General features: G+C 69.9%; 57 protein-coding genes (2 of these 57 cut by a window edge). 29 read left to right on the top strand and 28 right to left on the bottom strand.

Annotation, left to right across the window (positions count from 1 at the left end; all coding sequences use genetic code 11):
* The 3 genes from VF106_RS45395 to VF106_RS45385 form a co-directional block, all read left to right on the top strand.
* Positions 1-1,433, top strand: partial view of a deoxyguanosinetriphosphate triphosphohydrolase family protein gene (locus VF106_RS45395; RefSeq protein WP_330846277.1) — the 3' portion only. 133 nt of this gene lie to the left of the window's left edge; 1,433 of the gene's 1,566 nt are visible here — the last part of the coding sequence; the start codon falls outside the window, past its left edge; its stop codon occupies positions 1,431-1,433.
* 203 nt (positions 1,434-1,636) lie between these two features.
* Positions 1,637-4,417, top strand: coding sequence for a S8 family serine peptidase (locus VF106_RS45390; protein ID WP_330846276.1), 2,781 nt, complete (start codon positions 1,637-1,639; stop codon positions 4,415-4,417).
* 128 nt (positions 4,418-4,545) lie between these two features.
* Positions 4,546-4,995 (top strand): hypothetical protein, encoded by a 450-nt coding sequence (locus VF106_RS45385; protein WP_330846275.1) that lies wholly within the window; start codon positions 4,546-4,548, stop codon positions 4,993-4,995.
* Between the two features lie 153 nt (positions 4,996-5,148).
* Here VF106_RS45385 and VF106_RS45380 read toward each other — a convergent pair whose 3' ends face one another.
* Positions 5,149-6,156 carry a Glu/Leu/Phe/Val dehydrogenase dimerization domain-containing protein gene (locus tag VF106_RS45380; protein ID WP_330846274.1) on the bottom strand — a complete coding sequence of 336 codons (1,008 nt, stop codon included), beginning with the start codon at positions 6,154-6,156 and terminating at the stop codon, positions 5,149-5,151.
* Positions 6,157-6,268: 112 nt separating this feature from the next.
* Here VF106_RS45380 and VF106_RS45375 point away from each other — a divergent pair, with 112 nt between their 5' ends.
* On the top strand, positions 6,269-6,724 hold the full coding sequence (locus tag VF106_RS45375; protein ID WP_330846273.1) for an Lrp/AsnC family transcriptional regulator: 456 nt from the start codon (positions 6,269-6,271) through the stop codon (positions 6,722-6,724).
* Here the strand turns inward: VF106_RS45375 and VF106_RS45370 are convergent.
* Positions 6,716-7,480, bottom strand: coding sequence for an SDR family oxidoreductase (locus VF106_RS45370; protein WP_330846272.1), 765 nt, complete (start codon positions 7,478-7,480; stop codon positions 6,716-6,718). The two genes, VF106_RS45375 and VF106_RS45370, sit on opposite strands and share 9 nt — an antisense overlap.
* A 146-nt stretch (positions 7,481-7,626) precedes the next feature.
* Between VF106_RS45370 and VF106_RS45365 the strand changes: the two genes are divergently transcribed.
* Both VF106_RS45365 and VF106_RS45360 read left to right on the top strand, forming a co-directional pair.
* Positions 7,627-9,255 (top strand): ABC-F family ATP-binding cassette domain-containing protein, encoded by a 1,629-nt coding sequence (locus VF106_RS45365; protein WP_330846271.1) that lies wholly within the window; start codon positions 7,627-7,629, stop codon positions 9,253-9,255.
* A gap of 163 nt (positions 9,256-9,418) precedes the next feature.
* Positions 9,419-9,628 carry a helix-turn-helix domain-containing protein gene (locus tag VF106_RS45360; protein ID WP_133909271.1) on the top strand — a complete coding sequence of 70 codons (210 nt, stop codon included), beginning with the start codon at positions 9,419-9,421 and terminating at the stop codon, positions 9,626-9,628.
* Positions 9,629-9,634: 6 nt separating this feature from the next.
* Here the strand turns inward: VF106_RS45360 and VF106_RS45355 are convergent, their stop codons facing one another.
* Positions 9,635-10,960, bottom strand: coding sequence for a glycosyltransferase family 87 protein (locus VF106_RS45355; protein WP_330846270.1), 1,326 nt, complete (start codon positions 10,958-10,960; stop codon positions 9,635-9,637).
* 235 nt (positions 10,961-11,195) lie between these two features.
* Between VF106_RS45355 and VF106_RS45350 the strand changes: the two genes are divergently transcribed.
* Positions 11,196-13,061: an ABC transporter ATP-binding protein gene (locus tag VF106_RS45350; RefSeq protein WP_330846269.1), complete on the top strand. Its 1,866-nt coding sequence runs from the start codon at positions 11,196-11,198 to the stop codon at positions 13,059-13,061.
* Positions 13,062-13,602: 541 nt separating this feature from the next.
* On the top strand, positions 13,603-14,169 hold the full coding sequence (locus tag VF106_RS45345) for a nucleotidyltransferase family protein (RefSeq protein WP_330846268.1): 567 nt from the start codon (positions 13,603-13,605) through the stop codon (positions 14,167-14,169).
* Here VF106_RS45345 and VF106_RS45340 read toward each other — a convergent pair.
* A complete protein-coding gene (locus VF106_RS45340) occupies positions 14,166-15,017 on the bottom strand; it encodes an SDR family oxidoreductase (protein ID WP_330846267.1) in 852 nt (283 codons plus the stop codon). The genes VF106_RS45345 and VF106_RS45340 overlap by 4 nt on opposite strands.
* A gap of 227 nt (positions 15,018-15,244) precedes the next feature.
* Between VF106_RS45340 and VF106_RS45335 the strand changes: the two genes are divergently transcribed.
* The 3 genes from VF106_RS45335 to VF106_RS45325 all read left to right on the top strand — a co-directional run bounded on the left by VF106_RS45335 (position 15,245) and on the right by VF106_RS45325 (position 17,975).
* A complete protein-coding gene (locus VF106_RS45335; protein WP_330846266.1) occupies positions 15,245-16,006 on the top strand; it encodes a TetR/AcrR family transcriptional regulator in 762 nt (253 codons plus the stop codon).
* Complete coding sequence (locus VF106_RS45330) at positions 16,003-16,674, top strand: alpha/beta fold hydrolase (protein ID WP_330846265.1); 672 nt, start codon at positions 16,003-16,005, stop codon at positions 16,672-16,674. The genes VF106_RS45335 and VF106_RS45330 overlap by 4 nt, the downstream gene beginning before the upstream one ends.
* Positions 16,675-16,757: 83 nt before the next feature.
* The gene (locus VF106_RS45325; RefSeq protein WP_330846264.1) at positions 16,758-17,975 is read left to right on the top strand and encodes an LCP family protein; all 1,218 of its coding nucleotides are present in this window, start codon (positions 16,758-16,760) and stop codon (positions 17,973-17,975) included.
* Here the strand turns inward: VF106_RS45325 and VF106_RS45320 are convergent.
* The gene (locus VF106_RS45320) at positions 17,972-18,436 is read right to left on the bottom strand and encodes a peroxiredoxin (RefSeq protein ID WP_330846263.1); all 465 of its coding nucleotides are present in this window, start codon (positions 18,434-18,436) and stop codon (positions 17,972-17,974) included. The genes VF106_RS45325 and VF106_RS45320 overlap by 4 nt on opposite strands.
* Before the next feature lie 33 nt (positions 18,437-18,469).
* Between VF106_RS45320 and VF106_RS45315 the strand changes: the two genes are divergently transcribed.
* Complete coding sequence (locus tag VF106_RS45315) at positions 18,470-19,075, top strand: phosphatase PAP2 family protein (protein WP_330846262.1); 606 nt, start codon at positions 18,470-18,472, stop codon at positions 19,073-19,075.
* 76 nt (positions 19,076-19,151) lie between these two features.
* Here the strand turns inward: VF106_RS45315 and paaI are convergent, their stop codons facing one another.
* On the bottom strand, positions 19,152-19,517 hold the full coding sequence (paaI, locus tag VF106_RS45310) for a hydroxyphenylacetyl-CoA thioesterase PaaI (RefSeq protein ID WP_330846261.1): 366 nt from the start codon (positions 19,515-19,517) through the stop codon (positions 19,152-19,154).
* A 105-nt stretch (positions 19,518-19,622) separates the two neighbouring features.
* Here paaI and icmF point away from each other — a divergent pair, with 105 nt between their 5' ends.
* The 4 genes from icmF (at position 19,623) to VF106_RS45290 (ending at position 25,412) form a co-directional block, all read left to right on the top strand.
* Positions 19,623-22,895 carry a fused isobutyryl-CoA mutase/GTPase IcmF gene (gene icmF, locus VF106_RS45305; protein ID WP_330846260.1) on the top strand — a complete coding sequence of 1,091 codons (3,273 nt, stop codon included), beginning with the start codon at positions 19,623-19,625 and terminating at the stop codon, positions 22,893-22,895.
* 11 nt (positions 22,896-22,906) lie between these two features.
* Positions 22,907-23,770, top strand: a complete 864-nt coding sequence (locus VF106_RS45300) for a 3-hydroxybutyryl-CoA dehydrogenase (RefSeq protein ID WP_330846259.1) — start codon at positions 22,907-22,909, stop codon at positions 23,768-23,770.
* Positions 23,771-23,973: 203 nt separating this feature from the next.
* The gene (locus tag VF106_RS45295; RefSeq protein ID WP_330846258.1) at positions 23,974-24,822 is read left to right on the top strand and encodes an oxygenase MpaB family protein; all 849 of its coding nucleotides are present in this window, start codon (positions 23,974-23,976) and stop codon (positions 24,820-24,822) included.
* A complete protein-coding gene (locus VF106_RS45290; protein WP_330846257.1) occupies positions 24,819-25,412 on the top strand; it encodes a TetR/AcrR family transcriptional regulator in 594 nt (197 codons plus the stop codon). The genes VF106_RS45295 and VF106_RS45290 overlap by 4 nt, the downstream gene beginning before the upstream one ends.
* An 18-nt stretch (positions 25,413-25,430) precedes the next feature.
* On the opposite strand, the gene VF106_RS45285 is transcribed toward VF106_RS45290, so the two are convergent.
* Together VF106_RS45285 and VF106_RS45280 are read right to left on the bottom strand one after the other, a co-directional pair.
* Positions 25,431-26,057 (bottom strand): TetR/AcrR family transcriptional regulator, encoded by a 627-nt coding sequence (locus VF106_RS45285; RefSeq protein WP_330846256.1) that lies wholly within the window; start codon positions 26,055-26,057, stop codon positions 25,431-25,433.
* 170 nt (positions 26,058-26,227) lie between these two features.
* The gene (locus VF106_RS45280; protein WP_330846255.1) at positions 26,228-26,749 is read right to left on the bottom strand and encodes a CGNR zinc finger domain-containing protein; all 522 of its coding nucleotides are present in this window, start codon (positions 26,747-26,749) and stop codon (positions 26,228-26,230) included.
* Positions 26,750-27,024: 275 nt separating this feature from the next.
* Between VF106_RS45280 and VF106_RS45275 the strand changes: the two genes are divergently transcribed.
* The gene (locus VF106_RS45275; protein WP_524535878.1) at positions 27,025-29,568 is read left to right on the top strand and encodes a bifunctional FO biosynthesis protein CofGH; all 2,544 of its coding nucleotides are present in this window, start codon (positions 27,025-27,027) and stop codon (positions 29,566-29,568) included.
* Positions 29,569-29,632: 64 nt separating this feature from the next.
* Positions 29,633-30,475 (top strand): hypothetical protein, encoded by an 843-nt coding sequence (locus tag VF106_RS45270; RefSeq protein WP_330846253.1) that lies wholly within the window; start codon positions 29,633-29,635, stop codon positions 30,473-30,475.
* A 118-nt stretch (positions 30,476-30,593) separates the two neighbouring features.
* Here the strand turns inward: VF106_RS45270 and VF106_RS45265 are convergent, their stop codons facing one another.
* From VF106_RS45265 to VF106_RS45255, 3 genes are all read right to left on the bottom strand, one after another.
* The gene (locus VF106_RS45265; RefSeq protein WP_330846252.1) at positions 30,594-31,541 is read right to left on the bottom strand and encodes an MBL fold metallo-hydrolase; all 948 of its coding nucleotides are present in this window, start codon (positions 31,539-31,541) and stop codon (positions 30,594-30,596) included.
* 173 nt (positions 31,542-31,714) lie between these two features.
* On the bottom strand, positions 31,715-32,086 hold the full coding sequence (locus VF106_RS45260; RefSeq protein ID WP_330846251.1) for a hypothetical protein: 372 nt from the start codon (positions 32,084-32,086) through the stop codon (positions 31,715-31,717).
* A gap of 17 nt (positions 32,087-32,103) precedes the next feature.
* The gene (locus VF106_RS45255) at positions 32,104-32,520 is read right to left on the bottom strand and encodes a VOC family protein (protein ID WP_330846250.1); all 417 of its coding nucleotides are present in this window, start codon (positions 32,518-32,520) and stop codon (positions 32,104-32,106) included.
* Positions 32,521-32,613: 93 nt separating this feature from the next.
* On the opposite strand from VF106_RS45255, the gene VF106_RS45250 reads away from it, so the two are divergent.
* The 3 genes from VF106_RS45250 to VF106_RS45240 all read left to right on the top strand — a co-directional run bounded on the left by VF106_RS45250 (position 32,614) and on the right by VF106_RS45240 (position 35,706).
* Positions 32,614-33,699, top strand: a complete 1,086-nt coding sequence (locus VF106_RS45250; RefSeq protein WP_330846249.1) for an S-(hydroxymethyl)mycothiol dehydrogenase — start codon at positions 32,614-32,616, stop codon at positions 33,697-33,699.
* Positions 33,699-34,322 carry an MBL fold metallo-hydrolase gene (locus VF106_RS45245; protein WP_330846248.1) on the top strand — a complete coding sequence of 208 codons (624 nt, stop codon included), beginning with the start codon at positions 33,699-33,701 and terminating at the stop codon, positions 34,320-34,322. The genes VF106_RS45250 and VF106_RS45245 overlap by 1 nt, the downstream gene beginning before the upstream one ends.
* 136 nt (positions 34,323-34,458) lie before the next feature.
* Positions 34,459-35,706, top strand: a complete 1,248-nt coding sequence (locus tag VF106_RS45240) for an aspartate aminotransferase family protein (RefSeq protein ID WP_330846247.1) — start codon at positions 34,459-34,461, stop codon at positions 35,704-35,706.
* Here the strand turns inward: VF106_RS45240 and VF106_RS45235 are convergent.
* Genes VF106_RS45235 through VF106_RS45210 form a run of 6 tightly spaced genes read right to left on the bottom strand, consistent with a single transcriptional unit; the run spans position 35,697 to position 40,068 of the window.
* Positions 35,697-36,626, bottom strand: a complete 930-nt coding sequence (locus VF106_RS45235) for an SRPBCC family protein (RefSeq protein WP_330846246.1) — start codon at positions 36,624-36,626, stop codon at positions 35,697-35,699. The genes VF106_RS45240 and VF106_RS45235 overlap by 10 nt on opposite strands.
* Positions 36,619-36,930: an ArsR/SmtB family transcription factor gene (locus VF106_RS45230; protein ID WP_330846245.1), complete on the bottom strand. Its 312-nt coding sequence runs from the start codon at positions 36,928-36,930 to the stop codon at positions 36,619-36,621. Before VF106_RS45230 ends, VF106_RS45235 begins: the two co-directional genes overlap by 8 nt.
* 33 nt (positions 36,931-36,963) lie before the next feature.
* Positions 36,964-37,794 (bottom strand): class II fructose-bisphosphate aldolase, encoded by an 831-nt coding sequence (locus tag VF106_RS45225; protein WP_330846244.1) that lies wholly within the window; start codon positions 37,792-37,794, stop codon positions 36,964-36,966.
* Complete coding sequence (locus VF106_RS45220; RefSeq protein ID WP_330846243.1) at positions 37,775-38,203, bottom strand: 1-phosphofructokinase family hexose kinase; 429 nt, start codon at positions 38,201-38,203, stop codon at positions 37,775-37,777. The genes VF106_RS45225 and VF106_RS45220 overlap by 20 nt, the downstream gene beginning before the upstream one ends.
* Positions 38,200-39,102, bottom strand: a complete 903-nt coding sequence (locus VF106_RS45215; protein WP_330846242.1) for an ROK family protein — start codon at positions 39,100-39,102, stop codon at positions 38,200-38,202. The genes VF106_RS45220 and VF106_RS45215 overlap by 4 nt, the downstream gene beginning before the upstream one ends.
* A gap of 42 nt (positions 39,103-39,144) precedes the next feature.
* Positions 39,145-40,068: an RluA family pseudouridine synthase gene (locus VF106_RS45210; protein ID WP_330846241.1), complete on the bottom strand. Its 924-nt coding sequence runs from the start codon at positions 40,066-40,068 to the stop codon at positions 39,145-39,147.
* 107 nt (positions 40,069-40,175) lie between these two features.
* Here VF106_RS45210 and VF106_RS45205 point away from each other — a divergent pair, with 107 nt between their 5' ends.
* From VF106_RS45205 to VF106_RS45195, 3 genes are read left to right on the top strand one after another with little or no spacing between them, the layout of a single operon-like run.
* Positions 40,176-40,739, top strand: coding sequence for an RNA polymerase sigma factor (locus VF106_RS45205; RefSeq protein WP_330846240.1), 564 nt, complete (start codon positions 40,176-40,178; stop codon positions 40,737-40,739).
* Positions 40,732-41,670: a CU044_5270 family protein gene (locus VF106_RS45200; protein ID WP_330846239.1), complete on the top strand. Its 939-nt coding sequence runs from the start codon at positions 40,732-40,734 to the stop codon at positions 41,668-41,670. Before VF106_RS45205 ends, VF106_RS45200 begins: the two co-directional genes overlap by 8 nt.
* A gap of 52 nt (positions 41,671-41,722) precedes the next feature.
* Positions 41,723-42,505, top strand: a complete 783-nt coding sequence (locus tag VF106_RS45195) for a DeoR/GlpR family DNA-binding transcription regulator (protein WP_330846238.1) — start codon at positions 41,723-41,725, stop codon at positions 42,503-42,505.
* On the opposite strand, the gene VF106_RS45190 is transcribed toward VF106_RS45195, so the two are convergent.
* From VF106_RS45190 to VF106_RS45160, 7 genes are all read right to left on the bottom strand, one after another.
* Entirely contained in the window at positions 42,493-43,041 is a 549-nt protein-coding gene (locus tag VF106_RS45190) for a TetR/AcrR family transcriptional regulator (RefSeq protein ID WP_330846279.1), read from the bottom strand. The two genes, VF106_RS45195 and VF106_RS45190, sit on opposite strands and share 13 nt — an antisense overlap.
* A gap of 56 nt (positions 43,042-43,097) precedes the next feature.
* Positions 43,098-44,183, bottom strand: a complete 1,086-nt coding sequence (locus VF106_RS45185; protein WP_330846237.1) for an acyl-CoA dehydrogenase family protein — start codon at positions 44,181-44,183, stop codon at positions 43,098-43,100.
* Complete coding sequence (locus VF106_RS45180; protein ID WP_414639216.1) at positions 44,180-45,334, bottom strand: acyl-CoA dehydrogenase family protein; 1,155 nt, start codon at positions 45,332-45,334, stop codon at positions 44,180-44,182. The genes VF106_RS45185 and VF106_RS45180 overlap by 4 nt, the downstream gene beginning before the upstream one ends.
* A gap of 11 nt (positions 45,335-45,345) precedes the next feature.
* A complete protein-coding gene (locus tag VF106_RS45175; protein WP_330846235.1) occupies positions 45,346-45,798 on the bottom strand; it encodes a MaoC family dehydratase in 453 nt (150 codons plus the stop codon).
* 8 nt (positions 45,799-45,806) lie between these two features.
* Positions 45,807-46,562 carry a 3-oxoacyl-ACP reductase FabG gene (gene fabG, locus VF106_RS45170; protein WP_330846234.1) on the bottom strand — a complete coding sequence of 252 codons (756 nt, stop codon included), beginning with the start codon at positions 46,560-46,562 and terminating at the stop codon, positions 45,807-45,809.
* A 105-nt stretch (positions 46,563-46,667) separates the two neighbouring features.
* Entirely contained in the window at positions 46,668-47,243 is a 576-nt protein-coding gene (locus tag VF106_RS45165; protein ID WP_330846233.1) for a hypothetical protein, read from the bottom strand.
* Positions 47,244-47,327: 84 nt separating this feature from the next.
* A complete protein-coding gene (locus tag VF106_RS45160; protein WP_330846232.1) occupies positions 47,328-47,843 on the bottom strand; it encodes an XdhC family protein in 516 nt (171 codons plus the stop codon).
* A 19-nt stretch (positions 47,844-47,862) separates the two neighbouring features.
* On the opposite strand from VF106_RS45160, the gene nudC reads away from it, so the two are divergent.
* The 4 genes from nudC (at position 47,863) to VF106_RS45140 (ending at position 50,782) form a co-directional block, all read left to right on the top strand.
* Positions 47,863-48,717 (top strand): NAD(+) diphosphatase, encoded by an 855-nt coding sequence (gene nudC / locus VF106_RS45155; protein WP_330846231.1) that lies wholly within the window; start codon positions 47,863-47,865, stop codon positions 48,715-48,717.
* A gap of 31 nt (positions 48,718-48,748) precedes the next feature.
* On the top strand, positions 48,749-49,492 hold the full coding sequence (locus VF106_RS45150) for a class I SAM-dependent methyltransferase (RefSeq protein WP_330846230.1): 744 nt from the start codon (positions 48,749-48,751) through the stop codon (positions 49,490-49,492).
* Positions 49,493-49,704: 212 nt separating this feature from the next.
* Positions 49,705-50,325: a phosphoribosyltransferase gene (locus VF106_RS45145; RefSeq protein WP_330846229.1), complete on the top strand. Its 621-nt coding sequence runs from the start codon at positions 49,705-49,707 to the stop codon at positions 50,323-50,325.
* A 13-nt stretch (positions 50,326-50,338) separates the two neighbouring features.
* Positions 50,339-50,782: a barstar family protein gene (locus VF106_RS45140; protein WP_330846228.1), complete on the top strand. Its 444-nt coding sequence runs from the start codon at positions 50,339-50,341 to the stop codon at positions 50,780-50,782.
* A gap of 2 nt (positions 50,783-50,784) precedes the next feature.
* On the opposite strand, the gene VF106_RS45135 is transcribed toward VF106_RS45140, so the two are convergent.
* Positions 50,785-51,153: a YrdB family protein gene (locus tag VF106_RS45135; protein WP_330846227.1), complete on the bottom strand. Its 369-nt coding sequence runs from the start codon at positions 51,151-51,153 to the stop codon at positions 50,785-50,787.
* Between the two features lie 95 nt (positions 51,154-51,248).
* On the opposite strand from VF106_RS45135, the gene VF106_RS45130 reads away from it, so the two are divergent.
* Positions 51,249-52,415 carry an MFS transporter gene (locus VF106_RS45130; RefSeq protein WP_330846226.1) on the top strand — a complete coding sequence of 389 codons (1,167 nt, stop codon included), beginning with the start codon at positions 51,249-51,251 and terminating at the stop codon, positions 52,413-52,415.
* On the opposite strand, the gene VF106_RS45125 is transcribed toward VF106_RS45130, so the two are convergent.
* The 3 genes from VF106_RS45125 to VF106_RS45115 form a co-directional block, all read right to left on the bottom strand.
* On the bottom strand, positions 52,339-52,677 hold the full coding sequence (locus VF106_RS45125; protein WP_330846225.1) for a hypothetical protein: 339 nt from the start codon (positions 52,675-52,677) through the stop codon (positions 52,339-52,341). The two genes, VF106_RS45130 and VF106_RS45125, sit on opposite strands and share 77 nt — an antisense overlap.
* 117 nt (positions 52,678-52,794) lie before the next feature.
* The gene (locus VF106_RS45120) at positions 52,795-55,296 is read right to left on the bottom strand and encodes a DEAD/DEAH box helicase (protein ID WP_330846224.1); all 2,502 of its coding nucleotides are present in this window, start codon (positions 55,294-55,296) and stop codon (positions 52,795-52,797) included.
* Between the two features lie 29 nt (positions 55,297-55,325).
* Positions 55,326-56,030, bottom strand: the 3' portion of a protein-coding gene (locus tag VF106_RS45115; RefSeq protein WP_330846223.1) for a hypothetical protein. It continues 273 nt past the right edge of the window; the window shows 705 of its 978 coding nt (coding positions 274-978); the start codon falls outside the window, past its right edge; it ends in the stop codon at positions 55,326-55,328.

Raw genomic sequence — 56,030 nt, 5'->3', positions numbered from 1 at the left:
TTGGTGGGGTTACCCAGGTCGTCAGTGCGAGTGGCTCCGGCCTGCTGCACAACCGGCTTACCCACAGTCTCAAGGTTGCCCAGGTCGCGCGGGCCATCGCCGAGCGGCTTCGTGCCGAGCCCGCGTTCGTGCCGCTGCTGGACAAGCTCGGCGGGTGCGATCCGGACGTCGTGGAGGCCGCCGGGCTGGTGCACGATCTCGGGCATCCGCCGTTCGGACATCTCGGTGAGCAGGTGCTCGACCGGCTCGCGCGTTACCGCCTCGGCTTGCCCGACGGGTTCGAGGGCAACGCGCAGAGCCTGCGGATCGTCACCACCACCGACACCGGCGGGCCGAGCGCGGTCGGGCTCGATCTCACCGCCGCCGTGCGCGCGGCCGTGCTCAAGTACCCGTGGACCCGCATGACCCATCCCGACCCGCACCCGCGGCACATGTCCTCGCCACCGCGCGGCGCCTCCGAGCCGCCGGGCGAGCCGGGCACCGGGTCCAGCAAGTTCTCCGTCTACGTCACCGAGCTCGACGACATGGCACAGGCCCGTGCCGCGTTCGCCGGGCGGCTCGCCAGCTGGCAGCAGACAGTCGAGGCGTCGGTGATGGACACCGCCGACGACATCGCCTACGCCATCCACGATCTGGAGGACTTCCACCGGATCGGGGTGCTTCAGCACGCGCCGGTCTCGGCCGAGCTCGAGTACTGGCTGAACAACGCGCTCGAGCTGGCCGCGCTCGACGACGAGCGGCTCGCCGCGCACGCGAGGCGGCCGGGGCACTCGCTCGAACAGCTGCGCCGCCGCATGCACCGCCGGGACGCGTGGATGGTGGACGACGACGCGTTCGTCGCCGCGGTCGCCCGGGTGCGTGCCGAGCTGGTCGACGGACTGCTCGGCACGCCGTTCGACGGCTCCGTCGAGGCCGAGCAGGCCGTTGCCCGGTTCTCGTCGGGGTGGACCGTCCGGCTCGTCGACGGCATGACCGTCGTGTTGGATCCGCCGACCCGTTCGGGGCACGTCTTGCTCGCCCCCGCCCAGTGGCACGAGGTGCAGGTGCTCAAGTTCGTGCACCGCCGGTTCGTGTTACTCCGGCCGGACCTGGCGTTACACCAGCGCGGCCAGGCCCGGCTTATCACCTCCCTGGTGGAGGCACTCGTGCAGTGGCTCACCGATCGTTATGAGGCCAACCGCCTGCCGCGCAGGCTGACCGACCTCGTCGAGCTGGCGGAGACCGAGTACCGCGCGCTCGCCGCGACCGATATGTCCACTTTGATCGGTGCGGTCGGTGAACCACCCGATGGCGACGTCGGAATCCGGGAAATGGCAAGGGGACGAGCCGTGATCGACTTCGTCGCGTCCCTAACGGACAGCCAGGCGGCGGCACTCCTCGACGCCCTTACCGGGCGCAGCTCGCAGCCCTGGTCCGACGCCTTCGTCCTGTAGATCGTTCACCTACGGCAACTGTTAACACACACTGTGTGTGTTTGGGCCGAATGGCCGCTGCGATCGATTGGTTTCGACCATACGTTGAGCCTGGCCGGGGGGCACCCGGCACTGGGGGTCGTGAGTCGGGGCACGGCCAGAGCACCACGCGGAGGGCATCCGTGCGTTTACCTGCACACGCAACACGAAGATCACGCGTACTGATGACGGGAGCGGCCTGTTTGATTGCGGTCGTGGGCCTCGCGAGCCCAGCGGTCGCCGCGCCGCCACCGGAGGACCAGACCAGCTCCGCACAGGAAACCGCGGCGAAGGAGATCGCCGCGCTCCAGGACATCAAGACGAACCTGTCCGCGGCGGAAGCCAAAGTGGACAGTCAACTCGTCGTGCAGCAGCGCCTTTCGGCGAACAAGCGGGCGAGGACCGCGGTCCCGTTGCTGGACAACGGGATCGAGAAGACCGCGAGCGGCAAGGTGCTCGTGGACATCCGGGGGACGGTCAGCGACGCCCTGCTCAAGGACCTGACGGCGAAGAACGCCAGCGTCCGGTCGGTCTCCACGCGCTACGGCACCGTGCGTGCCGAGGTGCCGCTCTCGGCCGTCAACGCGATCGCCGCACGTGGCGACGTGGCCAGGGTCGAGGAAGCGGACGGTGCCATGACCGCCCGCGAGCTCAACCCGAACCAGAAAGCCGACCAGGAGACCAAGGAGCAGAAGGAGAAGCGGATCGCGCAGAACACGCGCGAGGCGCTCGCCGACCGCGCCGGCCCGACGAACAGCGAGGGCGACCGGGCGCACAACGCGGACACCGCACGTGACGGCATCGGCGTCACCGGTGTCGGCGTCAAGATCTGCGCGCTGTCCGACGGCATCGACTCGCTCGGCACCTCACAGGCGGCAGGCGAGCTGCCCGCGGTGGACGTCCTCCCGGGTGAGGGCGGCCTCGGCGACGAGGGCACCGCGATGTTGGAGATCATCCACGACGTGGCGCCGAGTGCCGAACTCGGCTTCGCCACGGCGTTCAACGGTGACGCGAGCTTCGCGGACAACATCCGCGCGCTCCGCTTCGACCTCGGCTGCGACATCATCGTGGACGACATCATCTACTTCCGTGAGGCGGTGTTCCAGGACTGGATCATCGCCCAGGCCGTGAACGACGTGATCGCCGACGGCGCCCTGTACTTCTCCTCGGCCGGCAACGAGGGCAACACCGTGGACGGCACCGCCGGCCACTGGGAGGGCGACTACGTCAACTCCGGCCAGATCGTCGGCAAGTTCGCGGGTTACGCCCACGACTTCGACCCCGGCCCCGGCACGCAGATCTTCCAGCCGATCTCGAACGAGTCGGCTGGCGCGCCGGTCCTGCTGAACTGGGCCGACCCGATCGGCCGGTCGAGCAACGACTACGACATGTACCTGCTCAACTCGGCGGGCAACGTCATCGGACAGGCCCAGAACATCCAGAACGGCACCCAGGACGCGTTCGAGCGGTTCGACCTGCCGACTGGAAGTACCACCGGTCTGCGGATCGCGGTCGTGAAGTTCTCCGGCGCCGACCGGTACTTCTCGCTGACCGCGCTGCGTGGCCGGTTCGAGGACCAGGCGACGCTGAAGGCGTTCACCACCCCGGGTGTCACGTGGGGTCACTCGGCCGCGCGTGGCGCGTTCTCGACGGCCGCCGCGCCGGCCAAGGACGCGCTGCCGTTCGACCTGGAGACGGGCGACCCGGCGAACCCGGCCGGTCCGTTCCCGAACGCGTTCGACTCGACGTCGAAGCTCGAGCGGTTCACCTCCGACGGCCCGCGGCGCGTGTTCTTCCAGGCCGACGGCACACCGATCACGCCTGGCAACTTCAGCTCCACCGGTGGCGAGGTGCGGCAGAAGCCGGACATCACGGCCGCGGACGGCGTCTCGACCAGCGTGGAGGGTTTCGAGACCTTCTACGGCACCTCGGCGGCGGCACCACACGCGGCGGCCATCGCGGGTCTCGTGCTGTCCGGCAACCCCGGCATCGCCCCGGCTGAGGTGCGGGAGGCGCTGGTGAGCACGGCGATCGACATCGGCGCCCCTGGTGTCGACAGCCGCAGCGGCCACGGCGTGGTCCTGGCTGACCGGGTGCTCGGCTACACGGGTGCGAGCCCGCAGCCGCTCGCGGTCTCGGAAGCCCCGAAGGTGACCGTGGACGACGGCGGCGCGTTCATCGACCCGGGTGACACGGTGACGGTGTCGCTGCCGGTGACCAACGTGGGCGACGCGACCGCGGTGTCCACGAGCGTCGTGGTCACCACGTCCTCGCCGGGCGTCACGGTGACGCCGCGTGCCCAGCTCTACGGTGCGATCCCGCGTGGGGAGACCGTGGTGCGGGAGTACAAGGTGAGGGTGCCGACGACCCACGAGGTCGGCGTGCCGATCCAGTTCGCGACCCGCGTGACCTTCGCGGGCACGTTCTCGCCGAAGACGTCGTCGTTCTCGATCGACGTCGGCCGTCCGTCGGACGAGACCGTCGCGTTCGCCTACGCGGGTGCGCCGGTCGCGGTGCCGGACAACAGCGCGGTCGGTGCGAGCGTGCAGATCCCGGTGTCCGGCTTCGGCCGGGCGTCGAAGATCGGGTTCTCGGTCGACGGTGCCACGTGCACCACGGCGACGGGCGCGACGACCGTGGGTCTCGACCACACCTTCGTCGGTGACCTGGTCGGGCAGTTGGTCTCGCCGTCCGGCGTACGGGCGAACGTGTTCAGCAACAACGGCGGCGGCGGCAACAACCTGTGCCAGGTGGTGTTCGACGACACAGCGGCGGCCTCGTTCGCCACGGTGACGTCCGCGGACGCCCCCTTCACGGGCACGTGGAAGCCGGTCAGCCCGCTCGACGCGCTGCGTGGCGCGCCGGTCGACGGCACGTGGACGTTCTTCGTGCGTGACACGGCGGGGGCGGACGTCGGGTCCATCCGGGCCGTCTCGTTGAAGTTCAACGGGTTCGTCACCCCGTAGGTCCAGTGGCGGCCGCCCGTCCGGGTACGTACCGGACGGGCGGCCGTGCCGTGGATCGACAGCGATTTCGGCGGATCTCGTCAGCAGATTCACAGCTCTCGCTCAGCATGCCGGCGCATGCTGACGCCATGGCAGACAAACCAGACGCAAGCGACCAACCGCCGGCAGCGGGGCCACCGCCGGCCCAGCCGACGGATGAGCTGCCCCGACCACAGCCGACGGCCGAACTCCCCGAGAACGCCCCGCCGCAGGGCGGGCAGCCCGGCACGCCGGAAGGCGCCGCAACCGGCGACGAGCAAGCACAGTCAGGCGCGGAGGCACCACCGCCGCCACCGCCCACCCCACCAGCGGCCCCCGCGCCGAAGCGCCCGCCGCACATGACCAAGACCTGGATCGCCGCCGTCGTGGCCGCCGTGCTCCTCGTCGGGGGCGGCGTGGCCGGCTACGCCATCGGCGCCGCCAACGACCGGCACCGCTTCGGGCCCGCGTGGCAGGACCAGCGCGGCCCCGGCAACGACTTCCCCCGCGACTTTCGTGGCGACTTTCGTGGCGGCGACCGCGGTGACTGGCACCGCTGACAGCGAGCCGCCCGAAAGCGCCGCCTCCTGACGCCGCCGTAGACCGTGGTCCACACCGGCGGCCCCTGCGGCGGATCGACTGTGTGCGCCAAAAGTACGGTCGTCCGTATAGTTTGTTTGTAACTATACGGACGACCGTACATTTTTATCCGCTCACGTGAGCGCGAGTGCTGCCAGCCGGTCCTCGGCCAGCGTCATGGCTTCCGCCAACGGCGTCGTGCCGTTCGCGGCCGCGGCGTTCAGTACTGAATGGACGGTCTCCTCGATGGCCGCGACTCGTGCCAGCGCGGCATCGTGGTCCAGGCCCGACGTCTCGCGGCACAGCGTGTAGATCACGCCGCCGCCGCTCGCGACGAAGTCCGGAATCCACGTCACCCCGGCCGCGGACAGGGTCTCGGCTACGTCGTCGGACACCAACTGGTTGTTCGCCGGCCCCACCACCAGCGGCGCACGCACGTCCGGCCCGATCACCCCGCCGACCGCGGCTGGCACGAGCACGTCCGCCTCCACCGCGTACGACACGGGCACCTGCTCGTAACCCGCGCACCGCGACGGGTCCACGTCCGCGACCGCCACCGACGCACCCTGCGCCGACAAGGACCTGGCCAACAGCGACCCCACCGAGCCCATGCCGACCACGACCACCCGCCGTCCGGCGACCGACGACGAGCCGAACACCGTCGACAGCCCGGCCCGCAGCGCCGCCAGCACGCCACGGGCCGTCGGGCCGCTCGACGACCCCGTCCCGCCGTGGGACTCGGGCAGGCAGAACGCGTGCGGCGTGAACGAGCGCAGGTACACCATGTCGTCGGAGGTCGTGCCGATGTCCGGACCGCACAGGTACGAGCCCTCGAACGACGCGATCAGCTCACCCGCGTCCGCCAGCGCGTCGGTCCGCTGGGCCGGCGTCAGTGTCGACGGCGCCGCGATCACCGTCTTGCCGCCGCCGAACGGCAGCCCCGCCACCGCGTTCTTGTAGGTCATCCCCTTCGACAGCAGCAGCGCGTCGGTCAACCCGTCCTGCCACGTCGGGTAGTGGCGAAGCCGGACCCCACCCGCCGCCGGGCCGAGCCGCCGCGAGTGCACCGCCACCGTGATCGGCACGCCGGACCGGCGCCCCAACCGCGTGACGACTTCCTCGTGCTCCCATGATTCGACCATCAGGACCTCCCGCCGAACGATCCAGCAACCGACACCGAGAACGTTAGGCAGATAGGCGAGGTAGCGATGGGTTCGCCGAATATCATTCGGCGGCGAGCGGCACAATGACGCCATGGACGAAGTTGATTCGGCGATCATCCGTGAACTGCAGCTGGACGCCCGCCAACCCAACCAGGACATCGCCCGCAAGGTCGGCATCGCGCCGTCCACCTGCCTGGAACGCATCCGCCTGCTGCGCCAGCGGGGCGTGATCCGCGGCTACCACGCGGACATCGACCCCACGGCTCTCAACCGCGGCGTCCAGGCCCTGGTGGCCGCGCAGATCCGCCCGCTGTCCCGCCCCGTCATCGAGGCGTTCCAGAACTCGGTCGCCGCGCTGCCGGAGGTGGTCGCGGTCTTCACCCTGGCCGGCAGCGACGACTTCATCGTGCACGTGGCCGCCCAGGACATCGACCACCTGCACGCGTTCCTGATCGACCGGTTCACCAGCCGCCGCGAGATCGTGGGCTTCCGCACCTCGATCATCTACCGGCACCAGGTGAACAACGTCCTGAGCGCCCTACAGTGAGCCGGTCGCGAGCATCCCGCCGTCGACACGCACGGTCTCGCCGGTGATCCACGACGCCTGGTCCGAGGCAAGGAACGCGACCAGCTGGGCCACGTCCTCCGGCTCGCCGAGCCGCTTCATCGGGTAGCGGGCCGCGGCCGCCTCCTCGTCCGCCGTGTACAGGGCCTCGGCGAACTTCGTCTTGACGACCGCCGGGGCGACCGCGTTGACCCGGATGCCCGGGCCGAGCTGCCACGCGAGCTCCTCGGTGAGCCGGATCAGCGCCGCCTTGCTCGCGCCGTACGCGGAGATCACCCCGGACGACCGGATGCCAGCCACCGACGCGATGTTCACGATCGAGCCGCCGTGCTCGGCCATCCACGCCTTCACCACGAGCTGCACGTAGCCGAGCGCGCCAACCACGTTCACGTCGAACAGCTTGCGCACCGCGCCGAGGTCGGCGTCCACGAGCGAACCGAACGTCGGGTTGATGCCCGTGTTGTTGATCAGCACGTCCAGCGAACCGAACTCCTCGACCGTGCGGCGCACCACCTCGGCGCGGTCGTCGTCGCTGCCGGTGTTCGCCGGCACGGCCAGCACCCTGGCGCCCGGCACGAGCGCGCGCAGCTCGTCGGCCGCGGCCTCGATCTGGTCGGCCTTGCGCGAGGAGATGGTGACGGCGGCGCCGCCCCTGGCGAGCTCGGCGGCGATGGCGTGCCCGATGCCTCGGCTTGCCCCCGTGACCAGCGCGGTCCTGCCCTTGAAGTCCGGTGTCATGGGACCTGACTCTAAATCCTGTTGCCAGGGCAACGTATAGTCGGACACGTGGTGATCCGTACGGCCTAGGAGCCAGGCGAGCCCACCGGTCACGACCGGCGGGCGGATGAGTCCTGCCCACGACCAGTAATCCGGAGTCTTTCTCAATGATCACCGCCACCGACCTCGAACTGCGTGCCGGTACCCGAATCCTGCTCTCTGACGCGACGCTGCGTGTCCAGCCCGGTGACCGCATCGGGCTCGTCGGACGCAACGGCGCCGGCAAGACCACGTCCCTTCGCGTCCTGGCCGGCGAGGGCGAGCCCTACGCGGGTCACCTGCTGCGCAAGGGTGACGTCGGCTACCTGCCGCAGGACCCCCGCGAGGGCAACCTGTCCGTCACCGCCAAGGACCGCGTCCTGTCCGCCCGCGGCCTCGACGAGCTGCTGCGCGAGATGGAGAAGGCGCAGTCGGCCATGTCCGAACTCGTCGACGACAGCCAGCGCGACCGGGAGGTCCGCCGCTACGGCCGGCTCGAGGAGCGGTTCGCCGCGCTCGGCGGGTACGCGGCGGAGAGCGAGGCCGCGCGGATCTGCGCGAACCTCGGCCTGCCCGACCGTGTCCTCGCCCAGCAGGTCGGCACTCTCTCCGGCGGCCAGCGCCGCCGTGTCGAGCTGGCCCGCATCCTGTTCGCCGCGTCCGAGGCCGGCGTGGGTGGCGGTTCGGGCACCACGTTGTTGCTCGACGAGCCGACCAACCACCTCGACGCCGACTCGATCACCTGGCTGCGTGGCTTCCTCAAGGGGCACAACGGCGGGCTCGTCGTGATCAGCCACGACGTCGAGCTGCTCGCCGACGTGGTCAACAAGGTGTGGTTCCTCGATGCCACCCGCGGTGTGGTCGACGTCTACAACATGACCTGGCAGCGCTATCTCGACGCGCGTGCCGCCGACGAGAAGCGCCGCCGCCGCGAGCGCGCCAACGCCGAGAAGAAGGCCTCCGCGTTGCAGGCGCAGGCCGACAAGATGCGGGCGAAGGCAACGAAGGCCGTTGCCGCACAGAACATGGCACGGCGCGCCGAGAAGCTGATGTCCGGACTGGAGGAGGTCCGTCAGGCCGACAAGGTCGCGCGGATCCGCTTCCCCGACCCGGCACCGTGTGGCAAGACGCCGCTCACCGCGGAAGGACTGTCCAAGTCGTACGGTTCGCTGGAGGTGTTCAGCGGCGTCGACCTGGCGATCGACCGCGGCTCACGGGTGGTCGTCCTCGGCCTGAACGGCGCAGGTAAGACCACTTTGCTGCGGTTGCTCGGCGGCCGTGAGGAAGGCGACGCGGGCGAGGTCGTGCCTGGTCACGGCCTCCGGATCGGTTACTACGCCCAGGAACACGAGACGCTCGACCATCAGGCGTCGGTGTGGGACAACGTCCGCCACGCCGCTCCGGACACACCGGAGCAGCAACTTCGGTCGCTCCTCGGCACGTTCCTCTTCACGGGCGAACAGCTCGAGCAGCCGGCAGGCACGCTGTCCGGTGGCGAGAAGACGAGGCTCGCGCTGGCCGGGCTGGTGTCCAGCGCGGCCAACGTGCTCCTGCTCGACGAGCCGACCAACAACCTCGATCCGGCGTCCCGCGAACGGGTTCTCGACGCGTTGCGGGGATATACGGGGGCTGTGGTGCTCGTGACGCACGATCCCGGTGCCGTGGAGGCGTTGGAGCCCGAGCGGGTGATCCTCCTGCCAGACGGTACCGAAGATCACTGGTCAGCGGACTATCTGGAACTTGTCCAGCTGGCCTGAGCCTGCTAGGGCCCGGCCTCATCGTTCCTCCGTCCCGGTGAGGCGTGGGCGATTTCATAGGTATTTTCGATCTCGCCTGGCATTCCGTGCGATCGTGTTCGATCATTGCCAACGGCAGGTGTTCTAGATAAACCTCCGTGACACGCTACGGAAGGCGGACGACGTGGCTGATTTGAAGAAGGGCGCGCGGATCACCGGCAGTACCCGCGACAAGCTGGCGGCTGATCTGAAGAAGAAGTACGAGAAGGGCGCCAGCATTCGAGCCCTGGCCGAGTCGACAGGGCGGTCGTACGGTTTCGTGCACCGCGTGCTGTCGGAATCCGGGGTGACGTTGCGCGGTCGAGGTGGCGCAACGCGAACGAAGAAGAAGTAACCGGGTTCATGCTTGGATGCCGCGGGTGTCGGGGCTCGCGATCGGACGGTTGACGTCGTCGTGGGTGACGTCGTGATCACCGTCGGTCGGACCCGCGGCTGTCCTGGTCCCCTCCTTCCGCTCCGCCTTTGGTGGAGTCGCGGAGAAAACAAGCATGGCGCCGGTCATCGCCAGTGGGTACACGAGGTAACCCCAGCGGGTGGCCGGCGCGAGGATGATGGCCGCCCCCAACCCGGTCGCGAGGCGCAGCATGACGTCCGCGGGGTCGCGAGGGGGGCGGACCACCAACCAGGCGATGATCGCGCAGGCGGCCGCCGCGAGCAGTGCGAGCGACGCCGCGTGCCCGACCGGACCTAGTTGCGCGATGAGGTGCCCCGGCAGCGGACTCGCCGCCGGGGAGCCGGCTTCGCCGAGCCCGGCCGGATACAGGATCACGTGCTCGACGAACGCCGGGGGATCCACCAGCAGCACCGGTAGCACCAACAACGCGCTCGTGATGATCACTGTACCAAAGAAGATCAACAACGCCCGCCACCCCCGCGTGGCGATCAGTGCGACCGCGACCACGGCGAGTGCCGGCAGCGCGGTGAGCTTCATGGTTATCACTACGCCGACAGCCACCCCCGAGGTTGCCGGACCCACCCGAAAAGCCAGTGCGGCGGCGAGCATTGTGAGCGCGATCACCGGGATGTCGTCGCCGGCCACCACGATCGTGAGCAGCGTGAGCGGGCTGACCGCGGCGAGCTGCGCGGCGAGCACGGGCACCTTCGGCCAGCCCGCGACCTTCAGCGCCAGCGCGATGATCAGCACGGTGGCGACCGCGAACGCGATCCGCGCGTCGGTGAACGGCCCGTCGCCGAACAGAGCGCGGGGCAGGCCGAACACGGTCATCGACGGGCCGTACGGCGTGTAGTCGTCCGGGTGCGGCGGCCGGCCGAGCAGACCGAGGTCCGGGTACGGCGTGCCATTTTCGAGCAGTAGCCGCGCCGACCGTTCGACCACCCAGACCTCGGGCTGGGACGGGAACGACCACGGCCAGTTGCCCCACACGAAGCGTGGGTCACGCACGAACACCAGGACCAGCAGCGGCACGACACCGGCGAGCAGCCCGGCGACCCCGACCGGCAACCATCGCGAAATTGTCGGTCGTGTGGTGGACACTGCCTGCAGCACCGTGAGCACGAGCGCGACCAGGTAGCCGGCCGTGGCGAAGTTGCCCCACACGCGGTAGCCGTAGAACTCGGAGAAGATCGCGTTCCCTGCGGCGAAGACGAGGCTGACGCCGTAGAAGAGCAGGTCAAGGCGCCAGGCTCGGCGTGGGGTCGGCTCCACGTCGGCAGGCTATCTGGCCTAGGAGCGGAGCGGCGGAGCGGCCGCCGTCTGGACTGACGAGCACGGAGGCCCCTGCGAGGAACGAGCCCGGGGTCTCCGCGCGCAGGAGGGAAGACGGCGGCTTGAGCGGAGGAAGAGTGGAGCGACCAGTTCGACGCTGTTCGCTCTCCGGTTAACCGGGAAGGCCGGGCGGGGCGTGCGCGTTGTTCCTGGTCAGGTAGATGGAGGGGTGGATGTGGACAACGCCTGGATGTTGATGCGTGGCGCGATGAGTGCGCAGGACACGCCGAAGGGCCTGCGGAAGGGCACGATCCGGCGGGTGTACTCGTTCGCCGGGCCGCACCGGGGCAAGCTCGCGGTGTTCCTGGCACTGACGATGGTGTCGGCGGTACTGGCCGTGTCGACGCCGCTGCTGGCCGGCCGGGTCGTGGACGCGATCGTCGGCGGCGGCGCGGTGTCGACGGTGGTGCTGCTGGCCGTGGCGATCGCCGGGGTGGCGATCGTGGACGCGGGCCTGGGGCTGGTGGAGCGGTGGCAGTCGGCGCGTATCGGTGAGGGGCTGATCTACGACCTGCGGCGTGCGGTGTTCGGCCACGTGCAGCGGATGCCGGTCGCGTTCTTCACGCGGACCCGCACCGGCGCGCTGGTGTCGCGGCTCAACAACGACGTGATCGGGGCGCAGCGTGCGTTCACCTCGACGCTCGCCGGCCTGGTGACGAACGTGATCCAGCTGGTCCTGTCGGTCGCCGTGATGATGACGCTGTCGTGGCAGGTGACCGCGCTGGCGCTCGTGCTGTTACCGATCTTCGTGCTGCCGGCGCGCCGGATGGGCCGGAAGATGGCCGACCTGCAGCGCGAGGCGGCTGGCCTCTCCGCGTCGATGACCACCCAGATGACCGAGCGGTTCTCGGCGCCGGGCGCGACGCTCGTGAAGCTGTTCGGGCATCCGCCAGCGGAGCTGGAGGAGTTCTCCAGCCGGGCGGCGCGCGTGCGGGACATCGGCGTGAAGTCGGCCATGCTCACGCGGTGGTTCATGACGAGCCTGACGCTCGTGTCGGCGCTGGCGCTGTCGCTGGTGTACGGGCTCGGCGGGTACCTGGCGATCACGGGCGCGCTGGCGCCGGGCACGGTGGTGGCGCTGGCGTTGCTGCTGACCAGGCTGTACACGCCGCTGACCGCGCTCGCGAACGTGCGGGTGGACGTGATGACCGCGCTGGTGTCGTTCGAGCGGGTCTTCGAGGTGCTGGACCTGCCCCCGATGATCAAGGAGAAGCCGTCCCCGCGTGCGGTGCCCGAGGGTGGCGTGTCGGTCGAGTTCGACGACGTGCGCTTCGCCTACCCGGCGCCGGACCAGGTGTCGCTGGCCTCGCTGGAGGAGGTGGCGGTCCTCGACAAGCGCGGCGGCGAGGAGGTGCTGCACGGGGTGAGCTTCCGCGCCGAGCCGGGGGAGATGGTCGCGCTGGTCGGCTCGTCCGGTGCGGGCAAGTCGACGATCGCGTCCCTGTTACCCCGCTTGTACGATGTGGACAGTGGTGAGGTTCGACTGTCCGATGTGGACGTCAGGGACCTGTCCTTCGACTCGCTGCGGGAAACTGTGGGCGTGGTGACCCAGGACGGCCACCTTTTCCACGACACGATCCGCGCGAACCTGTTGTACCCCAGGCCGACCGCGACCGAGGACGAACTGTGGGAGGCGGTGACCCGCGCGCGGCTGGCGGATCTGGTCAATGCGCTGCCGGACGGTTTGGACACCGTGGTGGGGGAGCGCGGTTACCGTCTGTCGGGCGGGGAACGGCAACGGCTGACCATCGCTCGACTGCTGCTGGCCCAACCCCGGGTGGTGATCCTCGACGAGGCGACCGCACACCTGGACTCCGAGTCGGAGGTGGCCGTGCAGGAGGCACTCGCGGACGCGCTGACGGGCCGCACGGCGATCGTCATCGCACACCGCCTGTCGACCATCCGCGCGGCGAACCAGATCCTCGTGGTGGAGGCGGGCCGAATCGTTGAACGCGGCGACCACGACACCCTGCTGTCAGCGGGCGGCCGCTACGCGGACCTGTACCGCACACAGTTCGCCAACCAGCCGGCAGCGGCCTGACCTGGCCGGACGTCCCGCCGCCCCCGCAGGCCAACCCGACCCGCTCCACCGCCGCCGGTGCTGGAAACGCGAAGGTTCGCCAGGCCCTCGCCGCGCGCGCTGTGAAAGGCGCGTTCACCACCCTCCCGGCGTGGTGAACGGCGCGTTCGTAGCGTTGGGCCTGGGTACATCGATGATCTTGTCGGAATGTCGAACCTTGCGAGAGAGTTGTGGGCCTGGTCAGACACTTCGCGGGGGTCGGGCGCTGCGCGCCCAGCGCGCATCCGCTGGGTCCCGAAAGACGCGTTCGGGACATCGCCGGTGGGAGGCCGTTCGCAGCACTGGGCGTCCTTCATCGTGCGGAAACCGCCCGCGAAGCGGGCTTGGCCCGCCGGTCCGCAGAACCGCGCGCGGGCAGCATGATCATCGGTGGATCTGGGTTGGGCGTGCCCAGCGCGCCTTTCCCAGTGCCAGTGTGGTGAAAGCGTCTTTCGCGGCGGGCGGCCTACCGGCGTCTCAGCGAGCCGGCGGACATGGTCGGTCGAAGCACTAGGCTTCCGGTGTGACGGTTGCGGGGTTGCTGCTGGCGGCGGGTGCCGGACGGCGGTACGGGATGCCGAAGGCGCTCGTCCGTCACCGGGGCCGGCTGCTGGTCGAGCACGCCGCGGACGCGTTGCATGACGGTGGCTGCGTGCCGGTCGTGGTGGTCCTCGGTGCGCTCGCCGACGACGTGCGCACCACCGCCGTCCTCAGTGGATCGTCTCTTGTGGACAACCCGGACTGGGCCACCGGCATGGGTTCCTCGTTGCGGGTGGGGCTCGCCGCGTTGTCCACCACTGCCGCCACCGCCGTCATCGTGTTGCCGGTGGACACCCCGGGTGTGACGGCGGCGGTCGTCCGCCGGTTCGTGGCACTGGCGTCGCCGGCCGCGCTCGCTCGTGCCACCTACGACGGCGCACCGGGGCACCCGGTGCTGATCGGCCGGGAGCGCTGGCAGGCGGTGGCGGAGCTGGCGACCGGCGACGAGGGTGCGCGCCCCTACCTCGCCCAGCACCACGTCGACGCCGTGTCGTGCGAGGACGTGGCGAGCGGCGCCGACGTGGACCGGCCGGAGGACCTCCCGCGTTAGCGGAACGCCTCAACGTTGTCGCCGGCCCACTGTGCGAAGGTCCGCGCCGGCCGGCCGAGGACCTCCGCCACCGTCGGCAGGGGCACCAACATCTCCGACCAGTCCACGTCCTCCATCGACGTACCACCCGCCGAGTACTCCTCGAACCCCAGCAGGAAGTCCGCGTTCTCCGCGCCCCAACCGCCCTGCGCGCGCAGGATCTCCCTCGCCTCCGCCGCGCTGACCTCTTCGAACCGCACCTCCTCGCCGAGTGCCGCGCCGATCGCCGCCACCTGATCCCGCCGGGTCAACAGCTCCGGGCCCGTCAGGTCGTACCAGCGGCCGGCATGCCCGTCGGCGAGCAGGGCCGCCACAGCGACGGCCGCGACGTCGCCGTCGTGGATCGCCAGGCTCGGCGCCTCCGGCTGGGCGTACCGCACCACCCGTGACGTGCGGATCATCGGCCCCCACAACCGCAGCGTGTTCGACGCGAAGTCGCCGGGGCGGACGTGTGTCCACTCACACCCGGACGCCTCGACCGCCTGCTCCACCGGCAGCTGGAAGTCCGTGTCGAAACCACCCGTCACCGCGCCCGACGAGAGCGTCACGATCCGCGTGACGCCCGCCTCACGGGCCCGCGTCACGACGTCGACCGCGGTCCTCGGCTCCGGGAACAGGTACATCCGCGACACGCCGTCGAACGGAATCGAGTCCGGTTTCAGCAGATCACCCCGCACGACCTCGACTCCCGGCGGGAAGACCGCGTCCGTGCGGCGGGTCACCGCACGCACCTCGTGGCCCGCCTCGACGAGCTGCGCGACAACGTGCCGCCCGATATGACCGGTCGCGCCGGTCACCAACACCTTCATGACAACACCCCCAAAATGGGTACACTGTACGCATAAAGGTTACCACCGTAGGATCGACCTCGATGCCACCCTTTGTGTCAACCGCGAGGTCAGTTCGGGCCGAGCGCTTCGCGACCGCACCTCAGGGGAACGTGACGCAAGCCAGCCACAAGTACGTGACCAAACAGAACCTTCCCTTCCCCAACGCGACCAACACCTTGAATTCCGGGGGAGGCGGAACAGCTGTGATGACCTCCGAGGACGACCGCTCCGTGAGCTTTGGTGGCCAGGCCGTGGCCATGGCCGACACCATGGCCCTGCTCTGGGGAACCAAGCCGGCGCCGACGCGGGGCCGAAAACCAGGCATGACGGTCGAGGAGATCGTGACCGCCGCCGTCCGGATCGCCGACGCGGACGGTCTCGACGCGCTGTCCATGCGCCGCGTCGCCGACGAGCTCGGCGTCGGCACCATGTCGCTGTACCGGTACCTGCCCGGCAAGACCGAGCTGTACGAGCTGATGCTCGACACGGTCCTCGGCGAGGGCGGCCCGCCGAGGACCGACCCGGCGGGGTGGCGTGCGAGCCTCGCCACCTTCGCCCGGCAGAGCCTCGCCGGCTACCGCCGGCACCCGTGGCTGCTGGAGGCGTCGCTGTCCCGCGGCCTGATGGGCCCGAACCAGACCGCGGCGATCGACGCCCTGCTGCGGATCCTGTCCGGCACCGGCCTGACCAACGGGCAGCGGATGGCGGTCGTCGGCCTCGTCACCAGCTACGTGCAGGGCCGGGCACGCCAGCTCGCCGAGACCGTGCGCGCCGAGCAGCGCTCCGGGATGTCCGACGGGCAGTTCTGGCGTGAGTTCGCCCCGCTGCTCGAACCACACCTCGACGCGTTTCCCGCGCTCGCGACGGTGTGGCGCGACGACGAGCTCAGCTGGGAGGACGAGTTCGAGTTCGGGCTCGACCGGGTCCTCGACGGAATCGAGGCGTACGTGGACAGGAGCAACGCGTGAAGCTGCACACGACCGGGGCGACCAGCGGCGTGCGTGCCGTGGCGCTCGTGCTGCACGGCGGTGAGGAGGTGAGCACGGTGCGAGCCACCCGCTGGTATCCCGCGTACCTGCGGATGATCCCGTTCGCCCGTGCGTTGAGCCGAACGCCCGGCGTGTCCGTGTGGCAACTGTGCAACACCTACCGTGGCTGGAACGAACCCGACCGCCACCCGGTGGCCGACGCCCGTCGCGCCCTCGAGGCGATCCGGCGCGCGTATCCGGGTGTGCCGGTCGCGCTCGTCGGCCACTCGATGGGTGGCCGCGTCGGGCTGCGGGTCGCCGACGACCCGGCCGTCGTCGGCGTGTGCGCGCTCGCGCCGTGGACGCCCGAGGGAGAGCCCGTCGCTCAGCTCGCCGGCCGCACTGTCCTCATTGCACACGGCGACCGCGACCGCACCACCGATCCCGCGCTGTCCTACAGCTATGCCCAGCGGGCCAAGGAGGTCACCGCCACCGTGGCGCGCTTCGACGTCCGCCGCGAGGCACACGCCCTGCTCCTGCGCTATCCCGAGTGGACACGCCTGGTCAGGCGGTTCACCCTCGGTGTGCTCGGCGTGACCGGGCTCGACCGCGACATCGCCGACGCGCTCGCGGAACCGGCCCCGGCCGGACTCCGTGTGCCGGTTTAGTCACCATCTCGTACGGTGTGCACCGTGTTTCGCAACCTGCGCGAGGGTCCCCACGTCTTTCCTGGAAACCGAAGGGTGGGGAGATGAGTTATCAGCAGCCACCGCGACGGCCCCGTTCGGGGCAGGGCCGTCCATCTGGTCCGGGGCAGGGCCCCGGGTACGGCCCCGAGCCCGGCTATGGCCGTCCCGGCCAGAGCCGCAAGCCGGCCTACCACCGGACCAGCATGCTGCCCCTGCCCCAGCAGGACGAGGCACCACGTGACTACGGCGCGCCGCCGCGTCGCCAGGGCCCGCCGGACGACTACCGGCGGTCACCAGCCGGTGAGGGGGGCTACCCACCGCCGCGCCGGCCGCGTCGCCGCCCGCGTTGGGGGCGCCGGATCCTGATCGGGTTCCTGGTGCTGCTCCTGCTGATCACCGGCAGCCTGGTGTGGATGGACTTCTCGCTGAACCGGGTGGCCGCGATCGAGGACTACCCCGGCAGGCCCGCGGAGGCCTCGGGCACCAACTGGCTGATCGTCGGCTCGGACAGCCGGGAGGGCCTGACCGACGAGGAGAAGGCCAAGCTCACCACCGGCGACACGGCCGGCAAGCGCACCGACACGATCATGGTGGCGCACATCCCGGACAACGACACACCGCCGACGCTGCTGTCGCTGCCGCGTGACCTGAATGTGGAGGTCCCCGGGAACGGCGTCAACAAGATCAACGCGGCCTTCTCGCTGGGCGGCGCGCCGCTACTGGTGAAGACCGTCGAGGGCGCCACCGGACTGCGGATCGAGCACTACGCGGAGATCAGCTTCGGTGGTTTCGCGGGCATCGTGGACGCGGTCGGCGGCGTCGAGATGGACATCCCGGAGGAGATGCGGGACACCAAGACCGGCGCGGTCATCCCGGCCGGCCGTCAGACGCTCGACGGTGTGCAGGCGCTCGCGTTCGTGCGTATGCGTTACTCGGCGTCGACGCCGAGGTCGGACCTCGACCGGGTGGTGAACCAGCGCAAGTTCATCGGCGCGCTCGCCGGCGAGATCGCGAGCGCCGGTGTTCTGCTGAACCCGTTCACGCTCTTCCCGGTGGTCGGCGAGATGACCGACGCGCTGACCGTCGACGACAGCGACCACCTGTGGCACCTGTCCAGCCTCGGGTTCGCCATGAGCGGTATTTCCGACGGGAGCACGGTGACGACCACGGTGCCGGTGACCGACGGACGGGCCAACACGATGGACGAGGCCAAGTCCGGGCAGTTGTTCGACGCGCTGCGCAATGACACCGTGATCCCGCCGGACGTGATCACCAACTAGTCGGTGGGGTGCACGCGGGCCCGGAGCACCGCCAGGGCCCGGTCCGCGTGCACCGCCATCCGCAACTCGCTCTTGATGACCTCCAGGACCTTCTGGTCGGTGTCGATCACGAATGTCTGCCGCCGGGTCAGCAGTGGTCCGAAGCTGCGCCGCACCCCGAACTGTGTTGCCACCGCGCCGTCGGCGTCGGACAGGAGCGGGTAGTCGAACCCGTGAAGGTCGCTGAACTCCGCCTGCTTGTCGACGGCGTCGGGACTGATGCCGATCCGGTGCGCGCCCACCGCCGAGAACTCCGCGGCCAGATCACGGAAATGGCAGCTCTCGGCCGTGCAGCCCTTGGTCATCGCGGCTGGGTAGAAGAACAGCACCACCGGGCCGGTCTCCAGAAAGTCCCGCAGCGCGCGGACCTTGCCGGTCTCGTCCGGTAGCTCGAAGTCGGGTGCGATCTCCCCAGCCTTCATTGTCTGCAACCCCTTTCCTGGGATCATGTGCGGGTGGACGTCACCGCAGAACCCAGTCTGCCGCTCCGCGCCGCGCGCGTGGTGACGGAAGTGTTGTCGCCCATAGTGATCGTGGTCGCCCTGGTGCTCGCGGTCGCGTGGCAGGGCACCGGATACGCGCTGGTGCCAACACTTGCGTGGAGTCTGCTCGTCGCCGTGTTCTACAGCGCCATCCCGATGGTCATCCTGGTCCGGGGCGCGCGCCGCGGGCGCTGGGGCGGGCACTGGGTCGCCGAGCGCGAACGGCGGTTCGTGCCGTTCCTGCTGTCGCTCGGGTCCGCACTGGTCGGGCTGGTGATCATGCTCGTCGGCGGTGCGCCGCGGGTCGTGGTCGCGCTCGCCTGGTCGATGATCACCATTGTGGTGGCGTGCCTGGTGATCACCCGCTGGTGGAAGGTGTCGGTGCACGCCACGGTCGCCAGCGGCGCGGCGGCGACGATCGTGTTGCTGTACGGCCCGTGGTACCTCGTGCTCGTCGCGGGCGTGGCACTGGTGTGCTGGGCGCGCGTGACGGTGGCGGCGCACACCGTCGCGCAGGTCGTGGTCGGCGCACTGCTGGGCCCGATCGTCGGCGGCGTGGTGTTCCTAACCCTCAGGTAACCGCGCGAGTCTCGCGTTGGGCCCCCGCGAGTCTCGCGTTCGGCACCCCCGAGTTTCGTTTTCGTGTACATCCCGGTTATTTGAGGGTGCGGCTGCGGCCTCGGAACTCGGCGATGGTGTCCGGGCCTCGGGTGACGGTCACGTCGTAGATGCCGTTGCGGCCGTATGTGGTTCGTTCGGCGGCTCGTGCTTCCAGTTCGTCGCCCAGCATGGCCGGGGTGACGAACGTGATGTCGGCGCCCGCCGCGACCGTGACCGGGCCGTGGCTGTTGCACGCGCACGCGAAGGCGGTGTCCGCCAGCAGGAACACGTAGCCGCCGTGCGCGATCGCGTGCCCGTTGACCATGGTGTCCGTGATCGTCATGCGCACCGTCGCGTGGCCGGGGCCGGCGTCGACCAGGCGCATGCCCAGCGACCGGGAGGCCAGGTCGTCGTCGAGCATGCGTTGTACGCAATCGGGTACCGGCACAGGTGCAGGGATAGCACATCGTCCGAGATCCGCGCCACATCGGTTGCACGACCAAAAGTAGGACGTCAAACTATTTGTATGGCCGACAAGACCCCGTTGCACCAGCCGGTTCACCCGGTCCGGTTCGTCACCGCGGCGAGTCTGTTCGACGGACACGACGCGGCGATCAACATCATGCGCCGGATCCTGCAGTCCCAGGGCGTCGAGGTCATCCACCTCGGCCACAACCGCTCGGTCCGCGAGGTCGTCCGCGCCGCGATCCAGGAGGACGCCCAGGGTGTCGCCATCAGTGCGTACCAGGGCGGTCACGTCGAGTACTTCACCTATCTGGTGGAGCTCCTGGCCGAGCACGGCGCCGAGCACATCAAGGTCTACGGCGGCGGCGGTGGCGTCATCGTCCCGGCCGAGATAGCCCTGCTCCACGAACGGGGCGTCGAGCGGATCTTCTCGCCGGAGGACGGCCAGCAGCTTGGCCTCGCGCGCATGATCAACACCATGGTCGAGGCCTGCGACCACGACCTCGCCGACCGTCCCGTGCCAGCCGTCGAGGCGCTGGTCAGCGGCCGGCACGACGTCCTCGCGCACACCATCACCGCCATCGAGGCCGGCCGCCTCGACGACGACACCCTGACCGCCGTCCGTGACACCGCCGCGCGTCGTGCCGTGCCGGTCCTCGGTATCACCGGCACCGGTGGCTCGGGCAAGTCGTCGCTCACCGACGAGCTCGTCCGGCGCTTCCGCGTCGACCAGCAGGACAAACTGCGCATCGCCGTCATCGCGATCGACCCGACGCGCAGGCGGGGTGGCGGCGCGCTGCTCGGCGACCGGATCCGCATGAACTCCCTCGGTGGTATCGGCGGCGACGACGGCGAACCGATCTACTTCCGGTCCATGGCCACCCGCGGCGCGATCTCCGAGGTGCCCGACGGTCTGACCGACGTGATCGCCGCGTGCAAGGCCGCCGGCAACGACCTCGTGATCGTCGAGACCCCCGGCATCGGGCAGGGCGACGCCGCGATCGTGCCGTTCGTCGACACCTCCCTGTACGTGATGACGCCCGAGTTCGGCGCCGCGTCACAGCTGGAGAAGATCGACATGCTGGACTTCGCGGACGTCGTGGCGATCAACAAGTTCGAGCGTCGCGGCGCGGAGGACGCCCGTCGTGACGTCGCGCGGCAGATGGTCCGCAACCGCGAGGCGTTCGGTGTCTCCTGGGAGGAGATGCCGGTCTTCGGCACGAGCGCCGCGACCTTCAACGACGACGGCGTCACCGCGCTGTACCACCACCTCCGCGACCTGCTCGCCGAACGCGGGTTGGCGGTCGGCGAGCAGGTGCTCGCGCCGGTCGACGGTCAGGTGTCCACGCGCGCCGCGACGGTCGTCCCGCCACAGCGCGCGCGCTACCTCGCCGAGATCGCGGAGACCGTCCGTCAGTATCACAAAGAGACGGAAGACCAGGTCGCCGCGCTTCGCGAGCGGAACGCGCTCACCACCGCCAAGTCCGCGCTGGAGAGGGCCGGCGGCGAACACGACGACCTCGACAAGCTGGTCGCCGAGGCGCAGCGGCGGGTCGCGCGGGACACCGACGACCTCCTCGAGCGGTACCGGAACCTCGCCGATGACTACACCGGCGAGGAACTCGTCGTGAAGGTCCGCGACAAGGAGCTGCACACGCAGCTGTGGCGCGAGACGCTCTCCGGCACGCGCCTGCCGCGCGTCGCGCTGCCCCGGTTCGACGACGACGGCTCGTTGCTTCGCTTCCTGCGCAAGGAGAACCTGCCGGGCTTCTTCCCGTTCACGGCAGGCGTTTTCCCGTTCAAACGCGAGGGCGAGGACCCGGCCCGCATGTTCGCCGGCGAGGGCGACGCGTTCCGCACGAACCGCCGGTTCCGCTACCTGTCCGAGGGCTCGTCGGCGACCCGGCTGTCGACGGCGTTCGACTCGGTGACGCTGTACGGGCACGACCCGGACACCCCGCCGGACATCTACGGCAAGATCGGCACATCCGGTGTCTCGATCGCGACGTTGGACGACATGAAGGCGCTCTACGACGGGTTCGACCTGACCGCGCCAACCACGTCCGTGTCGATGACGATCAACGGCCCGGCGCCGACCATCCTCGCGTTCTTCCTGAACACCGCGATCGACCAGACCGTCGACAAGTTCGCCAAGGCCGCCGTCGAGCACGGCCGCCAGCTCAGCGCCGAGGAGCGCGAGGAGCTGACCGCGTGGGCGCTCGCGAACGTCCGAGGCACTGTCCAGGCCGACATCCTCAAGGAGGACCAGGGCCAGAACACGTGCATCTTTTCTACCGAGTTCAGCTTGCGGATGATGGCGGACATCCAGGAATGGTTCATCACCAACAAGGTCCGCAACTTCTACTCGGTGTCGATCTCCGGCTACCACATCGCGGAGGCGGGCGCGAACCCGATCAGCCAGCTGGCGTTCACGCTGGCCAACGGGTTCACCTACGTCGAGTCCTACCTCGCGCGCGGCATGCACATCGACGACTTCGCGCCGAACCTGTCGTTCTTCTTCTCCAACGGCTTGGACGCCGAGTACAGCGTGATCGGCCGCGTCGCACGGCGGATCTGGGCCACGGCCATGCGGGAGCGGTACGGCGCGAACGAACGGTCTCAGAAGTTCAAGTACCACGTGCAGACCTCCGGCCGGTCGTTGCACGCGCAGGAGATGCACTTCAACGACATCCGCACCACGTTGCAAGCACTGTGCGCGCTGTACGACAACTGCAACTCGTTGCACACGAACGCCTTCGACGAGGCGATCACCACGCCGACGGAAAGCTCCGTGCGCCGCGCGATGGCCATCCAGTTGATCATCAACAAGGAGTGGGGCCTGTCGAAGAACGAGAACCCGCTGCAGGGCTCGTTCATCATCGACGAGCTGACCGACCTGGTCGAGGAGGCCGTGCTCACCGAGTTCGACCGCCTGTCCGAGCGCGGCGGCGTGCTGGGCGCCATGGAGACCGGCTACCAGCGGGGCCGCATCCAGGACGAGTCGATGCTTTACGAACAGCGAAAGCACGACGGGTCGCTGCCGCTGATCGGCGTGAACACGTTCCTGCCGTCGAAAGACAACGCCGAGGAGCTGCCGACCATCGAACTGGCCCGCGCCACCGAGGAGGAGAAGCGGTCGCAGGTCGAACGGACGCGTGCGTTCCAGGCGGCGCACGCCACCGAGGCCGAGGAGGCTCTGCGCCGACTGCGGGCGGCCGTGGCGGAGGACCGTAATGTGTTCGGTGAGTTGATGGCCGCGGCCAGGGTGTGCACGCTGGGACAGGTGACCGACGCGTTCTTCGAGGTCGGTGGCCAGTACCGGCGCAATGTCTAGTGGAGGGCTTCTTGAGCGGGATCGAGCGGGTCGGTGTTGTCGGGTGCGGCCTCATGGGGTCGGGCATCGCGGAGGTGTGCGCCCGGGCGGGGCTGGACGTCGTGGTCACGGAGGTGTCCGAGGACGCGCTGAAGGCTGGCCGCGAGCGGATCGAGAAGTCCCTGGCCAGGGCCGTCCGCAACGGCAAGCTGTCCGACGAGGACCGGGCCGCCGCGTTCGACCGGATCCGCTTCAGCCCTGACATGGGCGACTTCGCCGACCGCCAGTTGGTGGTCGAGGCCGTCGCGGAGAACGAGCAGGCCAAGACCGACGTGTTCGCGTCGCTCGACAAGGTCGTCACCGACCCGGCGGCGATCTTCGCGTCGAACACGTCGTCCATCCCGATCATGAAGCTGGGCATGGCGACGTCACGGCCCCAGCAGGTGATCGGCATCCACTTCTTCAACCCGGTGCCGGTGCTGAAGCTGGTGGAGCTGGTCCCGTCCCTGCTGACCGGCGAGGACACGAAGGCGCGGGCCCAGGCGTTCGCCATGGGCAAGCTGGGCAAGCAGGTGATCCTCTCCCAGGACCGCGCCGGCTTCGTGGTGAACGCACTGCTGGTGCCGTACCTGCTGTCCGCGATCCGCATGCTGGAGTCGGGCTTCGCCTCGCCGGAGGACATCGACACCGGCATGGTCCAGGGCTGCGCCCACCCCATGGGCCCGCTCGCCCTGACCGACCTGATCGGCCTGGACACGACAAAGGCCATCGCGGAGTCGATGTACGCGGAGTTCAAGGAGCCCCTGTACTCCCCGCCGCCACTGCTGCTGCGCATGGTCGACGCGGGCCTCCTGGGCAAGAAGAGCAACCGCGGCTTCTACGACTACAGCAAGTAACCGCGCGAGTCGCGCTTTCGGCCCCCGCGAGTCTCGCTTCTGGTCCCTGCGAGTTGCGTTTTCGTGTCCGCCCCGGTGTACCTGAAAACGCAACTCGGGGTGGCTGAACGCGCGACTCGCGGGTTTTCGTTTGCGAACGCGTGGGCGATGGGTGCGTGATACAAAGAGGCAGTTGTGTCTCATCGGCTCGTGGAGGTCCGGGGATGACCGAGTTGCGGGTGGGGTCTGAGTTGGCGCTCGGGCCTGGGACCTTGCACTGGCGGTACGCGGGGGAGGTGCGGGGGTATCTCCTGCTCGTGAAGGCCGGGCTGCTTCAGCTCATGCATCCTGGGCTCGGGGCCGGGGTCGAGTTCCACTCGGACTTCTTCAACGAGCCGTGGGAGCGGGTACTGCGGTCGGTGCCGGAGATCCAGGGGGTCACCTTCGACTACCCGCACGGGGCGGTCACGGCGCGGAAGATCCGCGACTTCCACAACCACATCAAGGGGGAGGACACCAAGGGCCGGCGCTACCACGCGCTGGATCCCGAGACCTACTTCTGGGCGCACGCCACGATCTTCGACGCGTTGTTCCAGATGATCGACCTGTTCGACCACCCGATGACGCCCGCCGAGAAGGAGCAGCTCTACCAGGAGGGCTGCGCCGCCTACCGTGCCTACGGGGTGAGCGAGCGGGTGATGCCGCCCGACTGGCCGAGCTTCGAGGCCTGGTTCGACATGATGTGCCGGGAGCGGCTGGAGCTCACGCCCGCCGCCCGGCGGCTGGTCGAGTTCGCCAAGGAGCCGCCCGAGTCGTTCCCGCTCGTGCCCACCTTCCTGTACCGGCTGGCACGCAAGCCGTCCGCGAAGCCGCTGTGGTGGCACTCGGTCGGCACGCTGCCGCCCGTGGTGCGGGAGCGGATCGGGGAGCGCTGGACCGACGCCGACGAACGCCGTCACCAGCGGATACGCCAGGTCATCCGGCGTACGTGGCCGTTGCTGCCGGCGCGCGTGCGCTACACGGCGCGGGCTCGTGCCGGCTATCGGCGCGTTGGGGTCGGTCCGCTCGGATGAGGTCGCTGCTCGATCTCGTCCTCGCCGAGCCGACCACGGACGCGGTCGGTGATTCCATTGTGGATGCCGCGTTCGAGGAGATCCTCGCCTACGGACTGCGGCGCACCGCGGTCGACGTCGTTGCCCGCCGGGCGGGAGTCTCACGGGCGACGCTGTACCGGCGGTTCAAGGACAAGGACGCGCTCGTCCAGGCGGTGCTTGTTCGGGAGTGCCGGCGGTTCTTCGGCAGCATCGCCGACGCGGTCGCGAGCGTGACCGCGATGGAGGACCGGCTCGTGGAGGGTTTCGTGGTCGGCGTGCGCTACGCCCGCGCGGACCGCCTGCTGAACCGGCTGCTGGCCTCGGACTCCGAAGCCCTGCTGCCCTACCTGACGACCAACGGCGCGCTTGTCGTGGCCGCGGCGCGCGATTTCCTTGTGCGGCAAGGGGGGGCGACCGTGGGCGAGCGCACTCCCGAGGGGGTGGCGGAGCTGTTCGTCCGGCTCGCGATCTCGTTCACACTCCTGCCGGAGAGCGCGATTCCGCTCGACACGGACGAGGAGGTGCGCACCTTCGCCCGCGCCTACCTCACCCCGCTCATGCGTGCCTGAGTTTCAGTGCCCAACCCCTCATTGCGCCAGCAGGACGGCGTTTATCAGTTCCCGCAAGTCGGCCTTTGCTCGGCGCCAGCGTTTGTGCGTATTGGTCGTGTCCTCATCGGACAGTCCCATGAGGAGAATTCCGCGCACCGCGTCCATCGTCGTGTACATGATGTGCCGGAACCGTGGATTCGTCGCGTAGTCGCCGAACGCGGCCTCCGCGAACTCGATGACCGAGGCGCGCGCCGCAGGCTCGACCCTGGTCAGCTGCTCGCGTAGCTCGGGGTCGGTGCGGGCGGCCACCCACATCTCGATCGTCGCGTAGTGGACGGGGCCCTGGTGGATCTCCCACAGCAGCTCGAGCGCGGCGTCGAGCGGGTCGGGGGACTGGCGGACCTGGTCGATCTTCTCGAACGCCAGCTCGGCGCGCTTCTCGGCGAGGTGGCGCACGGCCGCGGCGACCAGGTCGGCTCTCGTGGGGAAGTGGTGCACCTGCGCGCCGCGGGTCACGCCGGCCAACTCGGTGACCCTGGTCGTGGTCGTGCCCGCGTAGCCGTAGCGAACAAGGCAGTCGACGGTGGCGTCGAGGAGCCGCCGACGCATGGCGGCGCTGCGCTCCTGCTGGGTTCGTCCTGTCTTCGACTTCCGCACTGGCACCCGAACAGTCTATTGATCGGACCAGTTAGTCAGTCGGCGCCGGCACCTCCCGGGCATGGAAAAAGCCCAGCTTGCGGGCTTGTGGCCGCCGATCCGGCAAATGTTATTTGCCGATTCTCACCCCAACGGGTGAATCCGTGGGCGTCTCGGTCCAAATGAACGACCAAATATCACGCACTCTTCTTCGCTCGATGGCGCCGAACCGCGTCGCGGTTGGCGCACGCCGGTGAACAGTACCGTTGCCGTCCGCCCCGGCTGAAGTCGCCGAACGGGCTGAGGCATTCCTCCAGTGCGCAACGGCGCAACCGCGTCATGCCCCGGCCACTGAGGTGGAGCGCGGTGCCGACGCTGATGAGTGCACGAAGTGCGCCCGCGAGCGACAGTCCGGGATCGCGGTAGTGGATGTGCCAGCCGTCGCCGGCGTGGTTCGTGAGCCGCGGGTGCGCCGACGACTGGGAGAGCAACCGGTTGAGCCGTTCCGCCCGCACCTGTGCCGAGTCCGCGTCGACCACACCAAGCCAGAGCGCCAGGTACCGCTCGACCTCCCGCAGGTCCTCCGCGGTCGGCTTCGCGTCGGCGACCACGCCGGCCGACTCGCACCGTCGGGCGAGGTCGGCCGCGTTCCTGGGTGGATGGTTGACCAGGTTGACGGCCAACCGGACCGGATCCTCGCCGTAAGGGTTCAAATGCACAGGACCATTACAGCAGACTGGGGCGCATGGCCGAAACACACAGGTGGGAGACGACGTCGAGTCATGTCACGAGCGAGGGGTGGGTGATCTACCAACGTTGCCACTGTGGCCGGACGCGAGTGCTCCTCAACTCCGAACCGGTCGGAATGATCCGGAACCTCGCGAGGTTGGGATGACCGTCACGTGCGCGACTGTCAGGGGTGGCGGCTAGCTTGAAGCTGGACGCCTGGGAAGGGGATCTTGTGAACAGTGGGTTCGTGCCCAGCGAGTCGGCGATCAGGCGTGCGTTACGGCGCGCGCGCGACGGGGCCTCGCTCGACGCCACTGAGGCCGAGACCCTGCTCCACGCCAGGGGCGAGCAGCTCGAGGCGCTCTTCGACGCCGCGTCGCGGGTTCGCGACCAGGGCCTCGCGGCCGTCGGCCGGGACCGGACGATCACGTACTCGCGCAGCGTGTTCGTGCCGTTGACCAGGCTGTGTGCCGACCGCTGTCACTACTGCACGTTCGCCACCGTGCCCGGCCGGTTACCGGCGGCCTACCTGTCCGAGGACGAGGTCCTCGACATCGCGCGGAAGGGCGCGGCGGCGGGCTGCCGCGAGGTGTTGATCACACTGGGGGACAAGCCGGAGGCCCGGTGGGAGGCGGCCAGGACGTGGTTGGAGGAGGCAGGCTACCCGGACACCCTGTCCTACGTCCGCGCGATCTCGATCAAGATCCTCGAAGAGACCGGTGTGCTGCCGCACCTGAACCCCGGAGTGCTGACCTGGCAGGACTTCCAGCGGCTCAAGCCGGTGTCGGCGTCGATGGGCATGATGCTGGAGACCACCGCGACCCGCCTGTGGTCCGAGCCGGGTGGGCCGCACTACGGGTCGCCGGACAAGGAACCGGCCGTGCGGCTGCGGGTGCTGGAGGACGCCGGCCGGTCGAACGTGCCGTTCACCACGGGGATTCTGCTGGGGATCGGCGAGACGCTGGCCGAGCGGGTCGACGCGCTGTTCGAGATCCGGAAGGTGGCCCGGCAGTACGGCGGGATCCAGGAAGTGATCGTGCAGAACTTCCGCGCGAAGGCGGACACGGCGATGCGCGGGATGCCGGACGTCGAGGCGGCGGAGCTGGCCGCCACGGTGTCGGTGGCGCGGCTGGTGCTCGGCCCGAAGATGCGGATCCAGGCGCCGCCGAACCTGATCGCGGGTGAGTTCGAGCTGCTGCTGCGGGCGGGCATCGACGACTGGGGCGGGGTGTCGCCGCTGACCATCGACCACGTGAACCCGGAGCGTCCGTGGCCGCGGTTGGACGAGCTGGCCAAGCACACGCGGGCCGCCGGGTACGAGCTGGCCGAGCGGCTGCCGATCTACCCCGAGTTCGTCACGCGTGGTGAACCGTGGATCGACCCGAGGGTCGCACCGCACATCGCCGCGCTCGCCGACGAGTCGGGCCTTGCCGCACCGGACGCGGCGATCGTGGGCCTGCCGTGGCAGGAGCCGGAGGTCGCGTTGGTCGAGTCCGGCCGTACCGACCTGAACACCACGATCGACACGGCGGGCCGCACCGACGACCGCCGCGACGACTTCGACTCGGTGTACGGCGACTGGGAGGAGTTGCGCAGCAAGGTCGGTGCCAACGTCTCCGTCATGCCCGGCTCACGGGCACGGGGCGAGTTCGCGACGGCGCTGCGGCACGCCGAGGCCGACCCGGCCGGACTGTCCGACGAGGACGCGCTGACCCTGTTGTCCGCCGAGCCGGGCCAGGAAATCGAGGCACTGGCGGCACTGGCGGACGACCTGCGGCGGGACACGGTCGGCGACGACGTGACCTATGTGGTCACGCGGAACATCAACTTCACGAACGTCTGCTACACCGGGTGCCGGTTCTGCGCGTTCGCCCAGCGCCGCACCGACAGCGACGCCTACACCCTCTCGCTGGACCAGGTGGGCCAGCGGGCGGAGCAGGCATGGCAGGTCGGCGCGACCGAGGTGTGCATGCAGGGCGGCATCCACCCGGATCTGCCTGGCACCGCGTACTTCGACATCGCGGCCGAGGTGAAGAAACGCGCACCCGGACTGCACGTCCACGCGTTCTCGCCGATGGAGGTCGTCAACGGCGCGTCCCGCACCAACATGTCCATTCGCGACTGGCTGACCGCTGCGCGGGAGGCGGGTGTGGACTCACTGCCCGGCACCGCGGCGGAGATCCTCGACGACGACGTGCGATGGGTGCTGACGAAGGGAAAGCTGCCGACCTCCGCGTGGATCGAAGTGGTCACCACGGCACATGAGGTCGGCCTGCCGACCACGTCGACGATGATGTACGGGCATGTGGACAACCCGTCGCACTGGGTCGCGCACCTCAAGCTGATCCGGGACATCCAGGCGCGGACCGGTGGTTTCACCGAGTTCGTGCTACTGCCGTTCGTCCACACCAACGCCCCGCTCTACCTGGCCGGCATCGCCCGCCCTGGTCCGACGCACCTGGAGAACCGCGCGGTGCACGCGCTCGCCAGGTTGTTGCTGCACGGCCGGATCGACAACATCCAGACATCGTGGGTGAAGTTGGGCGACAGTGGCGTGGTGGACGTGCTTCGGGGTGGGGTCAACGATCTCGGCGGCACACTGATGGAGGAGACGATCAGCCGCATGGCCGGCTCCGACAACGGCAGCTACAAGACCATCGCCGGCCTGGAAGCGCTGGCCGCCAAGGCAGGACGCCCGGCTCGGCAACGCACCACGACGTACGGCGAGGTCCCGGCGGAGCGACTCACGACGGCCCGCGAGCACGACGGCGTGTGGCGCCCCAACCTGCTGCCGCTGGTCAGCGGATAGACGTGGCGTGACGAGGCCCTTACTCTGAGCTTGGTATAGACCAATCGAATGAGTCGAGGGCCTCATGCGTTTTCTCCTTCCCCTGCTAGCCCTGTTCATGCTCGGCCTGGCACCGCCGGCGACCGCGGACGTCGCGGCCGCCGTCAACCAGCTGACCGACGCGCAGCTGGACGCCTACTGGACACCGGAACGGATCGCGAACGCCAAGCCGGCGCCCGCACCCGCGGTGTCCCAAGTGGCCGTCCCCGCGCCGAACGGCCCGGCGGTGATGGTGCCCGGCACGCCGGGTAAGAGCAGAGGCGTGTACGAGACGACCGGTCGCCTGCTGTTCTCACAGAACGGCGGCGACTGGATCTGCTCGGCGACCGTCGTCGCGAGCAACAACAGGTCGGTGATCGCGACCGCGCGGCACTGTGGCTTCAACGGCACCGTCGGTTCGAACTTCCGTTTCGCCCCGAGCTACAACGGCGGCAACGCGCCACACGGCTGGTGGAACTGGCGGTCCGCGGGCTGGGCGACCGGCGGCGACGGGATCACCAACGATCTCGCGTTCATCGTGCTGAACACGCAGAACGGAAGGCGCGTCGGCGATGTCGTCGGCACCAACGGGATCGGGTTCAACTTCGCGGTCAACCAGTACGCCTACATCGTGGGCATCCCGGCCGCGACGGACCAGCGCCTGCGGTGTGAGGGACAGGCGTACGCGGGCCCGCAGGGACAGCAGCTGATGAACAACTGCAACGGCATGTCCGGCGGTGCGAGCGGTGGCTCGTGGAACGTGCAGTGGCAGTCGGCAGGATGGGCGTACCAGGTGGGCACGTTCTTCGGCAGCTACGGCGCGGCCGCCGCCGGGAGCTACTACGGCACACTGGCACAGGACATCTGGAACGGCGCACAGAACGCCTGACCCCGCACGAAAGTCCCATTGGTGCACCCGGGGGTCCCCCGGTTTCAACGCTACCAGTGGGCACCGACAATTCCGGTCGGCGCCAGGTAGAGCACAACCCGGCGCCGGCCGGCGGGTGTTACGGGGTGAACGTCTCCAGGTGGTCGATGACCCGGAACGTGCTCGTCGGGCTCGCTGCGGTCACGGCGGTACGCAGCGGTTCCAGGCCGCCCCAGTCGCGGGCCGGTTCGGTGAGCGCGTAGTCGAAGTCGTCCCAGTGGGTCGGGACGACGTAGCGGGGGTGGCCGGTGACCCGCAGCAGCCGGGACACGTAGTCGACGATCTTGCCGCCACCGGCCGGTACCAGCACGACGTCCGGTCGTAGACCGGCCACTTCGGACTCGATGTAGTTCGAGCCGCCGAAGTTGAGCACGCTCGTCCCGCCGCCACTCACCATGAACGCGAGGGTGCCGCCCTCGACGAGGTCCTGGATCGTCGTCGGTTTCGGCAGGCGTACCGCGCCGTAGCCCGGGCGGGTGCCGGGGAAGGCGACGGTCGCGCGCTCGCCGGACGCGGAGTGCAGCGAACGCAGGACCCGGATGGTGTAGTCGCCGAAGTTCAGCTGCTCACCGCCCGTCGCGAGCGAGAGTTGGCCCTTCGGCGCGCCGAGCGCGGCCATGAGGTTGAGGTGTGTCTCGGTGCCGAGCACTGTCGCGCCGGTCTTCTTCGCCAGGTACGGCACGTCCGTGAGGTGGTCGTAGTGGCCGTGGGTCACCAGGATGTGGTCGGCACGCAGCTCCCCGGAGTCCACATAGGAGTCGATGAGCGTCGTGTCGACCGCCAGGCGGGTTCTCGGGTTCGCACCTTCCGGTGTGTACGTGCCGGTCTTGAACCGGGTCAGCCACGGGTCGATCAGGACCGTCTTGCCGCCGGGAAGCCGGATCTCCCAACTGTTGTTGCCCCACCAGCGCAGCGTGAGCCCAGCAGCGGCGGCGGCCGCGGTGGCAGTGGTGCTGCCCGCCAGGGAAACGCCCCCGGCCACCGCGGCGGCCGCCCCGAGAAATCCCCTCCGTTTGATCTCTGTCATGGGCGCACGACAGCATGAGCCGGGTACGGCCGTCCAATATCGCGCCCCGCCTGGGGCGATAGCGAATCACTATCGCCCCAGCGTCATCCACAGGGAACGTCCGGCGTCGCCGAAAATGTCAGTCCCCGTCGCTAGGCTGGAAACCGGGGGCCGGAGGCCATCCCCGGATCGGCTCAGGCCAGCGTGAGGTGGAACCGCGTCCCGCGTTCGGCGGCCTCCCACAGAACTGTGCGGAACGCCGTCAACGCCTCACGAAGCTCCTCGGACGTCGCCGCGGCGATGAGGGTGTCGAGTGTGGCCACCGCGTCGGCCGGGTCGTGCCACGTGACGGGAAAGTCGGACAGGTCGGGCATCCCGTCGTGTGCCCGTTCGGCCACCACCTCGTCCGGCACGGCGGAGTAGGCGTCGAAACCCGTCAGCGGTGTGCGGCCCGCGGCCGCGGCGATCTCGTCCAGCTCGTCGGCGGCGTCCAGGAGTACGACGCCCTCGTCGACCAGACCGTGCTCGTGATCGTCGGCGAACACAGGCCACAGCGCGATGCTCATGGCCGGATGCTAGAGCCTCACCACTCGCCGTTCGGTTCGCCCGGCTTGTGGGTCCCGAACGACCACTCGTAGCCCTCGAGGTCGCGTACCCGGCAGCGGTAGTTGCCCCACTCGGTGCTCTCCGGCTTCCACACCGGCACCGCGCCCGCGGCCAGCGCGCGCTCCCACACCGCGTCCACGGTCGCGTCGTCCGCCAACGCCAGATAGGTGCCGTGCCCGACCGCGTCGTTCGACTTCGGTCGCGCGTGGTCGTAGTGTTGGCCGTCGTCGCTGAACACGAGGATCGACGCGTCGCCGAGGCGTAGTTCGGCGTGGGCGACGGTGCCGTTCTCGTCGTCCCAGCGCATCGTGGTCTGGAAGCCGAACGCGTTTTCCAGCCAGGTCAGCGCGGCCGGCGCGTCAACATAGCTGAGGTAGCTGTGCAAGGTGGTCATGAGCACAGCCTCACAGCCCTCGCGGACAACTTCGGTCCGCGAGAAAAGCTGGTAGAAGTACGTATCAGCAACGGCGCATGGAAGGACGAGCACATGGCTCAGGAGGTACGGGGCGTCATCGCGCGGGAGAAGGGCGCTCCGGTCGAGGTCGAGACGATCGTCGTGCCGGATCCCGGGCCCGGTGAGGCCGTGGTCCGGGTCCACGCGTGCGGTGTCTGTCACACCGACCTGCACTACCGCGAGGGCGGGATCAACGACGAGTTCCCGTTCCTGCTCGGCCACGAGGCGGCGGGAGTCGTCGAGCAGGTCGGTGACGGTGTGACCAACGTGGCGCCCGGCGACTTCGTGATCCTCAACTGGCGGGCCGTCTGCGGCACGTGCCGCGCGTGCCTGCGTGGCCGGCCCTGGTACTGCTTCGCCACCCACAACGCCGCCCAGCCCATGACACTCACCGACGGCACGCCGCTATCGCCGGCGCTCGGCATCGGTGCGTTCGTCGAGAAGACGTTGGTCCACAGCGGACAGTGCACAAAGGTCGATCCGGAGGCGTCGCCGGCCGCCGTCGGCCTGCTCGGCTGCGGGATCATGGCCGGCATCGGCGCGTCCATCAACACCGGCGGCGTCACGCGCGGCGACAGCGTCGCGGTGATCGGCTGCGGTGGCGTCGGTAGCGCGGCCGTCGCGGGTGCCCGGCTCGCCGGTGCCACGAAGATCATCGCGATCGACCTGGACGACCGGAAGCTCGACTGGGCCAAGGGTTTCGGCGCGACCCACACGATCAACGCCGGTCAGGGCGACGTGGTCGAGGCCGTGCGTGAGCTGACCGACGGGTTCGGCGCGGACGTCGTGATCGAGGCCGTCGGCCGGCCCGAGACGTGGCGGCAGGCGTTCTACGCCCGCGACCTGGCCGGCACCGTGGTGCTGGTGGGCGTGCCGACCCAGGACATGAAGATCGAGATGCCGATGATCGACTTCTTCTCGCGCGGCGGCTCGCTGAAGTCCAGCTGGTACGGCGACTGCCTGCCGTCCCGGGACTTCCCGTACCTCGTCGACCTCTACCGGCAGGGCCGGCTCGACCTGGACGCGTTCGTGACCGAGACGATCGCGCTCGACCAGGTCGAGGAGGCGTTCACCAAGATGCACCACGGAGACGTGCTGCGGTCCGTGGTGGTCTTCTGATGCGGGTCGAGAAGGTCGTCACCAAGGGGACGTTCAACCTCGACGGCGGCAGCTGGGAGGTCGACAACAACGTGTGGCTGCTCGGTGACGACGAGCAGGTGCTGGTGATCGACGCCGCGCACGACGCGAACGCGATCGCCGAAGCCGTGGGAGGGCGCGAAGTCCTGGCCATCGCGTGCACTCACGCGCACAACGACCACGTGAACGCCGCACCCGCACTGTCCGAACTGGTGGGCGCCCCCGTGCTCCTGCATCCGGCCGACGACGTGCTATGGCGACTCGCCCACGACGAGGCCCGGCCGACCGACACCCTCACCGACGGGGACGTTCTGCACGTCGCCGGAACCGAGGTACTTGTGATCCACACGCCGGGCCACGCGCCGGGCGCGGTGTGTTTCCACGTGCCCGACCTCGGCGTGCTCTTCACCGGCGACACGCTCTTCCAGGGCGGCCCCGGCGCGACCGGTCGGTCCTATTCGGACTTCCCGACGATCGTCGACTCGATCCGCGACCGTCTCCTGACCCTGCCGCCGGAAACCGTGGTCCACACCGGCCACGGCGACGACACGTCGATCGGCGCGGAGGCCCCACACCTGGAGGAATGGATCGCGCGCGGCCACTGAACCGCGCTATCGCTAAACGTACGGTCGACCGTATAGTTCGATATTGACTATACGGTCGACCGTACGTATTTCTGGGCACTGGATCAACGTGCACTCAGACCGTAGGATTGTCGACAATCGACAGGGAGGGTGTTCGATGGCTGAGTTGTCCCCGGTCCTGAAGCAAGCGACGCCGGTTCTCGCGGAGCGTGGTGAGGGTGTGTACCTCTACGGCGAGGACGGGCGCCGGTACCTGGACTTCACGGCCGGCATCGGGGTGACCAGCACCGGGCACTGTCACCCGAGGGTGGTCGAGGCCGTGCGTGAGCAGGCCGGGAAGCTGATCCACGGCCAGTACACGACCGTGCGGCACCGGCCACTGCTGACACTGGCCGAACGGCTCGGTGAGGTGCTCCCACCCGGGCTGGACTCGCTGTTCTTCATGAACTCTGGCAGCGAATCGGTCGAGGCGGCGCTGCGGCTGTCCCGGCACGCGACCGGCCGGGCGAACGTCGTCGTGTTCCACGGCTCGTTCCACGGTCGCACGATCGGCGCCGCGTCGATGACCACGTCCGGGACCAAGTTCCGGGCCGGGTTCGCGCCGCTGATGGGTGGGGTGGTGGTCTCGCCGTTCCCGACCGCCTACCGGTACGGCTGGTCCGAGGAGGAGGCGACGCGCTTCGCGTTGCGCGAGCTGGACTACACCCTGCAGACGATGAGCGCCCCGGCGGAGACGGCGGCGTTCTTCGTCGAGCCCGTGCTCGGTGAGGGTGGGTACGTGCCCGCGACCGAAAAGTTCCTGCGTGGCCTTCGGGAACGTGCCGACCGCCACGGGATCCTGTTGGTGATCGACGAGGTGCAGACCGGCTTCGGGCGCACCGGCCGCTTCTGGGGCCATGACCACTTCGGCGTGCGGCCGGACGTGCTGATCACCGCCAAGGGCCTCGCGAGTGGGTTCCCGCTGTCGGCCATCGCGGCGCCGAAAGCGTTGATGGCCAAGGCATGGCCCGGCTCGCAGGGCGGCACGTACGGCGGCAACGCGGTCGCGTGCGCGGCGGCGCTCGCCACGCTGGACGTCGTGCGGGACGAGGGTCTGGTGGAGAACGCCGCCACCCAGGGCGCTCGGCTGCGGGAGGGCCTCGCGAAGGTGGCGGCCGACGCGCCGGCCATCGGCGACGTGCGTGGTCTCGGCCTCATGCTGGGCAACGAGTTCGTCGACCGCGACGGCGAGCCGGATCCCGCCGCCGCGGCCCGGGTCCAGCAGGCGGCCGCCGCGGCAGGTCTGCTACTGCTGACCTGCGGTGCCGCGGGCAACGTGGTCCGGATGATCCCGCCGCTGGTGGTGAATGCCGACCAGATCGACGAGGGCATCACGTTGTGGCGGCAGGCCGTCACTCACGTGTAGCGCTTGGTCAGCTCGGCCACGCGTGCCGGCGACCACGCACCCGGGTCCTCGCCCATGATCGCGGTGAAGAACAGCTCCAGGTGCAGGTGCCAGGACGCCAGCGCCAGCGGCCGCAGACCCGCCAGGTGTGCCGGCACGGTCTGGGTCAGTTCTACCCGCTCACCCAGCGCGGGGTCCGAGTGGAACTCCCAGCGGACCGTGCCCGCCGGCTCGCCGTCGTGCAGCCACTCGTACTCCAGCACGCGTGGCGGTTCCACGGCCACCACCCGGCCGGCCGGCACGTTGCCGTTCGTCGCCCGGAGCGGGGGCTCGGTGCCGACGTCCTGCCCCTCCGTCAGCGCCCGCCACGTGTCCGTCGGCGGTTTCCACACGAGATCCCGGGCGAAGTGGAGTCGCCAGCCGGAGTCGGTCGGCGTCACCGTGCCCTTGCCCAGGTCGAACTTCTCGACGTAGTGCGCCATCGGGGTGAGCCAGTCGGCGCTTTCCGGCGCCGGGGTTCCGTCGAGCTGCGCGACGAGTTGGTCGAGGCACGCGTCCCAGCCGGCGGCCGTGCGGCCCGCGCCGAGAAAGCCGATCCGGCCGCCGCCGATGGTCTGCGTGAACACCAGCCGGCAGCCCTCGCCGTCCGGGATCAGCTCGATGCGCAGGACGTCGGAGGCCCAGCGGAACATGAACACCTTCGGTTCGTCGACCTCCAGCACCTCGCCTTCCCACACGCTGTCCACCGGGGCCTCGTCCGGGAAGGTGAACCGCATCGGGGCGCCCGGCCGCAGCTCGGCCTCGACCTCGGCGGGGAACCAGTGCCTCATCTCCGCCGGATCGGTGACCGCGCGCCACACCTTCGCCGGCGCGTGCCGCAGCCGGCGCTCGAACCGCAGTGTCGGTTCCCCGTTGACGTAGCTCAGAGTCGCTTCAGTCATCGTCCATCGTCTCCAGGTGGCGTTCCAGGGCATCCAGGCTGTTCGTCCACATGCGACGGTAGGGCGCCAGCCACTCGTCGATCTCCGTGAGCGGGTCCGGGCGCACGCGGTACCAGCGCCGCTGCGCGTCCTGCCGGACCGTCACGAGTCCCGCGCTCCGCAGCACCTTCAGGTGCTTGGAGACGGTCGGCTGTGCCAGTGCCAACTGTTCCACCAGGTCACCGACCAGACGCTCACCGTCACGCAGGAGATCGAGGATCTCCCGGCGGCGTGGTTCGGCCAGCACCTCGAACATGGATGCCATAGTGGCAATATAGCCCGATGGGCATATTCAATGTCAAGCGCCCAGAACCGCGAGGAGCCTGGCCACCTCCGCCGCCACCGCGTCCCGGCCGGCGCCGACGTACTTGCGGGTGTCCACGACGGACGGGTCCGCGTCGAGAACCGCGCGGACCGCGGCCGTGAACGTCTTGTTCAGCTGCGTCGCGATGTTCACCTTCGTCATCCCGGCCACCACCGCGCGCCGCAGGTCGTCGTCCGGCACCCCTGAGGACCCGTGCAACACCAGCGGCACCGGGACAGCCGTCGCCAGCCGCTCGATCAGTCCGAAGTCGACGGTCGCGTCCCGCGTCAGCATCGCGTGCGAGGTGCCGACTGCCACGGCCAGCGCGTCGACCCCGACCGCCGCGACGTACTCGGCGGCCTCGGCCGGGTCCGTGCGGACGCCGGGCGCGTGCACGCCGTCCTTGCCGCCGACCTCGCCGAGTTCCGCCTCCACGTACACGCCGCGGGAGTGGCAGTGCCGCACCACGTCCGCGGTCGCCGCCACGTTGTCCACATAGGACATCGTGGACGCGTCGTACATCACCGAGCCGAACCCGAGCTCCACCGCCTGCCGGACCAGCGCGACGTCCGTGGCGTGGTCCAAATGCACGGCGACCCGCGCCGACGAGGCCGCCGCGATCGCCAACGTGGCGCGCGCCAACGGTTCCAGCGACCCGTGATACCGCACGGCGTTCTCGCTGATCTGCAGCACCACCGGCGCGCCGGCCTTCTCCGCGCCCGCGACGATGGCCTCCGCGTGCTCGACCTGGATCACGTTGAACGCGCCCACCCCGCGCCCGGATGCCTTGGCGGCGTCGACGATGTCAGCGGTCGGCGTGAGCATTCTGCTCCTCCACGACCATCGCGGCGACATGGGCGGCGTCGGCGCCGGACGTGTCCAGGACGACCGGCGTTGAGGTCGTGCGGGTCAGCTGGGCGTAGGCGTCGGCGGGCAGGCCGTCCGGCAGGTCGCCGGAGAGCACCACGACCGACGCTCGTGCCGCGAGCGCGTAGAAGCCGCCCATGAAGTCGGCCCAGTCCGAGATCGTGACCCGATCGCCCGCCAGGTCGAACAGCGACTCCCGCAGCCCAGCGGCCAGCACGTCCGCGCGGATCGCCGGACCGTTTTCCGCGTCGACGAGCCCGGTGACCATGGTCTCGTGCCCGAGCGCGTGCAGCGCCCTGGCCACGTCGATGCCCCTGCCCACCGCGCGACCGTCGAACGCGGTCTTGAGTGTGACGGTCAGAATCACGCCGCCGCCTGCCACGCCAGGATCCCGGCGCCGATGCAGCCGGCGTTGTCGCCGAGCGCCGCCCGCACGAGGGTCGGCACGCGCTGGAACGTGGTGCGCCCCTCGAGCGACCGGCGCAGCGGCACCAGCAGCGTGTCACCCGACTCCGACAGCCCGCCGCCGATCGCCACCACCTCCGGTGCCAGCAACGTGATCGCCGTGGTCAGCGCGGTCGCCAGCCCCTCGACCGCGCGTTCCCAGACCGCGAGCGCGTCCGGGTCGCCGGCGTCGACCGCGGCGGCGACGTCGGCCGCCCTGGTCACGGGTTTGCCGCTGCGCTCGGCGTAGTTGCGTGCGATGAACGCGGCGGACGCGACGGTCTCCAGGCACCCGCGGATCCCGCAGCCGCAGACCGCGCCGTCCGGGTCGACCACGATGTGCCCGATCTCACCGGCGTACCCGTCGGCGTCGAGCCGGTGCCCGTCGACGAGCACGGCCGCGGCGATCCCGGTGCCGATCGGCATGAACATCGCGTTTCGCACGCCGGTCGCCGCACCGACGGTGAACTCGGCGAGCCCACCGGTGCGCACGTCGTGCCCGAGCGCGACCGGGATGCCCGCGGCGTCGGCGACCAGCTGCCGCAGCGGCAGGTCCCGCCACCCGAGGTTGACGCCCACCCGGGCGAGCCCGAGGCGCTCGTCGATGATCCCCGGCGCGGCGACCCCGGCGCCGACCACGACCGCGTCACCGGCCTTGGCCCGCAGCTCCTCGATCAACTCGACGATCTGGGCGACGTCCACGGAGCCGTCGACCCGCCGGGTTGGGGTCCTGAGCGTGTGCACCACGCTCAGATCCTCGGCCACGAGAGCCGACTTGATCGACGTACCGCCGACGTCGATGGCCGCGACGAGCCGGTCCATGTCACCGCCTTCGCAGGTAGTGGGGTCGCATCACCGTACCTGTCACCATTCGGCGGGAGAGTGCCACGCCAGCAGACGCCGACGGCTTTCGAACCGGCGTGGTTCGCCGGACACCGGGTCGTCGAACTCGAGCACCTGCGCGAGCAGCTGCAGTGGCCGGGTGAAGTCGTCGAGCGGGTGGTCCAGCACGGTCGGGTAGAACGTGTCACCCAGGATCGGGACGCCGAGCCCGCACATGTGCAGCCGCAGCTGGTGGGTGCGGCCGGTCGCCGGCAGGAGGCGGTATCTGCCCAGCCCGTCACGCTGTTCGAGGAGCTCGACACGGGTCTCCGCGTTCGGCTCGCCCGGCACCTCCTGCGCGGCGAGCACGCCGCGCTCCTTCACGATCCGGCTCCGCACCACCGTAGGCAGAGCCAGGTCCGGCCGGTGCGGGGCGACCGCCTCGTACTCCTTGTGCACGCGCCGGTCCCGGAACAGCGTCTGGTACTTCCCGCGCAGCTCCCGGCGCACGACGAACAGCACGAGCCCAGCGGTCGGCCGGTCGAGGCGGTGGGCCGGCGCGAGTGCCGGCAGCCCCAACTGCCGCCGCAGCCGCACCAGCGCCGTCTCCACGACGTGCCGCCCGCGCGGGATGGTCGACAGGAAGTGCGGCTTGTCGGCGACCACGATGTCGTCGTCACGGTGCACGACGTCGATCGTGAACGGCACCGGCACCTCGTCGGGCAGGTCCCGGTGGAACCACACGAAGGTGCCGGGCGTGTACCTCGTGGTCGCCGTCACCGGACCGTCCAGTGCGACGAAACGTTCCTCGGCCAGCATCGCGTCGATCCGCTCCGGAGCCACCTTCGGCAGCCGCGCGCCCAGGTAGGCCCGCACCGTCGGCCACGTGCCGTCCTCCGGCAGCCGCAGGCGCGCCGGGTCGAGGCCGTGGCGTTGCGGCAGGGGAGCGGGGGTGGTTCGGCGCACCCCGCCAGCGTACGGATCACCCCGTGGGAAGAAGAAACGGCGAACGGCGAAGTAGTGGTGAAAGCTGACCGCCGACTGGAAGGGACCCACATGACCGAGGGACACATATGACGGGAACGCAGGTGTCAGACGCCGACCTGGCCGCCCGGCTCACACGGGACCCGCAGCTGTTCACCGAGGTGCACGACCGCTACTTCGCGACCATCTACGGCTACGTGGCGAGCCGGTTGGGCACGCAGACCGCCGAGGACGTCGCCGCGGAGACCTTTCTCGTCGCGTTCGACCGCCGGGGCTCGTTCGACCCCGGGCGCGGTGACCTGCGGGTCTGGCTGTTCGGCATCGCCACGAACCTGGTGGCCCGGCACCGCCGCAAAGAGGCCCGCCACTACCGCGCGCTGGCGCGTCTCGAGGTGACCTCGGCCGTCGAGGGGCACGAGAGCAGGGTGGTCGCGTCCGTGGCCGCCAAGCGGCTGCTCCCACGGCTCGCGCCGGCGCTGTCCCGGTTGTCCAAAGGGGAGCGGGACGTGCTCCTGCTCGTGGCGCTCGGCCAGCTCGCCTACGACGAAGTGGCCGAAGCGCTCGGCATCTCCCCCGGCACGGTCGGCTCCCGGCTCACCCGTGCCCGCAAGAAGCTCAACCTTGTCCTTTCTCAGGAGACACCCGATGAATGACCTGCAGTCACTGCACGCGGCACTCGCCGAGCCCGACCCGTGCCAGGACGTGATCGACCACAGCCGTCACCGGCTCCAGAACCGGATCAACGGCGGACCGGGCCCCCGGCGGCACACCCGGTGGCTGGCCGTGGGCACCGGCATCACGGTCACGGCCGCCGCTGCCGCCGTGGCGATCGCGGTCCTGCCCGGCGGCCAGCCCGCCGGCACCGACAACCCGACGGTGAGTGCCGACAACGCCGCGCCGACGAAGACGGTCACCGCCCAGCAGGTCCTCCTCGCGGCGGCCACCGCGGCCGCGAAGGCCCCCGAGGGCTCCGGCGAGTACTGGCACGTCAAGGTGACTATCGTGCGCGCCGACGGTCCGGTGGACCCGGCGGACACGTGGGACTACTGGACCGGGCGGGACGGCCGGACGTGGTTCGGTGGTCTGAAGACCGACGGCAAGGCCATGCCGGGGATCGGGGAGCCGAGGCAGTACCCGTTCGACATGTACGGCGCTGGCCTGACGCTCGAGCAGCTGCGGGCCCTGCCCACCGAGCCGGAGGCCCTGAAGACCTGGATCATCGAGGCCATCCGGAACGGCGACGGCAGGTCGAGCGCGGGACCGCTGCGGGACACCCCGGAGCTTCTGGCGGAGGCCCAGTTCGACTCGCTGTTCATGCTGGTGTCCACGCTGCCGGCGCCGCCGGAGGTCCGGGCCGCGGCCTTCCGCGCGATCGCCACGTTCCCGGATGTCCAGAGCCTGGGTGAGGTGCCGGGCGGGCAGGGCCTGCTGCTGCCGGGCGGCCAGCGGTTCGTCGTCGACACGGCGACCGGCCAGGTGACCGGGGCGTCGAGGTTCGTCACCCCGGAGGGCGCGATCTACTCGGTCGACGAGACCGGCAGCGCCGAGATCACCACCGAGTGGACCGACACGCTGCCGTCGTAAGCGGTACCGGTGGCCGGGAGCTCCTCCCGGCCACCGGTTTACATTGCACCGCGTGGATCGATATGAGCGGCTGAGCACCCTGCTGGACCTGCTCGGGCAGCGCGGCAGGGTCGACGTGGACGACCTCGCCGAGGAGCTGGACGTGTCCGCCGCCACCATCCGCCGCGACCTCGACCACCTCGCCGAGCAGCAACTGCTGACCAGGACCCGCGGCGGCGCGGTGGTCAACAACGTGGCCTACGACCTGCCACTGCGCTACAAGACCGGCCGCCACACCTCGGAGAAGGAACGGATCGGCCGCGCCGCCGCCGCACTGGTGGCACGGGGAAACGTCGTCGGCCTGAACGGCGGCACCACGACAACCGAGGTCGCACGAGCCCTCGCGCTGCGCCCGGAACTGAACGGCACGGACGAGCCCGGCGTGACCGTGGTGACCAACGCACTCAACATCGCAGGCGAGCTGGCCGTCCGTCCACAGGTGAAGATCGTCGTGACGGGCGGCGTGGCCCGGCCGGCCTCGTTCGAGCTGAGCGGCCCCCTGGCGACCCGAGTCCTCGACGAGATCACGATGGACGTCGTGTTCCTCGGTGTGGACGCCGTCGACCCCGTGCGCGGGGCGTACGCCCACCACGAGGGCGAGGCCAGCATCAACCGCCTGATGACCGAACACGCCCGCCGCGTGGTCGTGGTGGCCGACAGCACCAAGCTCGGCCGCCACGCCTTCGCCCGCATCTGCCCGACATCGGCCATCGACACGCTGATCACGGACATCGACGCATCCCCGGAGCTGGTGGCCGCGTTCGAGGCAGAGGGCGTGACGGTTCAGCTCGTGTAGCCGAGCATGCTCAGCACCAGTTCCGCGTACTGTTTGCCCAGTACCTCGGGTGCTGGTCTGCTGGTGGGGGAGTACCAGCGGGCGACGTCGATGCCCAGTGACAGCACGGCGCGGGCCGCGGTCCGGACGTCCGGGACCGTGAACACGCCGGCCTCGACGCCGTGGGTGATCAGGTCGCGGACCAGGTTCTCGGTGGTGCGGCGTAGTTCCCGGACCACTTCGAAGTCCTCCGGGGCCAGGGCGGTCAGCTCGTGCTGGACGACCCTGGCGATCACGTGTCGTTTCGCGTGCCAGGCCACGAACTGTTCCACCAGTGTGCGCATGGCGTCGACCGGGTCGGGGTGTTTCGCCACGGTGGTTTGGACCAGCTTGAGGGTTCGTTCGTGGCCGTGGCGGCTGATCGCGAACAGCACGGCCGACTTCGCCGGGAAGTGGACGTACAGGGCGGCAGGGGACATGCCGGCCGCCGTCGCGATGTCGCGGGTCGTCGTGGCGTGGTAGCCACGCGTGGCGAACAGTTCGACGGCGGCCGCCATCAGCCGGCGTGCGGTGTCCGGCCGCACGTCCGGCCACAGATCCTCGGGCGGCTCGGTCACGCGGTGATGTTCGCGTGCGGCGCGAGCAGTTGGCGGTGCCGGCCCGCCGTGCCGAGCGCGATCGAGTCGGCCTTGGCGCGCTTGAGGTACAGGTGCGCCGGGTGCTCCCACGTCATGCCGATGCCGCCGTGCAGCTGCACGCACTCCTCCGCGGCGTGCACCGCCACCGTCGAGCACAGCGACTTCGCCATGCTCGCGGCCAGCTGACCGGGGTCGTCCGCGGCGTTCCTCGCCACCGCGCGGGCCAGCACGAGGTCCTGCCACACGTCGGCCAGCCGGTGCTTCAACGCCTGGAACGAGCCGACCGGGCGGCCGAACTGGTTGCGATCCTTCAGGTACGCGACCGTCGTGTCGAGGCACCACTCCGCGATGCCCAGCTGCTCCGAGGCCAGCAGTCCCGCGCCGGTCCACAGTGCACTGTCTACTGCGGACTCGGCGGACTCCGGGCCGGCCAGCGGTGTGCTGGTCGCGCCGTCGAGGGTGACGTCCGCGATCGGGCGGGTCAGGTCGAGCGAGGTCGCCGGCGTGACCGTGACTCCCTGCTGTGCGACGGGAACGGCGTGCAGCTCCAGCCCGTCCTGGCCCTGCGCGGGCACGACCAGTACGTCCGCGACCCGCGCGTCGGCGACGGAACGGATCCGGCCGGACAGCCCGCTGCCGGACCGGATGGTGTCCGGAGTGGTCGAACCCGGTGCGGTGGCCAGTGACAGCGCGAGCGTGGCGATCGTCGAGCCGTCACCGATCGCGCCAAGCAGCTCGCGCACCTCGTTCGACGGCTTGCAGCCCAGCAACGCCGTGGTGGCGAGGACCGCGCTGCCGAGGAACGGCACCGGTGCGACGAACCGGCCCAGTTCCTCCATGACCACCGCGGTTTCGCGGACCGACGCGCCCTGTCCGCCCAACTCCTCCGGCACGTGCAGTGAGGTGGCGCCCAGACCCACCAGCTCACGCCACAGGTCGAGGTCGTACGGCTGGTCAGTCTCGCAGCGCGCCAGCACCGCGGCCGGTTGGGCGCGGTCGGTGAGCAGATCCCTGACGCTGGCCCGGAGATCGGTCTCGACGTCGGTGTACAGCAGGTTCATCGTGGCAGGTCCTTCCACGCGACCTTGGTGTCCGTCCTGGGTTCCGCCGGCAGACCGAGCACGCGTTCGGCGATGATGTTGCGCAGCACCTCGGACGTGCCGCCCTCGATCGAGTTGCCCTTCGCACGCAGGTAGCGGTAGCCGGCGCCGCGGCCGACGAAGTCCACTTTCTCCGGCCGGCGCAACGTCCAGTCGTCGTACCGCAGGCCGTCCTCGCCGAGCAGTTCGACCTCGAGCCCTGACACCTGCTGTGCGAGCTGGGCGAACGCGAGCTTCATCGCCGAGCCCTCTGGGCCGGGGGCGCCGGCGGCGAGCTGCTGACGCAGCCGGGCACCCGCCAACCGCAGCGCCTCCGACCGCGTCCACAGGTCCAGCAGCCGGTCGTGCAGTTCGGGTGTGTGCTTGTCGGGGTTGTCGCGCCACGTCTGCGCGACCACGTCGGCCATGCTGCCACCCGGCGTGGGACGGCTGCCGATGGCGACCCGCTCGTTCATCAGCGTGGTCTGCGCGACCTTCCACCCCTCACCGACCGCGCCGAGCCGGTTCGCGTCCGGCACCCGCGCGTCGGTCATGAAGACCTCGTTGAACTCCGCCTCGCCGGTGATCTGTCGCAGCGGCCGGACTTCCACGCCGGGGTCGGTCATGTCGAGGATGAAGTACGACAACCCGGCGTGCTTCGGCAGGTCCGGGTCGGTGCGGGCCAACAGGATGGCGAAGCGGGCGTTGTGCGCGCTGGACGTCCAGACCTTCTGGCCCGTGACCAGCCAGTCGTCCCCGTCCTTCACCGCCCGGGTGCCGACCGCGGCGAGGTCCGAACCGGCGCCCGGCTCGGAGAACAGCTGGCACCACACCTCCTCGCCGATCCACAGTGGACGCAGGTAGCGCTGCTTCTGCTCCTCCGTGCCGAAAGTGAGGATCGTCGGTGCGGCCATGCCGAGCCCGATGCCGATGCGGCGCGGCTCGTTGTCCGGCGTGCCGGCCAACTCCTCGTCCACAACGGACTGCATGGCGCGCGGGAGATCCAGGCCGCCGAGCCCGGTGGGGAAGTGGACCCACGCGAGACCGGCGTCGAACCGGGCACGCAGGAAGTCCACCTTGTCCATGGTCTGGTGGTCGTTGTTGCTGAGGAACTCGCGGGTCAGCTCCCGCAACTCTTTGTCGTTCACGGCACGTACACCACGATCGTCTCGGCGACACAGGCCGGCTTATCGTTGCCTTCGACCTCGATCGTCCACCGCAGGGTGGCCTGTGTGCCCTGCGGCCGGTCGGTGAGGTCGACGAGTTCCGCGCCGGCGCGGATGCGGGCGCCGACCGGGACCACCGACGGGAAGCGGACCTTGCCGAGCCCGTAGTTGATGCCCATCGACAGGCCGTCGACGCGGAAGATCTCCTTGCCCAGGAACGGGATCAGCGACAGCGTGAGGTAGCCGTGGGCGATGGTCGTCCCGAACGGGCCCTGCGCGGCCTTCTCCGCGTCCACATGGATCCACTGGTGGTCGCCCGTCGCGTCGGCGAACTGGTCGACCTGCTCCTGGGTGACCGTGTGCCAGTCGCCGTGGCCGAGGTGCTCACCCTTGGCGGCGGCGAACTCGTCGAGGGAGGCGAAGATGCGCATCGTGTGCCTCAGTCCTGTGGCCCGCCGGCCACGTAGATCACCTGGCCGGACACGAACCCGGCCTCGTCGCTGACGAGGTACGACACGCACGCGGCGATGTCCTCCGGCTGGCCGACGCGCCGCACGGGGATCGCGGCGGCCGCGCCCTCCTTGAACCGTTCGAAGTCCATCCCGACACGGGCCGCGGTCGCCGCGGTCATGTCGGTCTCGATGAACCCCGGCGCGATGGCGTTGGCGGTGACGCCGAACTTGCCGAGCTCGATGGCGAGCGTCTTGGTGAAGCCCTGCATGCCGGCCTTGGCCGCGGAGTAGTTGGCCTGGCCCCGGTTGCCGAGCGCGGAGGTGCTGGACAGGTTGACGATGCGGCCCCACTTCTGCTCCGTCTGGTGCTTCTGCACCTCGCGGCTCATCAGGAACGCGCCCCGCAGGTGGACGTTCAGCACCGTGTCCCAGTCGTCCTCGGACATCTTGAACAGCAGGTTGTCACGAAGGACGCCGGCGTTGTTGACCAGCACGGTCGGCGCGCCGAGCTCCTCGGCGACCCGGCTGACGCCGGCCGCCACCTGCTCCGCGTTCGACACGTCAGCGCCGACCGCCAGAGCCGTGCCGCCCGCGGCCTGGATGGCGGCGACGGTGTCCTTGCAGTTGTCCTCGACGAGGTCGACGACCCCGACGGCGAAGCCGTCCTGGGCAAGACGCTTGGCGACGGCGGCGCCAATGCCACGAGCAGCTCCGGTGACGATCGCGACACGGGACGGGGCCACGGATTCTCCTTCGGTCGACGAGCTAAGCAAGCGCTTAGTAAGCTACCTCGCGCGTGGAGACCGGGCAACCATCCTGAGAATTACTCGCGAGGTGGCCGCGGTCCCTCACTTCGCGTACACGCAGCCCTCGACGTCCGCGGGGATCGTGTGCGTGTCCGTTCCTTCGACCGGCTCGCACCACAGGTAGTGCAGGCCGAGGCGTTCGGTGCCCAGCGGGCCCGCGGTGACCGCGAAGCCGTTGCCGAACGCCCAGTCCGGGTTGTCGGCGATCTCGCCCGACTCGAGGCCGCGCAGCCAGAACTCCTGCAGCGCGCGCTGTTGTCCCGGCTCGAACAGCACCAGCCCCAGCTTGTCGTACGGTTCGATGCCGCACGTCGCCCACTCCGCGACGAACGGCCCGTACCAGCTCATCCGGGCCGGTCCGAGGTAGTCGGCCAACTCGTCCTCGCTCGCCGCCGTGACGTCAGCGCACTCGCCGGTCACGCTACCCACCCACGAGGCCAGGTCGTCCATCGTCGCGACGGGTTGGCTCAGCGCCGGGGTGCCGGTGTCGCCGGCGGGCGCCAACATCGGGTCGTCGGACGGGGCCTGCTGATGCCCGTGGGGCGCGATGGGCGGAGTGTCACCACCGCAGCCGGTGGTCGCCAACGCCACCACGACGAACAGCAGGATGCGCCACATCGTCTCGCCTTCGCGTCGTCGCGGAGTCTGGGAGCGCTCCCATATTTGTTAGCACCCGGTCGTGGCACTGTCAAAGCCACGGTCTCAGAAGTCGAAGCCGCCCGGCTTGCCGTTGCGGTCGGCGATGAGGCCGGCCAGGGTGGCGATCGCGATCTCGGCCGGAGTCCGGGAGCCGATGTTCAGGCCGATGGGCCGGTGGACGCGGGCGATCTCGCTGTCGGAGACACCCAGGTCCTTCAGCGCGGCCACGTGGGGACCGGGATGGCGCGGATTGCCCATGATGCCGATCCAGCGCACCGGGAGCCTCAACGCCTCCGCCAGCAGCGGACCCATCTCCGCGCGGTGGTGGTCGGTCACCACGACGTCCGCGTCCGCGCCGAGCCCGGGGAAGTGAGTGAGCACCTCAGCGGCGATGGTCTGGTCGCGGGAGACCCGGCCGCGCTCCGGTTCGATCAGGACCGGCCGGAAGCCGAGGTCTTGGCCGTAGCGCAGCAGCAGGTCCGCCACGGGCGAGGCGAACACCGCCACCAACGTGCGTGTCTGCGTCGCCGCCGGGGCGTCGCCGTGTGCCACCGCACGGCTCGCGTCGTCGTTCGCCATGAGTCCTAGGGTGGCACGTGTGCCGACGAACGTCACTTTGCCCTACAACGGGCTGACCCTGGACCGTGCCCGGCGCACCGACGAGTCCTGGCTCGCCGGCGCCCAGTCCGAGGGGCGGGTCCTCGCGTTCTGGCGGGACCGGTGCCTCGTCGCCGGCGGGCACCCGGTCGACCTGGCCGGGACCGAGCGGGAGACGGTCTTTCTCGGCGCGGACGGCATCGCCGTGTTCGCCGCCGACCTCTCCGAGCTGGACGAGACCGCCGCGCTCCGGGAGGCCCATGCGGACGCCGTCGTCGACATCCGAGCGCTCTTCCCGGGGCTCGACCCGCAGGAGGCGGCCACCCTCGCCTACGCCCGCGGCATGCTCCACTGGAGCCGCAACCAGCGGTTCTGCGGGGCGTGCGGCGGCCGCGCCGACGCCGAGCAGGCCGGGCACGTCCGCCGCTGCCGTGGCTGCGACAAGCTGCACTTCCCGCGCATCGAGCCGGCCGTGATCATGCTCGTGGAGGCCCCGGACCGGCAGCGCTGCCTGCTCGCACGGCACCGGGGCGCCGCGGAAGGCGCCTACGCGACGCTCGCCGGGTTCCTCGAGATCGGCGAGAGCCTCGAGGACGCCGTGCACCGCGAGCTGTACGAGGAGGCCGGCGTACGGGTGCGTGAGGTCAGCTACCAGGCGTCGCAGGCGTGGCCCTTCCCGTCCGGGCTCATGGTCGGCTTTCGTGCCGTGGCGGAGACCGTGGACGTGACCGTGGACCGCGACGAGCTCATCGAGGCCCGTTGGTTCACCCGGGACGAGGTACGTGCACTCGGCGGGGGCCGGCGCGACTCGATCGAGTCCTTCCTCGTCGACACGTGGTTGCGCGAAATCGGGTGAGCCGGACGCCGTCCCGTGCCATGGTCGAGGCATGTCGTTCGACGAGCTGGTGGCCGAGGCCGACGCGGTGTCCGTCGACGGGTGGGACTTCTCCTGGCTCGAGGGGCGTGCCACGGAGGAGCGTCCGCCCTGGGGGTACCAGCGCCTCATGGGGGAGCGGATGGCGCGCGCGTCGGTCGCGCTCGACCTCCAGACCGGCGGAGGCGAGGTGCTGGCCGGCGTTCCCCGGCTCGCGCCGCTGACCGTGGCCACGGAGTCCTGGCCGCCCAATATCGCACGGGCCCGGCGAAACCTCGGCCCGCACGGGGTGACCGTGGTCGCTGACCGTGGCGAGCCGCCGTTTCCGTTCCAGGACAACGCGTTCGACCTCGTGGTCAGCCGCCATCCGGTGCGTGCCCCCTGGCCGGAGATCGCCCGCGTGCTGGCGTCCGGCGGCACCTACCTGTCCCAGGAGATCGGGCCCGCCAGCGTGTTCGAGCTCGTCGAGTTCTTCCGCGGGCCGCTGGGGCGGGACGGGCGGGACCCCGAGCAGGCCCGCGCCATGGCCGAGGCCGCCGGACTCGAGGTCGTCGACCTGCGCACCGCCCGGCTACGCATCGAGTTCTTCGACATCGGCGCCGTCGTCTACTTCCTGCGCAAGGTGATCTGGATGATGCCCGGGTTCACGGTGGCGCAACACCGCCCCAAGCTCCATGAACTACACGAGAAGATCACCCGCGAGGGGCCGTTCGTCGCGCACAGTTCCCGCTTCCTGATCGAGGCACGCAAGCCGTAACCCCATCAGGCGTGTTCCTTGGCTCGTCGGGCATGAAGTTGTCGGTCGCACGGGCTCAGGTTGGCCTCCCTTCCGTCCGGCGGTGGGCTCACGACGTGGTCGTGCACAGGCGGGCTCACCTCGGCGCATTCCTCATGTTGGCAGGTATCGATCACATGTTCGATACTATCACCGTGCCGCGCGGTGAACACTGAAGGGCTGGAGGTGATGCCATGCGCTTCCGAGACCGTGCTCACGCGGGTCGGGTGCTGGCCACGCGCCTCACTCACCTGCGCGAAGCCAAGCCGGTCGTCGTCGGGTTGCCTCGTGGGGGCGTGCCGGTGGCCGCCGAGGTCGCCGCCGCGCTGGACGCCGACCTGGACGTGGTGCTCGTCCGCAAGATCGGGGCGCCGAACCGCCGCGAGCTGGCCGTCGGCGCCGTCGGGGAGGACGGAGTGACCGTCCGGAACGACGCCGTCCTGCGCGAGCTGGGGCTCACCTGGGACGACCTCGCCGAACAGGTGGCCCGCGAACGCGCGGAGATCGTGCGGCGCGCCTGTGTCCTGCGCCCCGGCCCCCGCCCGGACCTGGCCGGCCGGACCGTCATCCTCGTCGATGACGGGATCGCCACCGGCGCCACCGTCATCGCCGCGCTGCGGATCCTGCGTCACTTCGGTGCCGCGCGCGTCGTGCTCGCCGTGCCGGTGGCGCCACCCGACTCCCTGCGTGCGCTCGCCCCACTCGCCGACGAGGTCGTCTGCCCCGCCACGCCCCGGCACTTCTCCGCGGTCGGCCAGTGGTACGAGGACTTCACGCAGGTGCCGGACGAGCAGGTGCGCGAACTCCTGGGATAAGTAGGCTCCTCGCGTGGCGCCTTTCGATCCCGACGCGGAGCTCGAACCGGACTTTCATCTGATCAAGAACGGTCCGGTGCTCCACTACCGGGACCGCGACCGCCTGCACGAGGATGTCACGTCGCTGGCCCGTCTCGGCTACCTCGTCCACCGCTTCGACGCGGGTGCGTGGGCGAGCCAGGCCGACTTCCACCGCGACATCGCGGAGGCGCTGGACTTCCCGGACTACTACGGCCGCAACCTCGACGCCTTCAACGACTGCCTCCGCGACGTCGCGATGTACCAGTACGGCGCCTCCGCCGAGGCGACCGGCACCGTCCTGGTGTTCACCGCCTACGACGCGTTCGCACGCCGCGAACCGCCGGCCGCCCAGGTCATCCTCGACATCATCACCAGGCAGGCGCACTTCGCCATGCTGTTCGGCCACCGCCTGGTGTGCCTGGTCGACCAGGGTTGAGGTCAGCCGTCCTTGGCGAAGACGCGGGTCAGGACGGCAAAGCCGATCCCGGCGACCCCGACCACGACGCCCGCGACCACCAACCCCGACAGCGCCAGCACCAGCCCGGTCGCCCCGAACAGGACGAACTCCGTCACGAACCGGGTCGGCTCCGGCAGCCGCCGTCCCGCCCTTGGCGCGAGGAACAGACCCCACAGAGCCGCCGCGACCACCGGTAGCAGTACCGCGTCGACGATGCTGAACACCACGCCGTCACCGAGCCGATAGCCGGCCACGGCCAGACCGGCCAACATGGCCAGCTCACTGAGGAATCGGCCGACCAGCACGATGCCCGAGATCCCCTGCAACCGCGGCGTGTCTTCGGATGTCACCGGCACAGCCTACGGCCACCGACCATTGTGGACCGCGCACGGGCTCGTCCGGAACACGCCAGCTTTCCGGCTCACCGATTGCTGAACTGGAGCACATGTCACCAGCTGTTCTGTCGGTCACCATGGGCATCTTCTCCATCGTGACAGCCGAAATCCTTCCCATCGGGCTGCTCACCTCGATCGGCGACAGCTTCGCCGTCTCGGACGGAACCGCGGGGCTGATGATGACCATGCCGGGCTTCCTGGCCGCCGTCGCCGCGCCGGTGGTCACGGTCGCGACCGCTCGGGTGGACCGCAGGCAGCTCCTGCGTGCGCTGATGTTGTTGCTGACACTCGCGAACTTCGCCGCGGCCGCCGCGCTGGGCTACTGGACCGTGTTGCTGTCGCGAGTACTCGTGGGAATCACCATCGGCGGGTTCTGGTCCGTCGCCGCCGGTCTCGCCGAACGGCTCGTCCCTCCCGGTTCGGTGCCGCGGGCCACCGCGGTGATCTTCTCCGCCGTCCCGCTCGGCTCGGTCCTCGGCGTGCCCGCCGGCACGTTCATCGGTGACGTCGCCGGCTGGCGCACGGCTTTCGTCGTCCTGGCGGTCCTTTCCGGGCTCGTGCTGGTGGCTCTCACCGTCGTGGTGCCGCCGCTGCCCCCGGTTCAGGTGACCGACCTCGGCGTCCTCCGGGCCGCGCTCGGTCGGACGCGTATCGCATTGCTGCTGACTTTTCTGATCGTGTTGGCGCACTTCGGCACGTACACCTACGTGACTCCTTTTCTGGAGCAGGTGCCGCGCCTGTCCTCGGGGAACATCACGGTCCTGCTCCTCGTCTATGGCACGGCCGGCGTCGCCGGCAACTTCCTCGCCGGGACCGCTGTCGCGCGGTATCCACGTGCGGCCTTCGGCACGAGCGCGGCTCTGCTGGCGGGCGCCACGCTGCTGCTCCCACTGAGCGGCACCTCGCTGGTGGGGGCCGCAGCGCTCCTCGTGGTGTGGGGTCTCGCCTACGGGGCCGTGCCCGTCTGCTCACAGACGTGGTTCGTCAAGGCCTTACCACGCACTCCGGAGGCTGCCTCGGTCCTGTTCACCGCGTCGTTCCAGGCCACGATCGGGCTCGGCGCGCTCGCCGGCGGCGTCGTGGTGGACCGGACCTCCCCGTCGACCGTGCTGTTGCTCGGCGGCCTCACCGCGACGCTCGTCATCGTGGTTGTCGCCGGAACTTGTCCGCGTGGTCGGCTACCCATTGGCGGAACGCGCGTGCCGCGATCCCGGTGACGTCGTGCACCGTTGACGTCGGTGGTGCGGGTTTCGTCATCATCGCGGCCTGGGCGGCGAGAACACCGTCCGCGGTCTCCTGTGGCCAGCCCATGGCGAGCATCCGCTGGTGTGCGTTCTCGGGTGACGTCTCCACCCAGTGCACCGGGCGGCCGATCTCGTCGCCGATGATGCGAGCCTGATCGGCGTGGACACGATCGTGCCCGCCCTGCTCGACACACTGCTGCTCTATCTCCTGCGTGGCTGGTTCCACGAACAGCATCGGCGTGAACCGAGAGGCGGGTGGGCGGCACCTCCGAGTACGCCTTCGCGAACGCCTTCAAACGCACGTACGGCATTGCCCCCGGCCAGTTTCGGCGCGGCATCCCCGTACCACCCGCTACAGCTGGCCTGCGTTGATCACCCGGACCGCCGCCGCGCCGATCTCGTCCGATCCGGCCAGGTCGATCTCCGCGGTGAAGCCCCAGTCGCCGTCGCCGGCCGGGTCGTCGAAGATCTGCCTTGCCTCCCAACGATCCTCGTGTTCGGTGAGGATCAGGAACCTGGGGCCCCTGGCGTCCGGGCCGGTGCGGATCTCGTCGTGTTCGGCGAAGTACGGCTCCAGCGCGTCCGCCCACGCGTCGGCGTCCCAACCGGACTCGCCGTCGAGCTCGCCCAGCTCGTGGAACCGCCGGGCGGCGGCGAGTTGCACCCGGTGGAACAACGCGTTGCGCACCAGCACCCGGAAGGCTCGCACGTTCCGCGTCACGGCCGGGGCCCGCTCGTCGGCGTCCGCCGACACCACCTCGTCGGTCGGGTTGGTCAGCTTCTCCCACTCGTCCAGCAGGCTGGAGTCGACCTGGCGGACCAGCTCGCCGAGCCACTCGGTGAGGTCGGTCAGCTCCTCGGTCTTCGCCTCGTCCGGCACGGTCTGCCGCAGCGCCTTGTACGCGTCGGCCAGGTAGCGCAGCACCATGCCCTCGCTGCGCGCCAGCTGGTAGAAGCTCACGTACTCGGTGAACGTCATCGAGCGCTCGAACATGTCACGCGCCACCGACTTCGGCGACAGGTGGTAGTCCGCCACCCACGGGTGCCCGCGCCGGTAGGTCTCGTACGCCCCGTGCAGCAGCTCCTCGAGAGGCTTCGGGTAGGTGACGTTCTCGAGCAGCGTCATCCGCTCCTCGTACTCCACGCCGTCGGCCTTCATGGCCTGCACGGCCTCGCCGCGCGCCTTGTGCTCCTGCGCGGACAGGATCTGCCTCGGGTTCTCCAACGTCGCCTCGATGACCGACAGGACGTCGAGCGGGTAGGACGGCGACTCCTTGTCCAGCAGCTCGATGGTCGCGAGCGCGAGCGGCGACAGTGGCTGGTTCAGCGCGAAGTCCAGCTGCAGGTCCACGGTGAGCCGGATCTCGCGGCCCTGTTCGTCCGGTTCGGACAGTCGCTCGACCACGCCGGCGGCGAGCAGCGCCCGGTAGATGGCGATGGCGCGGCGGATGTGCCGCCGCTGCGCCGGCCGGTCCTCGTGGTTGTCCTCCAGCAGCTTGCGCATGGCCGTGAACGCGTCGCCTGGGCGGCCGATCACGTTGAGCAGCAACGAGTGCGTGACCACGAAGCTCGACGTCAGCGCCTCAGGCTCGGCCTCGATGAGCCGCTGGAACGTCGGCTCGCCCCACCCGATCGAACCCTCCGGCGGTCGCTTCTTCACCACCTTGCGGCGCTTCTTCGGGTCGTCGCCGGCCTTGGCCAGGGCCTTCTCGTTCTCGATCACGTGCTCGGGCGCCTGCACGACGACGTTGCCGACCGTGTCGTAGCCGGCCCGTCCGGCCCGCCCGGCGATCTGGTGGAACTCGCGTGCCTTGAGCAGCCGGACCTTCTGACCGTCGTACTTGGACAGCGCGGTGAACACGACCGTGCGGATCGGCACGTTGATGCCGACCCCCAGCGTGTCGGTGCCGCACACGATCTTCATGAGCCCGGCCTGCGCGAGCCGTTCGACCAGCCGGCGGTACTTCGGCAGCATGCCGGCGTGGTGCACCCCGATCCCGTGGCGCACGAGCCGGGACAGCGTCTTGCCGAAGCCCGCCGTGAACCGGAAGTTGCCGATGAGCTTCGCGATCCGGTCCTTCTCCTCGCGGGAGCAGACGTTGATGCTCATCAGGTTCTGCGCCCGCTCCAGCGCCGCCGCCTGCGTGAAGTGGACGACGTAGATCGGCGCCTGGCTGGTGCTGAGCAGCTCCTCGATCGTCTCGTGGAGCGGGGTCATCCGGAACGAGTAGAACAGCGGCACCGGCCGTTCCGCCGACGTGACGACTGCCGTCGGGCGGCCGGTGCGGCGGGTGAGGTCCTCCTGGAAGCGCGTGACGTCCCCGAGCGTCGCGGACATCAGCAGGAACTGCGCCTTCTCCAACTCCAGCAGCGGCACCTGCCACGCCCACCCGCGGTCAGGCTCGGCGTAGAAGTGGAACTCGTCCATGATCACCGTGCCGACGTCGGCCGCCGAGCCCTCGCGCAACGCGATGTTGGCCAGGATCTCGGCGGTGCAGCAGATGATCGGCGCCGCCGCGTTGACGCTCGAGTCACCCGTGATCATGCCGACGTTCTCCGCGCCGAAGGTGTCGCACAGCGCGAAGAACTTCTCCGACACGAGCGCCTTGATGGGCGCGGTGTAGAAACTCCGCTGCCCGGCGGCCATGGCCGTGAAGTGCGCGCCCGTGGCCACCATGCTCTTGCCGGAGCCGGTCGGCGTGGACAGGATGACGTTCGCCCCGGAGACGATCTCGATCATCGCCTCCTGCTGCGCCGGGTACAGCGACAGACCCTCGTTCTCCGCCCACGTGGAGAAGGCGTCGAAGAGGGCGTCCGGATCCTGTTCAGCGGGCAGCACGTCGGTGAGAGTCATGATGGGATCGATGGTCCCACGTCCTGTCGCTACGGGAGTCGACGGGCGTGCTCGCCGGAGGTCTGCCTCGGGATCGCTGGCGGCTCCAGGTCGTGCCAGGACCGCAGCGCGGTCGGCGGCGGCCAGTTCGGCATGACCTCCCCGACGGCACGGTGCACGCCGAGCGCGCGCCCGCACTGCTCCCGCCAGGTCGCTGGATCGTGTCGCAGCCGGTCACCGAGCGCGAGTTGCGTGTGCAGCGAGTGCCGGTAGATGCCCCCGGCCGACAGGTGCGTCGGCACGGTGCCCGCGCACTCCGGGCAGTCACACGGCCATAACCCGGCGAGGCCGGGCGTCCGCGCCACGATGCGGGCGAGCACGGCCGAGCGGTGGTGACCGAGCAGCGCCGGGACGAACAGCCCGGAGGTGATGCCGAGCGCGCCGGCGTGTGCGCCGTTGCAGACCGCGCCGAGGGCGCCGACGTCGGCCCGCAGCACCACGACCGGCACGGTCGCCGTGAGGAGCCGGACGAGCCCGCTGGTGACGGGCTGGCCGCCGCACGAGCCGGGAACGACCGCGACGGGCAGCCCAGCCTCGTTGAGCGTGGTGATCAGCTGGTTGAGACGCGGGCGTTCGATGAACCAGCCGGCGGCCAGCGGGAGGGTGACGAGCAGGGGCGGCGGGTGGTTCGACGCGTCGGTGAGAAGCCGGTCCAGGCCCATCCAGTCGCCTGCGGCGAGGTAGCCGGAGTCGGT

Origin of the sequence: Actinophytocola sp. (assembly GCF_036378875.1) — a bacterium.
In the GTDB taxonomy this organism is placed as follows: Bacteria; Actinomycetota; Actinomycetes; order Mycobacteriales; family Pseudonocardiaceae; genus Actinophytocola.
The sequence above is the reverse complement of the archived record's forward strand: the minus strand, read 5'-3'. Positions and strand labels throughout refer to the sequence as shown.

Coding starts and splice junctions, on each gene's coding strand:
- VF106_RS45365 (WP_330846271.1), top strand. CDS start 7,627: ATGATCACCGCCACCGACCTCGAACTGCGTGCCGGTACCCGAATCCTG.
- VF106_RS45160 (WP_330846232.1), bottom strand. CDS start 47,843: ATGGCGAACGACGACGCGAGCCGTGCGGTGGCACACGGCGACGCCCCG.
- icmF (WP_330846260.1), top strand. CDS start 19,623: ATGGCCGACAAGACCCCGTTGCACCAGCCGGTTCACCCGGTCCGGTTC.
- VF106_RS45205 (WP_330846240.1), top strand. CDS start 40,176: ATGACGGGAACGCAGGTGTCAGACGCCGACCTGGCCGCCCGGCTCACA.
- VF106_RS45130 (WP_330846226.1), top strand. CDS start 51,249: ATGTCACCAGCTGTTCTGTCGGTCACCATGGGCATCTTCTCCATCGTG.
- VF106_RS45230 (WP_330846245.1), bottom strand. CDS start 36,930: ATGGCATCCATGTTCGAGGTGCTGGCCGAACCACGCCGCCGGGAGATC.
- VF106_RS45125 (WP_330846225.1), bottom strand. CDS start 52,677: ATGCTGTTCGTGGAACCAGCCACGCAGGAGATAGAGCAGCAGTGTGTC.
- VF106_RS45335 (WP_330846266.1), top strand. CDS start 15,245: ATGACCTCCGAGGACGACCGCTCCGTGAGCTTTGGTGGCCAGGCCGTG.
- VF106_RS45325 (WP_330846264.1), top strand. CDS start 16,758: ATGAGTTATCAGCAGCCACCGCGACGGCCCCGTTCGGGGCAGGGCCGT.
- VF106_RS45250 (WP_330846249.1), top strand. CDS start 32,614: ATGGCTCAGGAGGTACGGGGCGTCATCGCGCGGGAGAAGGGCGCTCCG.
- VF106_RS45190 (WP_330846279.1), bottom strand. CDS start 43,041: ATGGCGGCCGCCGTCGAACTGTTCGCCACGCGTGGCTACCACGCCACG.
- VF106_RS45260 (WP_330846251.1), bottom strand. CDS start 32,086: ATGAGCATCGCGCTGTGGCCTGTGTTCGCCGACGATCACGAGCACGGT.
- VF106_RS45255 (WP_330846250.1), bottom strand. CDS start 32,520: ATGACCACCTTGCACAGCTACCTCAGCTATGTTGACGCGCCGGCCGCG.
- VF106_RS45145 (WP_330846229.1), top strand. CDS start 49,705: ATGCGCTTCCGAGACCGTGCTCACGCGGGTCGGGTGCTGGCCACGCGC.
- VF106_RS45235 (WP_330846246.1), bottom strand. CDS start 36,626: ATGACTGAAGCGACTCTGAGCTACGTCAACGGGGAACCGACACTGCGG.
- VF106_RS45150 (WP_330846230.1), top strand. CDS start 48,749: ATGTCGTTCGACGAGCTGGTGGCCGAGGCCGACGCGGTGTCCGTCGAC.
- VF106_RS45380 (WP_330846274.1), bottom strand. CDS start 6,156: ATGGTCGAATCATGGGAGCACGAGGAAGTCGTCACGCGGTTGGGGCGC.
- VF106_RS45120 (WP_330846224.1), bottom strand. CDS start 55,296: ATGACTCTCACCGACGTGCTGCCCGCTGAACAGGATCCGGACGCCCTC.
- VF106_RS45390 (WP_330846276.1), top strand. CDS start 1,637: ATGACGGGAGCGGCCTGTTTGATTGCGGTCGTGGGCCTCGCGAGCCCA.
- VF106_RS45375 (WP_330846273.1), top strand. CDS start 6,269: ATGGACGAAGTTGATTCGGCGATCATCCGTGAACTGCAGCTGGACGCC.
- VF106_RS45385 (WP_330846275.1), top strand. CDS start 4,546: ATGGCAGACAAACCAGACGCAAGCGACCAACCGCCGGCAGCGGGGCCA.
- VF106_RS45320 (WP_330846263.1), bottom strand. CDS start 18,436: ATGAAGGCTGGGGAGATCGCACCCGACTTCGAGCTACCGGACGAGACC.
- paaI (WP_330846261.1), bottom strand. CDS start 19,517: ATGCTCGACGACGACCTGGCCTCCCGGTCGCTGGGCATGCGCCTGGTC.
- VF106_RS45370 (WP_330846272.1), bottom strand. CDS start 7,480: ATGACACCGGACTTCAAGGGCAGGACCGCGCTGGTCACGGGGGCAAGC.
- VF106_RS45215 (WP_330846242.1), bottom strand. CDS start 39,102: ATGGACCGGCTCGTCGCGGCCATCGACGTCGGCGGTACGTCGATCAAG.
- VF106_RS45295 (WP_330846258.1), top strand. CDS start 23,974: ATGACCGAGTTGCGGGTGGGGTCTGAGTTGGCGCTCGGGCCTGGGACC.
- VF106_RS45165 (WP_330846233.1), bottom strand. CDS start 47,243: ATGTGGCGCATCCTGCTGTTCGTCGTGGTGGCGTTGGCGACCACCGGC.
- VF106_RS45185 (WP_330846237.1), bottom strand. CDS start 44,183: ATGAACCTGCTGTACACCGACGTCGAGACCGATCTCCGGGCCAGCGTC.
- VF106_RS45200 (WP_330846239.1), top strand. CDS start 40,732: ATGAATGACCTGCAGTCACTGCACGCGGCACTCGCCGAGCCCGACCCG.
- VF106_RS45290 (WP_330846257.1), top strand. CDS start 24,819: ATGAGGTCGCTGCTCGATCTCGTCCTCGCCGAGCCGACCACGGACGCG.
- VF106_RS45225 (WP_330846244.1), bottom strand. CDS start 37,794: ATGCTCACGCCGACCGCTGACATCGTCGACGCCGCCAAGGCATCCGGG.
- VF106_RS45265 (WP_330846252.1), bottom strand. CDS start 31,541: ATGACAGAGATCAAACGGAGGGGATTTCTCGGGGCGGCCGCCGCGGTG.
- VF106_RS45270 (WP_330846253.1), top strand. CDS start 29,633: ATGCGTTTTCTCCTTCCCCTGCTAGCCCTGTTCATGCTCGGCCTGGCA.
- VF106_RS45245 (WP_330846248.1), top strand. CDS start 33,699: ATGCGGGTCGAGAAGGTCGTCACCAAGGGGACGTTCAACCTCGACGGC.
- VF106_RS45340 (WP_330846267.1), bottom strand. CDS start 15,017: ATGAAGGTGTTGGTGACCGGCGCGACCGGTCATATCGGGCGGCACGTT.
- VF106_RS45175 (WP_330846235.1), bottom strand. CDS start 45,798: ATGCGCATCTTCGCCTCCCTCGACGAGTTCGCCGCCGCCAAGGGTGAG.
- VF106_RS45240 (WP_330846247.1), top strand. CDS start 34,459: ATGGCTGAGTTGTCCCCGGTCCTGAAGCAAGCGACGCCGGTTCTCGCG.